At 69.5% G+C, this 56,485-nt stretch carries 55 protein-coding genes (2 of these 55 cut by a window edge); 20 read left to right on the forward strand and 35 right to left on the reverse strand.

Annotation, left to right across the window (positions count from 1 at the left end; translation table 11 throughout):
- Positions 1-928, reverse strand: partial view of a metal ABC transporter solute-binding protein, Zn/Mn family gene (locus DYE23_RS24825; protein ID WP_115328438.1) — the 5' portion only. The gene continues 68 nt to the left of window position 1, outside the view; 928 of the gene's 996 nt are visible here — the first part of the coding sequence; the start codon lies at positions 926-928; its stop codon lies beyond the left edge, outside the window.
- Positions 929-1,029: 101 nt separating this feature from the next.
- On the opposite strand from DYE23_RS24825, the gene DYE23_RS24830 reads away from it, so the two are divergent.
- Entirely contained in the window at positions 1,030-2,145 is a 1,116-nt protein-coding gene (locus tag DYE23_RS24830; protein ID WP_011892350.1) for a GGDEF domain-containing protein, read from the forward strand.
- 4 nt (positions 2,146-2,149) lie between these two features.
- Here the strand turns inward: DYE23_RS24830 and DYE23_RS24835 are convergent, their stop codons facing one another.
- Entirely contained in the window at positions 2,150-2,998 is an 849-nt protein-coding gene (locus DYE23_RS24835) for a sulfurtransferase (RefSeq protein WP_099962021.1), read from the reverse strand.
- 29 nt (positions 2,999-3,027) lie between these two features.
- On the opposite strand from DYE23_RS24835, the gene DYE23_RS24840 reads away from it, so the two are divergent.
- The 4 genes from DYE23_RS24840 to DYE23_RS24855 all read left to right on the forward strand — a co-directional run bounded on the left by DYE23_RS24840 (position 3,028) and on the right by DYE23_RS24855 (position 7,241).
- Positions 3,028-3,786 (forward strand): LamB/YcsF family protein, encoded by a 759-nt coding sequence (locus DYE23_RS24840; protein WP_011892348.1) that lies wholly within the window; start codon positions 3,028-3,030, stop codon positions 3,784-3,786.
- A gap of 99 nt (positions 3,787-3,885) precedes the next feature.
- On the forward strand, positions 3,886-5,088 hold the full coding sequence (locus tag DYE23_RS24845) for an MFS transporter (RefSeq protein ID WP_011892347.1): 1,203 nt from the start codon (positions 3,886-3,888) through the stop codon (positions 5,086-5,088).
- Positions 5,089-5,097: 9 nt separating this feature from the next.
- Complete coding sequence (locus tag DYE23_RS24850; RefSeq protein ID WP_013472877.1) at positions 5,098-6,015, forward strand: MBL fold metallo-hydrolase; 918 nt, start codon at positions 5,098-5,100, stop codon at positions 6,013-6,015.
- On the forward strand, positions 6,006-7,241 hold the full coding sequence (locus DYE23_RS24855; RefSeq protein ID WP_115329095.1) for an SLC13 family permease: 1,236 nt from the start codon (positions 6,006-6,008) through the stop codon (positions 7,239-7,241). Before DYE23_RS24850 ends, DYE23_RS24855 begins: the two co-directional genes overlap by 10 nt.
- Here the strand turns inward: DYE23_RS24855 and rlmB are convergent.
- The 4 genes from rlmB to carD all read right to left on the reverse strand — a co-directional run bounded on the left by rlmB (position 7,238) and on the right by carD (position 10,644).
- A complete protein-coding gene (gene rlmB, locus DYE23_RS24860; RefSeq protein ID WP_011892344.1) occupies positions 7,238-8,182 on the reverse strand; it encodes a 23S rRNA (guanosine(2251)-2'-O)-methyltransferase RlmB in 945 nt (314 codons plus the stop codon). The two genes, DYE23_RS24855 and rlmB, sit on opposite strands and share 4 nt — an antisense overlap.
- The gene (cysS, locus tag DYE23_RS24865; RefSeq protein WP_049794318.1) at positions 8,183-9,586 is read right to left on the reverse strand and encodes a cysteine--tRNA ligase; all 1,404 of its coding nucleotides are present in this window, start codon (positions 9,584-9,586) and stop codon (positions 8,183-8,185) included.
- Positions 9,587-9,658: 72 nt separating this feature from the next.
- Entirely contained in the window at positions 9,659-10,141 is a 483-nt protein-coding gene (gene ispF, locus DYE23_RS24870) for a 2-C-methyl-D-erythritol 2,4-cyclodiphosphate synthase (RefSeq protein WP_013472879.1), read from the reverse strand.
- A 14-nt stretch (positions 10,142-10,155) separates the two neighbouring features.
- The gene (carD, locus tag DYE23_RS24875; RefSeq protein ID WP_011892341.1) at positions 10,156-10,644 is read right to left on the reverse strand and encodes an RNA polymerase-binding transcription factor CarD; all 489 of its coding nucleotides are present in this window, start codon (positions 10,642-10,644) and stop codon (positions 10,156-10,158) included.
- A gap of 272 nt (positions 10,645-10,916) precedes the next feature.
- Here carD and DYE23_RS24880 point away from each other — a divergent pair, with 272 nt between their 5' ends.
- The 3 genes from DYE23_RS24880 (at position 10,917) to disA (ending at position 14,135) form a co-directional block, all read left to right on the forward strand.
- Positions 10,917-11,507, forward strand: coding sequence for a copper chaperone PCu(A)C domain-containing protein (locus tag DYE23_RS24880; protein WP_099962022.1), 591 nt, complete (start codon positions 10,917-10,919; stop codon positions 11,505-11,507).
- 66 nt (positions 11,508-11,573) lie between these two features.
- Positions 11,574-12,977: a DNA repair protein RadA gene (gene radA / locus DYE23_RS24885; protein ID WP_011892339.1), complete on the forward strand. Its 1,404-nt coding sequence runs from the start codon at positions 11,574-11,576 to the stop codon at positions 12,975-12,977.
- A 36-nt stretch (positions 12,978-13,013) separates the two neighbouring features.
- Positions 13,014-14,135 (forward strand): DNA integrity scanning diadenylate cyclase DisA, encoded by a 1,122-nt coding sequence (disA, locus tag DYE23_RS24890; protein ID WP_115328439.1) that lies wholly within the window; start codon positions 13,014-13,016, stop codon positions 14,133-14,135.
- 351 nt (positions 14,136-14,486) lie between these two features.
- Here disA and DYE23_RS24895 read toward each other — a convergent pair whose 3' ends face one another.
- From DYE23_RS24895 to DYE23_RS24905, 3 genes are all read right to left on the reverse strand, one after another.
- Positions 14,487-15,701: an IS110 family RNA-guided transposase gene (locus tag DYE23_RS24895; RefSeq protein ID WP_115328440.1), complete on the reverse strand. Its 1,215-nt coding sequence runs from the start codon at positions 15,699-15,701 to the stop codon at positions 14,487-14,489.
- A 124-nt stretch (positions 15,702-15,825) separates the two neighbouring features.
- Positions 15,826-16,602 (reverse strand): hypothetical protein, encoded by a 777-nt coding sequence (locus DYE23_RS24900; protein ID WP_193373604.1) that lies wholly within the window; start codon positions 16,600-16,602, stop codon positions 15,826-15,828.
- Positions 16,603-16,658: 56 nt separating this feature from the next.
- Positions 16,659-17,279 carry a carbonic anhydrase gene (locus DYE23_RS24905; protein ID WP_011892336.1) on the reverse strand — a complete coding sequence of 207 codons (621 nt, stop codon included), beginning with the start codon at positions 17,277-17,279 and terminating at the stop codon, positions 16,659-16,661.
- On the opposite strand from DYE23_RS24905, the gene DYE23_RS24910 reads away from it, so the two are divergent.
- The gene (locus DYE23_RS24910; RefSeq protein ID WP_172527838.1) at positions 17,278-18,183 is read left to right on the forward strand and encodes an iron-sulfur binding domain-containing protein; all 906 of its coding nucleotides are present in this window, start codon (positions 17,278-17,280) and stop codon (positions 18,181-18,183) included. The genes DYE23_RS24905 and DYE23_RS24910 overlap by 2 nt on opposite strands.
- A gap of 6 nt (positions 18,184-18,189) precedes the next feature.
- Here the strand turns inward: DYE23_RS24910 and DYE23_RS24915 are convergent, their stop codons facing one another.
- Complete coding sequence (locus tag DYE23_RS24915; RefSeq protein ID WP_115328441.1) at positions 18,190-19,170, reverse strand: GlxA family transcriptional regulator; 981 nt, start codon at positions 19,168-19,170, stop codon at positions 18,190-18,192.
- Positions 19,171-19,242: 72 nt separating this feature from the next.
- Here DYE23_RS24915 and DYE23_RS24920 point away from each other — a divergent pair, with 72 nt between their 5' ends.
- On the forward strand, positions 19,243-19,500 hold the full coding sequence (locus tag DYE23_RS24920; protein WP_011892333.1) for a hypothetical protein: 258 nt from the start codon (positions 19,243-19,245) through the stop codon (positions 19,498-19,500).
- Here DYE23_RS24920 and DYE23_RS24925 read toward each other — a convergent pair.
- Positions 19,483-20,244, reverse strand: a complete 762-nt coding sequence (locus tag DYE23_RS24925) for an alpha/beta fold hydrolase (RefSeq protein ID WP_115329096.1) — start codon at positions 20,242-20,244, stop codon at positions 19,483-19,485. The genes DYE23_RS24920 and DYE23_RS24925 overlap by 18 nt on opposite strands.
- Before the next feature lie 24 nt (positions 20,245-20,268).
- Between DYE23_RS24925 and mhuD the strand changes: the two genes are divergently transcribed.
- Positions 20,269-20,598 carry a mycobilin-forming heme oxygenase MhuD gene (gene mhuD / locus DYE23_RS24930; RefSeq protein ID WP_013472885.1) on the forward strand — a complete coding sequence of 110 codons (330 nt, stop codon included), beginning with the start codon at positions 20,269-20,271 and terminating at the stop codon, positions 20,596-20,598.
- On the forward strand, positions 20,573-21,931 hold the full coding sequence (locus tag DYE23_RS24935; RefSeq protein WP_011892331.1) for a serine hydrolase: 1,359 nt from the start codon (positions 20,573-20,575) through the stop codon (positions 21,929-21,931). Before mhuD ends, DYE23_RS24935 begins: the two co-directional genes overlap by 26 nt.
- Here the strand turns inward: DYE23_RS24935 and DYE23_RS24940 are convergent.
- From DYE23_RS24940 to lysS, 6 genes are all read right to left on the reverse strand, one after another.
- The gene (locus DYE23_RS24940; RefSeq protein WP_115328442.1) at positions 21,928-22,479 is read right to left on the reverse strand and encodes a histidine phosphatase family protein; all 552 of its coding nucleotides are present in this window, start codon (positions 22,477-22,479) and stop codon (positions 21,928-21,930) included. The two genes, DYE23_RS24935 and DYE23_RS24940, sit on opposite strands and share 4 nt — an antisense overlap.
- 16 nt (positions 22,480-22,495) lie before the next feature.
- Positions 22,496-23,302 (reverse strand): CbtA family protein, encoded by an 807-nt coding sequence (locus DYE23_RS24945; RefSeq protein WP_115328443.1) that lies wholly within the window; start codon positions 23,300-23,302, stop codon positions 22,496-22,498.
- Between the two features lie 26 nt (positions 23,303-23,328).
- On the reverse strand, positions 23,329-23,544 hold the full coding sequence (locus DYE23_RS24950; RefSeq protein ID WP_011892328.1) for a CbtB domain-containing protein: 216 nt from the start codon (positions 23,542-23,544) through the stop codon (positions 23,329-23,331).
- A gap of 201 nt (positions 23,545-23,745) precedes the next feature.
- The gene (clpC1, locus tag DYE23_RS24955; RefSeq protein WP_115328444.1) at positions 23,746-26,289 is read right to left on the reverse strand and encodes an ATP-dependent protease ATP-binding subunit ClpC; all 2,544 of its coding nucleotides are present in this window, start codon (positions 26,287-26,289) and stop codon (positions 23,746-23,748) included.
- Between the two features lie 270 nt (positions 26,290-26,559).
- Complete coding sequence (lsr2, locus tag DYE23_RS24960) at positions 26,560-26,904, reverse strand: histone-like nucleoid-structuring protein Lsr2 (protein ID WP_013472892.1); 345 nt, start codon at positions 26,902-26,904, stop codon at positions 26,560-26,562.
- A gap of 107 nt (positions 26,905-27,011) precedes the next feature.
- Positions 27,012-28,517, reverse strand: a complete 1,506-nt coding sequence (lysS, locus tag DYE23_RS24965; RefSeq protein WP_011892325.1) for a lysine--tRNA ligase — start codon at positions 28,515-28,517, stop codon at positions 27,012-27,014.
- A 23-nt stretch (positions 28,518-28,540) separates the two neighbouring features.
- On the opposite strand from lysS, the gene DYE23_RS24970 reads away from it, so the two are divergent.
- Positions 28,541-29,806 carry an alanine racemase gene (locus DYE23_RS24970; protein WP_115328445.1) on the forward strand — a complete coding sequence of 422 codons (1,266 nt, stop codon included), beginning with the start codon at positions 28,541-28,543 and terminating at the stop codon, positions 29,804-29,806.
- Between the two features lie 6 nt (positions 29,807-29,812).
- Here the strand turns inward: DYE23_RS24970 and DYE23_RS24975 are convergent, their stop codons facing one another.
- From DYE23_RS24975 to ftsH, 11 genes are all read right to left on the reverse strand, one after another.
- Positions 29,813-30,625 (reverse strand): type III pantothenate kinase, encoded by an 813-nt coding sequence (locus DYE23_RS24975; protein WP_115328446.1) that lies wholly within the window; start codon positions 30,623-30,625, stop codon positions 29,813-29,815.
- 4 nt (positions 30,626-30,629) lie between these two features.
- A complete protein-coding gene (panD, locus tag DYE23_RS24980; protein WP_011892322.1) occupies positions 30,630-31,034 on the reverse strand; it encodes an aspartate 1-decarboxylase in 405 nt (134 codons plus the stop codon).
- On the reverse strand, positions 31,034-31,972 hold the full coding sequence (gene panC, locus DYE23_RS24985) for a pantoate--beta-alanine ligase (RefSeq protein ID WP_115328447.1): 939 nt from the start codon (positions 31,970-31,972) through the stop codon (positions 31,034-31,036). Before panC ends, panD begins: the two co-directional genes overlap by 1 nt.
- A 5-nt stretch (positions 31,973-31,977) precedes the next feature.
- Positions 31,978-32,922 (reverse strand): Rossmann-like and DUF2520 domain-containing protein, encoded by a 945-nt coding sequence (locus DYE23_RS24990; protein WP_115328448.1) that lies wholly within the window; start codon positions 32,920-32,922, stop codon positions 31,978-31,980.
- A gap of 79 nt (positions 32,923-33,001) precedes the next feature.
- The gene (locus tag DYE23_RS24995) at positions 33,002-34,222 is read right to left on the reverse strand and encodes a DUF6779 domain-containing protein (protein ID WP_115328449.1); all 1,221 of its coding nucleotides are present in this window, start codon (positions 34,220-34,222) and stop codon (positions 33,002-33,004) included.
- Positions 34,223-34,291: 69 nt separating this feature from the next.
- Positions 34,292-34,768: a DUF3180 domain-containing protein gene (locus tag DYE23_RS25000; protein ID WP_115328450.1), complete on the reverse strand. Its 477-nt coding sequence runs from the start codon at positions 34,766-34,768 to the stop codon at positions 34,292-34,294.
- Entirely contained in the window at positions 34,768-35,283 is a 516-nt protein-coding gene (gene folK, locus DYE23_RS25005; RefSeq protein WP_115328451.1) for a 2-amino-4-hydroxy-6-hydroxymethyldihydropteridine diphosphokinase, read from the reverse strand. Before folK ends, DYE23_RS25000 begins: the two co-directional genes overlap by 1 nt.
- Entirely contained in the window at positions 35,280-35,657 is a 378-nt protein-coding gene (gene folB, locus DYE23_RS25010) for a dihydroneopterin aldolase (protein ID WP_115329097.1), read from the reverse strand. Before folB ends, folK begins: the two co-directional genes overlap by 4 nt.
- The gene (gene folP / locus DYE23_RS25015) at positions 35,654-36,457 is read right to left on the reverse strand and encodes a dihydropteroate synthase (RefSeq protein WP_115329098.1); all 804 of its coding nucleotides are present in this window, start codon (positions 36,455-36,457) and stop codon (positions 35,654-35,656) included. The genes folB and folP overlap by 4 nt, the downstream gene beginning before the upstream one ends.
- Before the next feature lie 17 nt (positions 36,458-36,474).
- Positions 36,475-37,083 carry a GTP cyclohydrolase I FolE gene (gene folE, locus DYE23_RS25020; RefSeq protein ID WP_115328452.1) on the reverse strand — a complete coding sequence of 203 codons (609 nt, stop codon included), beginning with the start codon at positions 37,081-37,083 and terminating at the stop codon, positions 36,475-36,477.
- A gap of 22 nt (positions 37,084-37,105) precedes the next feature.
- Positions 37,106-39,490 carry an ATP-dependent zinc metalloprotease FtsH gene (gene ftsH / locus DYE23_RS25025; protein WP_115328453.1) on the reverse strand — a complete coding sequence of 795 codons (2,385 nt, stop codon included), beginning with the start codon at positions 39,488-39,490 and terminating at the stop codon, positions 37,106-37,108.
- 228 nt (positions 39,491-39,718) lie between these two features.
- On the opposite strand from ftsH, the gene DYE23_RS25030 reads away from it, so the two are divergent.
- Entirely contained in the window at positions 39,719-40,666 is a 948-nt protein-coding gene (locus DYE23_RS25030; RefSeq protein ID WP_172527839.1) for an alpha/beta fold hydrolase, read from the forward strand.
- A gap of 21 nt (positions 40,667-40,687) precedes the next feature.
- Entirely contained in the window at positions 40,688-41,422 is a 735-nt protein-coding gene (locus DYE23_RS25035) for an SIMPL domain-containing protein (RefSeq protein ID WP_011892311.1), read from the forward strand.
- A gap of 13 nt (positions 41,423-41,435) precedes the next feature.
- On the opposite strand, the gene DYE23_RS25040 is transcribed toward DYE23_RS25035, so the two are convergent.
- From DYE23_RS25040 to dacB, 5 genes are read right to left on the reverse strand one after another with little or no spacing between them, the layout of a single operon-like run.
- Positions 41,436-43,655 carry a molybdopterin-dependent oxidoreductase gene (locus DYE23_RS25040; RefSeq protein ID WP_115328454.1) on the reverse strand — a complete coding sequence of 740 codons (2,220 nt, stop codon included), beginning with the start codon at positions 43,653-43,655 and terminating at the stop codon, positions 41,436-41,438.
- Between the two features lie 21 nt (positions 43,656-43,676).
- Complete coding sequence (gene hpt, locus DYE23_RS25045; protein ID WP_013472904.1) at positions 43,677-44,252, reverse strand: hypoxanthine phosphoribosyltransferase; 576 nt, start codon at positions 44,250-44,252, stop codon at positions 43,677-43,679.
- A 9-nt stretch (positions 44,253-44,261) separates the two neighbouring features.
- A complete protein-coding gene (gene tilS, locus DYE23_RS25050) occupies positions 44,262-45,230 on the reverse strand; it encodes a tRNA lysidine(34) synthetase TilS (RefSeq protein ID WP_115328455.1) in 969 nt (322 codons plus the stop codon).
- Positions 45,209-46,291 carry an Rv3626c family coenzyme F420 biosynthesis-associated protein gene (locus DYE23_RS25055; protein ID WP_115329099.1) on the reverse strand — a complete coding sequence of 361 codons (1,083 nt, stop codon included), beginning with the start codon at positions 46,289-46,291 and terminating at the stop codon, positions 45,209-45,211. Before DYE23_RS25055 ends, tilS begins: the two co-directional genes overlap by 22 nt.
- Positions 46,291-47,670, reverse strand: coding sequence for a D-alanyl-D-alanine carboxypeptidase/D-alanyl-D-alanine endopeptidase (gene dacB / locus DYE23_RS25060; protein ID WP_115328456.1), 1,380 nt, complete (start codon positions 47,668-47,670; stop codon positions 46,291-46,293). The genes DYE23_RS25055 and dacB overlap by 1 nt, the downstream gene beginning before the upstream one ends.
- Positions 47,671-47,788: 118 nt before the next feature.
- On the opposite strand from dacB, the gene DYE23_RS25065 reads away from it, so the two are divergent.
- Positions 47,789-48,274, forward strand: a complete 486-nt coding sequence (locus DYE23_RS25065; protein ID WP_011892305.1) for an inorganic diphosphatase — start codon at positions 47,789-47,791, stop codon at positions 48,272-48,274.
- 76 nt (positions 48,275-48,350) lie between these two features.
- A complete protein-coding gene (locus DYE23_RS25070; protein ID WP_011892304.1) occupies positions 48,351-48,872 on the forward strand; it encodes a 2-oxo-4-hydroxy-4-carboxy-5-ureidoimidazoline decarboxylase in 522 nt (173 codons plus the stop codon).
- A 98-nt stretch (positions 48,873-48,970) separates the two neighbouring features.
- Here the strand turns inward: DYE23_RS25070 and DYE23_RS25075 are convergent, their stop codons facing one another.
- Together DYE23_RS25075 and DYE23_RS25080 are read right to left on the reverse strand one after the other, a co-directional pair.
- Positions 48,971-49,354, reverse strand: coding sequence for a hypothetical protein (locus tag DYE23_RS25075; RefSeq protein ID WP_013472909.1), 384 nt, complete (start codon positions 49,352-49,354; stop codon positions 48,971-48,973).
- A gap of 110 nt (positions 49,355-49,464) precedes the next feature.
- On the reverse strand, positions 49,465-50,511 hold the full coding sequence (locus tag DYE23_RS25080) for a TerC family protein (RefSeq protein WP_011892302.1): 1,047 nt from the start codon (positions 50,509-50,511) through the stop codon (positions 49,465-49,467).
- 225 nt (positions 50,512-50,736) lie between these two features.
- Between DYE23_RS25080 and DYE23_RS25085 the strand changes: the two genes are divergently transcribed.
- The 3 genes in view from DYE23_RS25085 to DYE23_RS25095 are tightly spaced (each overlapping or abutting the next) and all read left to right on the forward strand, a layout consistent with a single transcriptional unit that may run on beyond the window.
- Positions 50,737-54,711 carry a Pls/PosA family non-ribosomal peptide synthetase gene (locus DYE23_RS25085; protein WP_115329100.1) on the forward strand — a complete coding sequence of 1,325 codons (3,975 nt, stop codon included), beginning with the start codon at positions 50,737-50,739 and terminating at the stop codon, positions 54,709-54,711.
- Positions 54,708-56,054, forward strand: coding sequence for a M1 family metallopeptidase (locus DYE23_RS25090; protein ID WP_115328457.1), 1,347 nt, complete (start codon positions 54,708-54,710; stop codon positions 56,052-56,054). The genes DYE23_RS25085 and DYE23_RS25090 overlap by 4 nt, the downstream gene beginning before the upstream one ends.
- Positions 56,051-56,485, forward strand: partial view of a hypothetical protein gene (locus DYE23_RS25095; RefSeq protein ID WP_115329101.1) — the 5' end (the start) only. Its footprint extends 837 nt past the window's final position; 435 of the gene's 1,272 nt are visible here — the first part of the coding sequence; it begins with the start codon at positions 56,051-56,053; the stop codon falls past the right edge of the window. Before DYE23_RS25090 ends, DYE23_RS25095 begins: the two co-directional genes overlap by 4 nt.

A 56,485-nucleotide genomic window follows, 5' to 3' on the forward strand; every position in this document is an offset into this window, starting at 1 on the left:
CGGCGTCGGACGGCAACGTTTCGGTGACCTCGACGACCGGGACTCCCGACTGCTCGGCCGCGCGCCGGATCTGCTCGGGCACCGAACCCTCGGTCTGCGTGTTGTAGACGAGGACGTCGACGCCCCGCTCGGAGAGCAGGTTCAGGAACGCGTCGAGGTCGGCGGGCGAGGGCTCGCTGTGGTTGGCGGCGGCGACCTGAAAGCCCGGCGGGGTCCGGTTGGTCAGGCCCAGCGCTGCGGCCATGTCGTCGAACGCGCCTTCGGCGGCGGCGTACGTCTTGCCGGTCGCCCCGGCGCGGATCGCGGCGACGGTGTCCTCGTAGGGCTTCATCGATTCGACGAAGGCGCGGTGCCGGTCGGCGAAATAGCCTGCGGCGTCGGCGGAGAGGGCCGTCAGCTCTGCGGTGACGGCGTCGACGACCTCGGTGACCGCCGACGGCCGGTACCAGACGTGCGGGTTGCCCTCGTCGGCGTGATCGTGGCCCTCGTGATCGTGGCCCTCGTGGCCGTGGTCCTCATGGCCGGAATGTCCGGTGCTGAGAGCGACGGCGTCGATGAGGTGCGCGTCCGGCGCCGAGGTCTGGGCCAGCTTGGTCGCCCATTCGTCATAGTGGCCGCCGTTGACGACGACGAGCTGCGCACCCTCGAACGCGACGGCGTCGGACGGCGCGGGTTCGAAGTCGTGCGGGTCGACCGAGGAGCCGGCCACCACGGTGGTCACCCGGGTGCAGGCGCCACCGAGTTGCGACACGATGTCGCCCCACTGGTCGACGCTGACCACCACGTCCACCGGCGTGGCCGGGCAGTCGCCCGCCGACGCTTCGTCGCCGGCCCCGGTGCTCTCGGAACCACCGCAGGCGGTCAGTACGAGGGCGGCCGAGGCCGCGATACCGGCCAGCGCCCGTCCCCGACGAGTGGATCGCAACATGGCGCATACGATAACCGTTTTCATTACCAATTGCACTTTGGGTATAGCGACGTACCGCACACTCCCGGTCGACTACGGTGAGCCCCGGGGGGAAGGACGGCGTGATCAGTTCCAGCACTTCGAAACGGCGCCGGCTACGTCCGGCGGCCAACCGATGGTGGAATCAGCCCGACCAATTCGATTGGCTCTCCGGCTATCTGCACGCCCGTGGACTCGCTCCTGCGACCCGCCGACTCATGGCCGTCATCTCCTCGGCGCTCGTGCTCATGGCTTTCGGCGTGCTGGGTTCCCGCGATGAGCACCCCGTTCTGACCTACACCGTCGCCGCCGCCGCGGCGATCGCCGGCATCGGGTACGGGACGTTGTGGTTGCGGCGCTGGCCCACCCGACGGCAGTCGCTGATGATGGGCATGGTCGGCGGGTCGATGATCGCCGTGGGATCCGGGATGCAGACCGAGCCCGTCGTCGCGTTGATGGGCTGCACCGGCCTCGTCGTGACCGGGGGGTACCTGGCGTTCTTCCACAACACCAAGGCCGTGCTGTTCAACTTCGCGGTCGCCGCCACCGTCGGCACCTATTGCGCGCTGCGGGTCTTCGAGACCTACGACGACCGGGCGAGCGCCCTGGCCGGGCTGTGGCTGATCATCGAGCTGAACCTCGCCGTCCCGCTGGCCATCCAGACGGTGGTGCGCACGATGGGCGCCGACGTGGTGCGTTCCGACCACGACGCGCTGACCGGTCTGCTCAACCGCCGAGGCTTCTACGAACGGGCATCGTCACTGCTGACGTCACCGGCCGCGGACTCGGACCTGATCGTCGTGATGATCGACCTCGACGCCTTCAAACGGCTCAACGACACCTACGGCCACCTCGCCGGCGACCAGGCGCTCGCCGCCGTGGGGTGGGCGCTGCGCAAGGCCAGCCCCGGATCCGCGGTGATAGGCCGGACCGGCGGCGAGGAGTTCCTGCTGATCGACATCCTGCCGGTCGCCCAGGCCGAGGCCCTGCCCGACGAACTCTGCGCGGCCATCGCGGCGCTGCCGCATCCCGTCACCGCCAGCGTCGGTGCGGCCGTCGTGCGGGGACTGCCACAGTCCGACGCCCCCGCGGTCATCGAGGCCCTCACCCGCACCGCCGACGCGACGATGTATGAGGCCAAGCGGTCCGGCGGGAACCAGGCTCTGATCCGTCGCGTCTCGCCGCTGTTCCAGAACTGACGTGTCAGTGTCCGGTCGCCACCGGCCGGGACGGATCTGCCGACCACTGCGACCACGATCCCGGGAACAGCCGTGCCGGCACCCCGGTGGCCATCAGCGCGGCGACCGTTACCGCCGCCGTCACCCCCGACCCGCAGTACACCCCGACCGCCGAATCGGCGTCGGCGCCCACCCGCTCGGCGAACGCGACCAGTTCCTCCGTCGGCAGCAGCACACCGTCGCCGTCCAGCACCCCCGTGCTGGGCGCGTTCGTCGCCCCCGGGATGTGCCCGGCCACCGGGTCGACCGGTTCGGTGTCGCCGCGGAACCGTTCGGGCGCCCGTGCATCGAGGAGCAGCCCGTCGAACTCCGCCACCTCGTCGACGGTCAGCGTGGGCAGAGCGCCCCGGTAGAGGTCCGCACACCTGACCACCACATCGCCGGGCGGCCTGCTCACCTCTCCCGCCTCCAGGTCCCCTCCGGCCGCGGCCCACGCCGCCAGACCGCCGTCGAGGATGCGGACGTCCTCGATACCGGCCGCCCTCAGCACCCACCAGGCGCGCGCCGATCCGGCCCGGTTCCAGTCGTCGTAGACCACCGTCGGTACGCCTTCGCGCAGTCCCCAGCGGCGTGCCGCCGCCTGCAGCGCGACACCCGACGGCAGTGGGTGCCGGCCCCGGTCCGGGACGCTGTGGTCGGACAACTCGTCATCGAGGGAGACGTACACCGCGCCGGGCACATGCCCCTGCGCGTAGGCCTGCCGGCCGTCCGGCGCGTCGAGTCGCCAGCGCACGTCGAGCACGCTGACCGGCCGGTCCTCGGCGATCATCCGGGACAGGTCGGTTGCGGTGACGAAGACGTCGGCTCGGGACACGTCGTCATGGTCGCACTAGTCTGAGTTTCGTGAGCTCCGTCGACCTCAACGCCGACCTCGGCGAGGGGTTCGGCGTGTGGGCGCTCGGCGACGACGACGCCATGCTCGACATCGTCACCTCGGCCAACGTCGCCTGCGGCTTCCATGCCGGGGACCCCGCCACCCTGCGCAGGGTCTGCGAAGCCGCGGCGGCGCGCGGCGTCCGGATCGGCGCGCAGGTCAGCTACCGCGACCTCGCCGGTTTCGGCCGCCGGTTCATCGATGTGAGCAGCGAGGACCTGATCGCCGACGTGATGTACCAGATCGGCGCACTCTCGGCGCTGGCGGCGGCCGCGGGCTCCTCGGTGTCCTACGTGAAACCGCACGGAGCGCTGTACAACGCCGTCGTCACCAACCGGCTGCAGGCCCACGCGCTCGCCGCTGCCGTGCACGCCGTCGACCCGGCGCTGCCGGTGCTGGGCCTGGCGGGTTCGGTGTTCTTCGGCGCCGCAGAGGAACTGGGCTTGCGCACCGTCCCCGAGGCGTTCGCCGATCGCGCGTACCGGCCCGACGGCCGGCTGGTCTCCCGGCGCGAGCGCAACTCCGTGCTGCACGACGTCGACGAGATCGCCGAACGGGTCATCTCGATGGTGAGCCGGGGCCGGGTTCACGCCGTGGACGGCTCCACGATCCCGATCACGGTCGAGTCCGTGTGCGTGCACGGAGATTCCCCCGGCGCGGTGCAGATCGCCACCGCGGTGCGGAAGCGGCTGGTCGCCGAAGGTGTGACGCTGGCCTCGTTCAGCTAGGGAATACCGTTGCGCGCGGGAATAAGCCGTGTCCGGCGCGGTTTGCACTGACTCGAGCCCGAGCCACCCGAGCCCGCATCCCTACGGAGGTACCACGCGATGGTCGCGATCGACCGGTCGATCGGCGAGACACAGCGGTGGGCCTATCCCCTGCTGCTGGTGCTCAGCGGCGTCGCCCTCGGAGTATCCGGGCTGCCCGCTCCGCTGTACGGCATCTACGAGACGAACTGGCATCTGTCGCCGCTGGCCACCACGATCGTCTTCGCCGTCTACGCCGTCGCCGCACTCGCCGCGGTCCTGGTCTCGGGCAGGATCTCCGACGTCGTGGGACGCAAACCGGTGCTCCTCGGTGCGCTGGTCGCGCTGCTGATCGGACTCGGCGTGTTCCTGATCGCCGACAGCATGGCGATGCTGCTGCTCGCCCGCGCCATCCACGGCGTGGCGGTCGGCTCCATCGTGGTCGCCGGCGCGGCCGCCCTGCTCGACCTGCGCCCCGATCACGGCGTGCGCGTCGGCCAGCTCAGCGGCGTCGCGTTCAACATCGGGATGACCATCGCGATCTTCGGCTCCGCGCTGCTGGCCCAGTACGCCCCGCACCCGCTGCGCACCCCGTATGCCGTCGTCGCGGTGATCTGCCTGATCGTCGGCGTCGGCGTCCTCGCGCTGCGCGAGCCGCACACCGCACGCACCCGCGGCCCGATCCGGATCGCGCGGCCGGCCGTGCCCGCCGAGATCCGCGCCGACTTCTGGTTCTCGGCGCTCGGCGCGATGGCGTCGTGGTCGGTTCTCGGCGTGCTGCTGTCGCTGTATCCGTCGCTGGCCGCGCACCACACCCACATCGACAACCTGGTCTTCGGCGGCGCCGTGGTCGCCACCACCGCGTTCGCCGCGGCGCTGGCGCAGCTGGCGGCCACCCGGGTGCCGGCCCGCTATGCCGCGATCATCGGCGACGCGGGCATGGCCGCCGCGCTGCTGCTGACGATTCCGGTCCTGCTGACCCACCAGTGGCAGCTCGTCTTCGTTGCCGCGGCGCTGCTGGGTGCGACGTTCGGGCTGGGCTTCGGAGGCTCCCTGCGGCACCTGTCCAACGTGGTGCCGCCGGCCCGGCGCGGCGAGACGATGTCGGCGTTCTACCTGCTGGCGTACTCCGCGATGGCGGTGCCCACGCTGGTCGCGGGCTGGGCGGCCACCCGGTGGGAGCTCGCCTCGGTGTTCCCGTGGTTCGCGGGCATCGTGTCGGCGGCGTGCCTCGGCGCCGCCGTCGCCGGTCTGCGCAGCATCAGGGTCGCCCGCGCCGCTTAGGGTGTCGCCATGCGCTGCAAGCCGGGGCGGCCCGATCTGGACGCGTACGCGACGTACTTCGACCTCCCGGCGGCCACCCCCGCCTCCCCGGTCACGGTGTCGTGGGCGGGCGTCACCACACTGCTGATCAACGACGGCACGTCGGCGCTGATGACCGACGGCTTCTTCTCGCGACCGGGCCTCCTGCGCGTGGCGACGCGCCGCCCCCTCGCCTCGTCGGACTCCCGCATCGATGCCGCGCTGCAGCGGCTCGGCGTGACCCGTCTGGACGGCGTGACCCCGGTGCACACCCACTTCGACCACGCGATGGACTCGGCCGCCGTGGCCGGGCGTACCGGCGCCCGGCTCATCGGCGGGTCCTCGGCCGCTCACATCGGCCGTGGGCACGGACTGGACCGGGTCGAGGTCGTGACCTCCGGTGACGCGACCGCCGTGGGCGCTTTCGACGTCACCCTGATCGAGAGTCACCACTGCCCGCCCGACCGGTTCCCCGGCGCCATCACCGCACCGGTTGCTCCCCGGGCGCCCGTGTCTGCCTACCGCTGCGGTGAGGCATGGTCGACGCTGGTGCGCCACCGCGGCACCGGGCGCGGTCTGCTGATCGTTGGCAGCGCCGGATTTGTGCCCGGCGCACTGGCCGGCCGGCACGCCGACGTCGTGTACCTCGGCGTCGGGCAGCTCGGACTACAGCCGCACGACTACCTGGCCGCCTACTGGACGGAGACGGTACGCACGGTCGGTGCGCGCCGGGTGGTCCTGATCCACTGGGACGACTTCTTCCGGCCGCTGGACAAACCACTGCGCGCGTTGCCGTTCGTCGCCGACAACCTCGACGTGTCGATGCGGATCCTCGCCAGACTGGCCCGCGAGGACGGCGTCGACCTGCACCTGCCCACGCTGTGGGAACGCGCGGACCCGTGGCGCTGACCCTGTCGGTCGCCGCGCTGGCCGCGGTCCTCGCGTGCGCGCTGCTGCGCCCGCGACTGCAGGCGATCGTCGCCGGCCTCGCGGCGGCACTGGTCATCGTCGCGAGTGCGACGACGTGGCGGGCCGCCGTCGGTGAGATCTCCGAACTCGCCCCGGTGGTCGCGTTCCTGGCCGCCGTCCTGGTGCTGGCCCGGCTGTGCGACGACGAGGGACTGTTCCGCGCCGCCGGGACGCTGATGGCGCGGGCCACCTCGGGCGGTCAGAGTCGGCTCCTCACCACGGTTTTCGCGATATCGGCGGCGGTGACCGCGATCCTGAGCCTGGACGCCACGGTCATCCTGCTGACTCCCGTCGTGCTCGCCACCGCACGCGCCCTGGCGGTGCCCGCCCGTCCCCACGCGTACGCGACCGCACATCTGGCCAACAGCGCGTCGCTGCTGCTGCCCGTGTCGAACCTGACGAACCTGCTGGCATTCAGCGCCGCGGGACTGTCGTTCCTGCACTTCGCGGCAGCGATGACACTGCCCTGGATCGCCGCTATCGTCGTCGAATTCCTGCTCCTGCGTTGGCTATTCGCCAAGGACCTGGCCACTGAGCCTCAGCGCGCCGTGTCGGTCGAACCGCTCGACGTCCCGAAGTTCACCCTTGCCGTCGTCGTGCTGACGCTGGCCGGATTCGCCGTGACCTCGCTGCTCGGCTTCTCTCCGGCCTGGGCCGCGCTGGCCGGCGCTCTCGTCCTGGGCGTCCGCGCGCTCGCCGACCGGCGCACGACGATGAGCAGAATCGTTGTCTCCCTCGATATCCCGTTCCTGATCTTCGTGCTCTGCCTGGGCGTCGTGGTCGACGCCGTCATGCGCAACGGCCTCGAATCGGCCATGCAGCAGGTGATCCCCGACGGACACGGCCTGCTCGCCCTGCTCGGGATCGCCGCGGTCGCCGCGCTGCTGTCCAACGTCGTCAACAACCTGCCCGCCGTGCTGGTGCTGCTTCCGCTGGTGGCGGGGTCCGGACCCGCCGCGGTCCTCGCGGTGCTCATCGGGGTCAACATCGGCCCCAACCTGACCTACGTCGGATCCCTGGCCAACCTGTTGTGGCGCAGTGTCGTCCGGCGGGACGTGAAGGCGGGCTTCGGGGAGTTCAGCCGTATCGGGGTGGTGACGACCCCGCTGGTTCTCGTCGCCGCCGTACTGGGATTGTGGACCTATGTCCGCCTGATCGGGCTCTAACTGAGCCGCCGCTGCCGGGCGATCTCTGCGAGCACGACACCGGCGGCGACCGACGCATTCAGGGATTCGGTGGGACCCGCCATCGGGATCGACACGATGCGGTCGCAGTTCTCCCGCACCAGTCGCGACAGTCCCTTGCCCTCCGACCCGACCACGACGATCGTCGGTGTCAGACCGTCGATCTCGTCGATCGTCGTGTCACCCCCGGCATCGAGGCCGACGACCTGCAGGCCCGCGTCGGCGTACTGCTTGAGGGTCCGGTTGAGATTCGTCGCCCTGGCGACCGGCGTCCTGGCCGCCGCGCCCGCACTGGTGCGCCACGCGACAGCGGTGACCGAGGCCGACCGGCGCTGGGGCAGCACGACGCCGTGCCCGCCGAACGCCGCGACGGAGCGGACGATCGCACCCAGGTTGCGCGGATCGGAGATGTTGTCCAGCGCCACCAGAAGAGCCGGGGCCGCATCGGATTTCGCATCGCGGAGCAAGTCGTCGGGGTGTGCGTACGCATACGGCGGGACCTGCAGCGCGATGCCCTGATGCAGACCGTTGGCCGCCATCCGGTCCAGATCGTGGCGCTGCACCTCCAGGATCGAGATGCCCCTGTCCGCGGCCATCTGCACCGACTCGGTGAGCCGCTCGTCGGCATCGGTTCCGAGGGCCACGTAGAGCGCCGTCGCCGGCACACCCGCGCGCAGGCACTCCACCACCGGGTTACGCCCGAGAACGATCTCGGTGTCGTCGGTCTTCTTGTGCCTGCCCTGTGCCTGCCGGGCGGCCTTGGCCGCACGCTTGCCGGCCGGATGATGCGGACGTTCGTGGGCGGGGGGCGTCGCACCGCGCCCCTCCAGGCCACGACGGCGCACGCCGCCGGATCCGACCTGCGGACCCTTCTTCGTACCGGCCTTGCGCACCGCGCCGCGGCGCTGCGAGTTTCCCGCCATCTACTTGTCCGTCCCGTCCAGGAGTGACCACTGGGGACCGTCGCCGGTGTCGGTCACCTCGATACCCGCCTCTTTCAGGCGGTCGCGAATGGCGTCGGCCTCGGCCCAGTCGCGCCGGGCCCTGGCGTCTTCGCGCCGACGGACCTCCGCATGAACCAGGACGTCGACCGCGGCGAGCGCCGCCGACGTCTCGTCTCGCGACTCCCACCGCTCGTCGAGCGGGTCGGCGCCCAGGATGCCCATCATCGCGCGGATCGACATGGCGTGGGTCAGCGCGGCGTCGTGGTCGCCGGCGTCGAGTGCCCGGTTGCCCTCCGCCCGCGCGGCGTGCACCTCGGCCAGCGCAGCCGGCACCGCGAGGTCGTCGTCGAGCGCCGCGCCGAACTTCGGCGTCCACTCCCCCGGAACCACCGCACCGACCCGCACCCGTACGCGGTGCAGGAAGTCCTCGACGCCGCTGTAGGCCCTCGCCGCGTCCTGCAGCGCGTTCTCGGAGAACTCCAGCATCGAGCGGTAATGCGCGCTGCCCAGGTAGTACCGCAGCTCGGCGGCCCGAACCCGTTGCAGCACAGCGGGAATCGCCAGCACGTTGCCCAGCGACTTGCTCATCTTCTCGCCGCCCATGGTGACCCAGCCGTTGTGCAGCCAGAACCGGGCGAAGCCGTCGCCGGCGGCTTCGGCCTGCGCGATCTCGTTCTCGTGGTGCGGGAACACCAGATCCATTCCGCCGGCGTGGATGTCGAACTCCGCCCCCAGATACGCCTCGCACATCGCGACGCACTCGGTGTGCCATCCGGGCCGGCCCCGACCCCACGGCGTCGGCCAGGACGGCTCACCGGGCTTGGCGCCCTTCCACAACGTGAAGTCGCGCTGATCGCGCTTGCCGGTCGCGACACCCTCACCCTGGTGGACGTCGTCGATCCGATGCCCCGAGAGCTTGCCGTAGTCGGGCAGCGTGGAGACGCTGAAGTAGACGTCCCCGTTGCCTTCCTGATCGGCACAGTAGGCGTGCCCGCGCTCGATGAGCCGGTCGATCAGCTCGACCATCTGGGTGATGTGGCCGGTGGCGCGGGGTTCGGCGGACGGCGGTAGCACGCCCAGAGCGTCGTAGGCGGCGGTGAACGCGCGCTCATAGGTCGCCGCCCACTCCCACCACGGCCTGCCGGCGTCAGCGGCCTTGATCAGGATCTTGTCGTCGATGTCGGTCACGTTGCGGATGAACGCGACGTCGAACCCCTTGGCGGTCAACCACCGGCGCAACACGTCGAACGCGACACCGCTGCGGACGTGCCCGATATGGGGCAGACCCTGCACGGTGGCCCCGCAGAGGTAGATGGAGACATGGCCGGGCCGCAGCGGCGCGAAATCGCGCACGCCACCAGACAACGTGTCATAGAGCCGCATGCCGGCTGCGGGGCGATCGGTCACGACGGGCCAGCTTACCGGCCGGAACGGTCCGGACCCTCATCGCCGATTTCAGACGTCTGCCGGGGCGAGCACCAGGGCAGTCGCAATGGCCGCCAGACCCTCACCACGACCCGTCAGGCCCAGCCCGTCGGTCGTGGTGGCCGACACCGACACCGGCGCGTCCAGTAGCTCTGAGAGAATTCGCTGCGCCTCGGCGCGGCGGGGCCCGATCTTGGGGCGGTTGCCGATCACCTGCACGGCGGCGTTACCGACTTGGAATCCCTGCTCGACCAGCAGCGTGTGCACGTGGCGCAGCATGTCTGCGCCGCTGACATCCCGCCACTGCGGCAGACCGGTGCCGAAGACCTCGCCGATGTCGCCCATGCCCGCTGCGGACAGCAGCGCGTCGCAGAGGGCATGGGCGGCGACGTCACCATCGGAATGTCCTGCACAGCCGTCGCCCTCATCGAACAACAGGCACAGCAGCCGACACGGACGTCCGGCTTCTATCGGATGTACGTCGGTACCGAGACCGACGCGGAACGTCGACAAATTTCGAGCCGCTCTCAGGAAGCGGCGGCCAGAACCTCGTCCAGGATCGTCGAGGCCTTGGCGTCATCGGTGTTCTCGGCGAGTGCGAGCTCACCCACGAGGATCTGCCGGGCCTTGGCGAGCATGCGCTTCTCGCCTGCCGACAGGCCACGCTCCTGATCGCGACGCCACAGGTCGCGAACGACCTCGGCGACCTTGTTCACGTCGCCGGAAGCCAGCTTCTCCAGATTTGCCTTGTACCGACGCGACCAGTTGGTCGGCTCCTCGGTATGCGGTGCCCGCAGCACCTGGAAGACCTTGTCGAGGCCCTCCTGCCCGACGACATCGCGCACGCCCACGTATTCGGCGTTGTCTGCGGGTACTCGAACCGTGAGATCGCCCTGTGCGACCTTGAGAACGAGATACTCCTTCTGCTCGCCCTTGATGGTCCGGGTTTCGATCGCTTCGATTAACGCAGCACCGTGGTGTGGATAGACAACGGTGTCTCCGACCTTAAAAATCATCAGTTTCGAGCCCCTTTCACCCCTCGATGTTAACACGGGCCGCTACCGGGTGCGGATCAACGATGCAGGTCAGGGGCACAGTCTGGGAACACTAGGGGTTGACACACCAGCGAATCCGTGCTTCGCAGGGGCCTTCGGGATGCGGTTTCCGGGTCCGTCCGCCCCTCCGCTACCGCGCGCTTTCGTCACCTACTACTCTGCATAGTCGAACCGCCGGCACCGATTCGGAACCGGCACGCCACGTCGCTTTGTCGGCCGAGCAGGAGGCCCCAGTGAACCCCTTCAAACGGCGCTCATCTGTCGTCGCCGCCATCTCGACCTGCGGACTGGCCGCGTCGGTCCTGCTCGGTGCGTGCAGCGCCGGCCAGGTGTCGCAGACGGCCACGCAGGAACCCGCCATCAACGGCACCAGCGGCCTCGCCGGCGCGATCGCGTTGCGCAACGTCCACCTGGCCGCGACGCAGACCACCGACTACATCCAGCCCGGCACCGAGGTCGACCTGATCTTCGTCGCGGCGAACACCTCTGCCGACGTGGCGGACAAGCTCACCGGCATCACGTCCGACGTCGGCGAGGTGACGCTGACCGGAGCCGGCGACGTGCCGGTCAACGGAGTCCTGGTGGTCGGCACTCCCGATGGGCAGGAGACCGCGCTGTCGTCCATCGAGGCGGCCGACTCGGCCGAGGCCAAGGTCGAGCTCAGCAAGCCGATCACCAACGGCCTCACCTACGACTTCACGTTCTCGTTCGAGAAGGCCGGCGAGGTGACCGTGGCCGTGCCGATCTCGGCAGGTGAGGCGCCTCGTCGTGACGACCCCGCCGCCGGCGGCCGGTCGGCCGGCCACTCCGGGGGCGGGCACTAGCACCCTCCCGGCGACACGGCCCCGGATCGCCGGGGTTCTGTCGGTGCGGGCGGCTACGGTCAGCCCGTGGCCCGGACAAATTCGAAAGTACGTTCGCAATACCGCTGTTCGGAGTGTCACCACACGACGGCCAAATGGGTGGGCCGCTGTTCTGACTGCGGCACCTGGGGAACCGTTGACGAAGTCGCGCTGACCGCGGTCGGCGGGGCGACGCGACGTGCGGTGGCCCCGGCGTCGCCGGCCGTACCGATCAGCTCGATCGATCCGGGGACGACCCGGCACTTCCACACCGGCATCAGCGAGCTGGACCGGGTGCTCGGCGGCGGCCTGGTCCCGGGTTCGGTCACGCTGCTGGCCGGCGATCCCGGCGTCGGCAAGTCCACGCTGCTCCTGGAGGTCGCTCACCGGTGGGCGTCGACGGGCAGACGGGCCCTGTACCTGTCCGGCGAGGAGTCCGCCGGCCAGATCCGGCTGCGCGCCGAACGCACGGGCTGCAGCCACGACGAGGTCTATCTGGCCGCCGAGTCCGACCTGCAGACCGCACTCGGCCACATCGACGCCGTCAGGCCCAGCCTCGTGGTCGTGGACTCGGTGCAGACCATGTCGACAACCGAGGCCGACGGGGTGACCGGAGGGGTCACGCAGGTCCGCGCGGTGACCACCGCGCTGACGATGACCGCGAAGACCACCGGGGTGGCGATGCTGCTCGTCGGCCATGTGACCAAGGACGGCGCGATCGCGGGCCCGCGCTCCCTGGAACATCTCGTCGATGTCGTGCTGCACTTCGAAGGCGACCGCGCGTCGGCGCTGCGCATGGTGCGGGGCGTCAAGAACCGGTTCGGCGCCGCCGATGAGGTCGGCTGTTTCCTGTTGCACGACAACGGAATCGAGTGTGTATCCGACCCGTCCGGGCTGTTCCTGGACCAGCGCCCCAAGGCGGTGTCTGGTACCGCGGTGACCGTCACCCTAGACGGCAAGAGGCCCATGATCGGCGAGGTGCAGGCACTCATCGGCGCATCCGCGAGCGGCAGCCCACGGCGGGCCGTCAGCGGCATCGATTCCTCCCGCGCGGCGATGATCACCGCCGTGCTGGAGAAGCGGGCCCGGCTGCCCGTCGGCACCAACGACATCTACCTGTCCACCGTCGGCGGCATGCGGCTGACGGACTCGTCCTCGGATCTCGCGGTCGCGCTCGCGATCGCGTCCGCCTACACCGATCTGGCGCTGCCCACGACCGCGATCGCGATCGGCGAGGTCGGACTGGCCGGCGATCTGCGCCGCGTGACCGGAATGGACAAACGGCTCGCCGAGGCCGCCCGGCTGGGGTTCACCGTCGCGGTGGTGCCGTCGGGGGCGGTCGGCGCGCACGCCGGACTCAAGGTCCTGCAGGCCGACAACATCGGCTCGGCATTGCAGGTGCTGCGGCGGATCAGCCAGAATGACGCGAGCCAGGGCAGAGCCGACGACTGATCACGGAGTGAGCGTCATGAGGATCGTGAGGTCGCAGTGGCCGTGAAGTCGTCGGCAGGCAGGTCCACGCGCACCGTCGTCCCGATGACCCGTCCCACGCTGCGGGAGACCATCGCCCGGCTCGCACCGGGAACACCGCTTCGCGACGGGCTGGAGCGGATCCTGCGCGGCCGCACGGGCGCACTGATCGTGATCGGCTACGACGACAGCGTCGAGACCATCTGCGACGGTGGCTTCTCGCTCGACGTGCGGTACGCGCCGACCCGGCTGCGGGAGCTGTCGAAGATGGACGGCGCGGTCGTGCTCTCCAGCGACGGCAGCCGCATCCTGCGGGCGAACGTCCAGCTCGTCCCCGACCCGTCGATCCCGACCGAGGAGTCCGGCACCCGGCACCGCTCGGCCGAACGCACGGCGATCCAGACGGGTTACCCGGTGATCTCGGTCAGCCACTCGATGAGCATCGTGACCGTGTACGTGGCAGGCGAACGGCACGTGGTGCCCGAGTCGGCGACGATCCTGTCGCGCGCCAACCAGACCATCGACACCCTGGAGCGGTACAAGACGCGTCTCGAAGAGGTCAGCAGGCAGCTGTCGACCGCCGAGATCGAAGACTTCGTGACGCTGCGCGACGTGATGACGGTGGTGCAGCGCCTGGAGATGGTGCGCCGCATCAGCCTGGAGCTCGACTCCGACGTGGTGGAGCTGGGCACCGACGGCAGGCAGCTCAAACTCCAGCTCGACGAACTCGTGGGCGACAACGACGTCGATCGCGAGCTGATCGTGCGTGACTATCACGCCAACCCCGACCCGCCGACGTCCGCGCAGGTGACCGCGACGCTCGAAGAGCTCGACAGCCTTTCGGACAGCGAACTGCTGGACTTCACCACGCTGGCACGGGTTTTCGGGTATCCGTCGACGGCCGAGGCCCAGGATTCGGCGATGAGCTCCCGTGGGTACCGCGCGATGGCCGGCATTCCGCGACTGCAGTTCGCCCACGTCGACCTGCTCGTCCGCAACTTCGGCTCACTACAGGGTCTGCTGGCCGCCAGTGCCAGCGACCTTCAGTCGGTCGACGGCATCGGATCCATGTGGGCCCGCCACATCAGGGAGGGCCTGTCCCAGCTCGCCGAGTCGACGATCGCCGACCGGCTCGCCTAACTGGCTGTAGGTCGTGTCAAGGCTTTGGATGGGCATGCTGGATCGACATCCCGTTCGGGATGCATTGAGGTGGCTGCTGCGGTGACCAGGGGGTCTGAACGCGGCGGGTGCCTGGCGCCCACGTTGACGTATGCGACCTCGTGTGGGGTCATCTGGCGTCGTTCGGGCTGCCATGGAGGCGAAGAGCCGGGTGCCAAGTTAGGAGCGGCGTAACCCGAGACGGGTCCGCCATAACCGCAGCGGCATCTGATCCGGCCCTTCGTCCCGTCTGTCCAGCGTGGCACTGCCGGCCGTGGTTGTGAAGAGTGTTCTCCCGAGCTCCTTTCGGCCAGGGCTGGCGCTTCTGGTGGTTCAGCTCCAGCGGGCGGGGTCGTAGACGGCGTGGTCGCGGACCAGAGCGTGAGCGATGCGGTTGGCGCGGTGAGCCAGTGCACAGGCGATGACGCCGCCACGCTTGCCGCGGTCCTTGAGTCCGTGTGCGTAGGTCTTGGCGGTCGGCTCGGTCAGCCACAGACCGATACCGAGGTCGATCAGTGCTCGGCGCAGCGCCACGCTGCCCTCGCGGCTGATCGATCCGTCCCGGCGTTTGTGCGCGGATTCGTACTGCATCGGCGAGAGCCCCGACGCGCGGTAGATCTGGCGTGATCCCGGCCATCTGTTCGGATCACCCAAGGCGGCAGCATAATTGGAGACACGGACCACGCCCCAGCCCGGCACCGTCGTCAGGGTGCGAAACGGGCTCGACGGTAACAGTCGGGCAAGTTCGGTTTCGGCCTCGGCGATCGTGGTGTCCAGGTTGGTCAACAAGGCCATGTCAGCGGCCAGCACACGTCGGGCCACTACGGCATCGCGGGTCGGCAAGGCGTCCTTTGCCGCGGCGATCAGACGCTCGGCGACCGGGCGGCGCAGCTGCACATCGCGGGCCGCCGCGAAGCGGATCAACCGATTCACCCCTAACCCCGACAATCGCGCCGGATCGGTGAACTCGGCGGCGACCAGACGCCCGATCTTGGTACCCAACACATCCGGCAACGCCAACGTCAGTCCGGGAAACGCCCGATCGAGTTGACTGAGTAACTGATTTTTCGTCGCCGTGCGGGTCGCGACCCGCCGCGACCGATGCTGGGCCCACGCCGCCATCTCTCCGATGAGCACGTCACGCTCACCGATCACCCGGCCCCGGCCAGCCAGCATCAACTCGGCGATCGCCTCCAGATCGATCCCGTCAGTCTTGAGCCGCCGCCGGCCCATCACCCGACGCTGCTCAGCCACATGAGCAGGGTTGAGTTCGCGCACCTCCCACCCTGGCGGCCAGTGGTAATCGGCCACCGGTCGGTGGTAGTGCCCAGCCGCTTCTATACCCACTCTGACCTGCGCACACGATGACGTCACGGCCAGCAGGCGCTGCGTCGCAGCGTCCAGACCCGAGCGGGTCATCGCGAACTCAACCGGGCCCATCAACTGTCGATGAGCGCTATCGGTCACTGACACCATCAACGAGGTCTTGCCGACATCGACGGCAACGACGATCGTGGACACCGTGACTGGAGCATTCAGCACAGACACAACAACACCTCCGGGGCGTGCCAGGAGAACTAGAGCGCGCCAAACGCTCAGGTCCTCGAAGGATCTTTGACAATCCCTTCCTGACACCCCCGGAGGCGTTTGTGAAGGCCTGGCTCAAGTCATATCAACCGACGGGCGCGGGACCCGGCACCGGCAGGTGCGGTGCGCCCTCGACCGGTGGCGGCATCGCCGCGGCCTCGGCGAGGATGAACGGCACCGGCGCGGATCTGAGGTTCCCGAGCTGCACCACCAGGTTGTAGGTGCCGGCACCGATCGGCTGACGGGGCAGCGGGCAGTTCGGCGCCGAACTCATCCCGGTCCAGGTGACCTCGGTGGTGACCTGCTCGCCGGGCTGGAACGTCTTGATCAGCGTCTCGTTCGACGGGGCGCAGTCGAGGTTCGACCACAGCCGCTGGTTGTCGAGCGTGTACACGTAGGCGGCCAGCACTGCGGCGCCGACATCACGCTGGCAGGCGACCAGACCGATGTTGGTGACCACCATCGTGAACTTCGGCTGATCGCCGACGATGAACTGCGGCTGGTTGGTGATGCCCTTGACCGCGAGGGTCGAGTCGGGGCAGTCGTCGCCTTCCTTGAGGATCGGCGGCGGCACGACCGCCGCGGTCGGGGTCGGCGTGGGCGGCGGCGCCTGCTGCGCGGGCGGCTGGATCGGTGACTTGACGTCGGGGTTCTCCCCGGGCAACGGCGGCGGCGCGGCCTGCCCGGTCTCGGCCGCGGATTCGCTCGCGGCGGGCTGCTCGGTGCTTCTGGTGTTCAGCACCACGACAGTGATCACCGCGACGACGACCGCGATGACCAGCGCCGCGATGCCTGCGGCCAGCGCGCGACGTCGCCAGTAAATCTGCCTGGGCAGCGGCCCATGCGGTTCCAAATCCAGCACATCCACACGGTAAGCCCAGGTCACGCCGCGTCGTTCGAGGTTGCCCGGCGTGTCGTCTAGCTCTCGCCGATGTCTCCGATGTGGTCGCGCAGATCCACCTTGCCGTCGGCGAGGTGGTAGGTGAGGCCGACGATCGCCAGCTTGCCGGCGTTGACCGCCTCGGCGATCGCCGTCGAACGGCTCAGCAGCTGCTTGCCCGTCTCGGTCACGTGCCTGGCCTCGAACTCGTCGACCCGCGACAGTCCGTCGCGGCGACCCACCAGGATCGACGGCATGACGCGCTCCACGACGTCACGCACGTAGCCGCCGGGCACCTCGCCGTCGTCGAGCGCACCCAGGGCCGCCTTCACCGCGCCGCAGCTGTCATGGCCCAGCACGACGACGAGCGGCACCTCGAGCACCGACACCGCGTATTCGATGGAGCCCAGCACCGCGGAGTCGATCACGTGTCCGGCGGTCCGCACCACGAACATGTCTCCGAGCCCCTGGTCGAACAGGATCTCGGCGGCGACGCGGCTGTCGCCGCACCCGAACACGACGGCGGTCGGCTTCTGCGCGGCGGCCAGGCTGGCCCGGTGGTCGGTGCTCTGGCTGGGATGTTGGGGTTTGCCGGCGACGAAGCGCTCGTTACCCTCTCTCAGTGCTTTCCAGGCGGTCAACGGATTCGTGTTCGGCATGGCCGTCATTGTGCCTGAGCCGGTCTCGATGATCGATCCGAACGAGCTGATCCGTTGGTATGCCACTGCGCAACGGGATCTGGCGTGGCGCCGGCCCGGGGTGTCGGCGTGGCAGATCCTGGTCAGCGAGTTCATGTTGCAGCAGACGCCGGTCGCGCGGGTGGAGCCGATCTGGCTGGACTGGGTGGCCCGCTGGCCGACGCCGTCGGCGACGGCCGCCGCGAGCGCGGCCGACATCCTGCGGGCATGGGGCAAGCTGGGCTATCCGCGGCGGGCCAAACGGCTGCACGAGTGCGCGACGGTCATCGCCACCGAGCACGGCGACGTCGTGCCCGACGATGTGGACACCTTGTTGACCCTGCCCGGTGTCGGGACCTACACCGCGCGCGCCGTCGCGTGTTTCGCCTACCGCCAACGGGTTCCGGTCGTCGACACCAACGTGCGGCGGGTGGTGGCCCGCGCCGTGCACGGTCTGCACGACGCGGGACCGCCGTCCACGCGCGACCTCGCCGACGTCGCCGCGCTGCTCCCCGACGACGACACCGCCCCGCACTTCTCGATCGCGGTCATGGAGCTGGGTGCGACCGTGTGCACGGCACGGGCTCCGCGCTGCGGTGTGTGCCCGCTGACGCACTGCGCGTGGCGGTCCCGGGGTTTTCCCGCGGGCACCGGCCCGGCCAGGCGTGTGCAGCGCTACGCCGGCACCGACCGTCAGGTCCGCGGTCGTCTGCTGGATGTGCTGCGCGACAACGCTTCTCCGGTCACCCGCGCAGAACTCGACGTGGCGTGGACGACCGACCCCGCCCAGCGGGACCGCGCGCTGGATTCGCTGCTGGTCGACGGGCTGGTCGAGCAGACGGCCGACGGACGCTTCGCGCTGGCCGGTGAAGGCGACCAGACGTGAGGATGATCAGGCGATCTCGGCGACCTCGGGGGCGTGGGCGTTGAAGCGCTTGCGGTAGTCCGACGGCGTCACGCCGATGAGCCTGCGGAAATGGTGTCGCAGCAGCGTCGCGGTCCCGAAGCCGGACTGTTCGGCGATGCGGTCGATGTCGAGCGTCGTCTCCTCCAGCATGCGGCGCGCGTAGAGCACCCGCTGGTCGGTGATCCACTGCATCGGGGTGCGTCCGGTCTCCTCGACGAAGCGGCGGGCGAACGTGCGGCCGGACATGTGGGCGCGGCGCGAGAGCGACGTGACCGTGTGCGGCTTGTCCAGGTTGGCCAGGATCCAGTCCAGGTGCGGCGCGAACCGCTCCGAACACTTCACCGGGATCGGCTGGTCGATGTACTGCCGCTGCCCGCCGTCGCGCTGCGGCGGCACCACCATCCGGCGGGCGATCTTGTTGGTGACCTCGCTGCCCATCTCCCGGCGCACGAGATGCAGGCACGCATCGATGCCCGCGGCGGTTCCCGCGCTGGTGATGAGGTTGCCGTCGTCGACGAACAGCACGTTGCGGTCGACCTTCGCCGTCGGGTACATCTCGGCCAACGCGTCGGCGTGCATCCAGTGCGTGGTGCAGGGCCGGCCGTCGAGCAGACCGGCGGCACCGGCGACGAACGCGCCGGAGCACACCGTCAGGATGATCGACCCTGACTCCGCGGCACGACGGATCGCGTCGAGAGCCTCCGGCAGATAGGTGCCCTGCCGGCTGGCGATCGCCGGGATCGCGACCAGGTCGGCGCCGACGAGATCGTCGAGACCGTGGTCGGGGGTGATCGTCGCCCCGACCGAAGTCCGCAGTGGTTCGCCGGGTTCGGGGCCGCACACCTTGAAGTCGAAGTTCGGCACCCCGTCGGCCGACCGGTCGATGCCGAACACCTCGCAGACGACCCCGAACTCGAAGACCGCGAGCCCGTCCAGCACGAGGGTCGAGACCGTCTTTATCGCCATGGCAGCATTTTATCGATAGATGTCACTGCTGCCACTGTTGGCGGAATATCACGCAGGCGCAGCATTTCTGCCATGAGCACCGCACTCGCCTTCCTGATCCTCGTCTCCCCGTTCGCCCTCGCCACGCTGCTGACCTGGGCCGCCCACCGCTCCGGATCGCTGCGGATGCACCTGGACCAGTTCCGGGTGTCGGGACCCATGACCGGACGGCTCTTCGATCATCGGGACTCCGACTCCTACCGAGTCCAGCACGACCTGGATGCGATCCGCACCCGTTTCGAAGAGCAGCCCGCCTGGCCCGGCCCGGCCGTGTCAAGCGAACGACGATAGAAACGCCTCGACCGCGTCCCGGTATTTCCCGGGCGCGTCGTCGTGGACCAGATGCCCGGCGCCGGGCACGTGGAGATACTCGGCCCCGCGCGACCTCTGCGCCATCGCCCGCATCTGTCCCGGCGGGGTGACGGAGTTGCCGGCCTCGATCAGCAGCGTCGCCGCCGTCACCGCCTCCCACTGCGACCAGTAGTCCCGCGTCCCCCACTCCGCGGCGATCTCGATCCAGCGGGCAGGGTGGCCGTGCAGGCGCCACCCGGTCGCGGTGCGGTCGAAAGCCTCCAGGAAATACTGACCGGCCACGGGCCCGAACTCGGCATAGACCTGATCGGCCGAGGTGAACTCGACGGGCAGCGCATGGACCCACGGCTCCCACGGACCCGTCGTGCGGCCCCGGAAGTCGGGCGCCATGTCCTCGACCACCAGGGCGGTCACCAGCTCGGGACGCTCCGCGGCCAGGCACCACGAATGCAGCCCACCCATCGAATGTCCGACCAGGATCGCGGGCTCCCCCAGCGACTCGACGGCCTCACCGAGGTCGGCGACGAACCGTTCGGTGCAGATCGGGTGGGGATCGTCGACCTCGCGGCCGCGGTGCCACGGCGCGTCGTAGGTGTAGACGCGCCCGTGCCGGATCAGCCACGGCAGCTGCCTCGGCCAGGTGGTTCCGCGGCCCATCAAACCGTGCACCAGGACCACGGGCCGCCCCGCACCCCCTCGGGCGGTGAGCAGGTCGGTGCGCATCGCTACGCACGGTAACCTGACGCCATGTCCGACAAAACCCCCGTGGTGAAGATCAACGCCATCGAAGTTCCGCCGGACGCCGGTCCGGAACTGGAGAAGCGGTTCGCGCACCGCGCCCACGCCGTCGACAACCAGCCGGGCTTCCTCGGTTTCCAGCTGTTGCGCCCGGTCAAGGGCGAGAACCGCTACTTCGTCGTCACCCAGTGGGAGAGCGACGAAGCGTTCCAGGCGTGGGCCAACGGACCCGCCGTCGAAGCCCATGCCGGAGAACGCAAGAACCCGGTCGCCACCGGAGCGTCTCTGCTCGAGTTCGAGGTTGTACTCAACGTTGCGGGGACTGACACCGACGCCTGAGGCGGCCCGGGCCCGGCGCGGGGCGACCGTCGTGGTCGCGCTCCTGTCCGTCGTGGCCCTGGCCTGCGGGTGTGCCGCCACACGTCCAGCACCCGCCGACGCCGCATACGGCGCGCCGATCCAGATCAACACACCGCAGGGGCTGCGCGCGAAGCAGACCATGGACATGCTCAACAGCGACTGGCCGATCGGCGAGGTCGGTGTTCGCACGCTGGCGGCTCCCGACCTCGTCGAACACGTCGGGGTGACGCTCGACCGGATCTGGTGGGACAGACCGTTCACCCTCACCGACGTCGACGTCGGCGCGGGTTGGGCCACCCTCGACGTGCAGACCTCCTACGGCGTCGCGCAGACCATCCGGTTGCGCACCGACGAGCAGGGGCTGGTCGACCGGTTCAGCGTCGACCTGGTCCCGCCCGAGATCGACGAGTGGTCCGACATCGACGAGCAGCTCACCGCGTCGGGTGCCCGGTACTCCTACCAGGTGGCCAAGGTCGACGACGGTCGGTGCGTGAAGGTCGCCGGCTCCAACACCGACCTGTCGTTACCGCTGGCGTCGATCTTCAAGTTGTATGTGCTGCTGGCCGTCGCCGACGCCGTGAAGGCCGGCACCCTGCAGTGGTCCGATCCGCTGACGATCACCGAGGAGGCCAAGGCCGTCGGCTCCTCCGGATTCGACGAGCTGGAGCCGGGCGCCACGGTGACGGTGCGCGAGGCGTCCCAGCAGATGATCTCGGCGAGCGACAACATGGCCACCGATCTGCTGATCGAACGGCTGGGGCCCGGCGCCATCGAGCGGGCGCTGGCCGAGGCGGGCCATCACGACCCCGCCAGCATGACGCCGTTCCCGACCATGCACGAGCTGTTCTCCGTCGGCTGGGGCACCCCCGACCTGCGTGAGCAGTGGAAGAAGGCCTCTCCGGAGGGCCGGGCGCAGCTGCTGCAGCAGACGAACTCCCGCCCCTACGAGCCCGATCCGAAGCGCACCCACATGCCGGCGTCGGAGTACGGCGCCGAGTGGTACGGCAGCGCGGCCGACATCTGCCGGTTGCACGCCGCGCTGCAGCGCAGCGCCGTCGGGGAGGCCGCACCGGTCAAGGACATCCTGTCGTTCCTGCCCGGCATCGACCTCGACCGCGCCGAGTGGCCCTACATCGGCGCCAAGGCCGGCAACCTCCCCGGGGACATGACGTTCAGCTGGTACGCCGTCGACAGGTCCGGACAGCCGTGGGTGGTGAGCCTGCAGTCGAACTGGCCGGAGTTCCGCAGCCAGACCGCGGCCGCGTGGCTGATGTCGATCGCCAGGCAGACCTTCGACCTGATCCCGAATTAGACCCTCAAGGTCCAGGCGTGGCCGCGGCAGTGCAGCACCGTGCGGCTGGCCGGCGCGACGTCGATGCGCCAGAACGACTTCGCGGGCGCGTTCAACGCGACCAGGACGGCGGCCCGCACCACCGCGGGGTGGGTGACCGCGACGACGCGGACCCGCTCGGCGGCCAGCGTGTCCATCCACGCGCCCACCCGGCTGACCAGGTCGACGACGGACTCGCCGCCGTGCGGGGCGCGGGCCGGGTCGGTCAGCCAGATCGTCATCTCCTCGGGCGACACCTCCCCCAGGGAACTGCCCCGCCACCGGCCACAGTCGAGGTCGGCGAGCGCGGACTCGACGACGGGCCGCAGCCCGAGCAGTTCGGCGGTCTGTTGTGTCCGGGACTCGGGACCGCAGAGAGCTCGGTCGACCGGGCCGAGAGCGGACGGCTCCAGCTCGCCGATCTGGCGGCGGCCCAGCGGGTTGACGGGCTCGTCGGTGGGGAACCGCCCGGCCGCCATCGCGTCGGTCATGCCGTGCGACACGAAGGTCAGCCGGACGACCTCACTCACGCCCCGGCACCGGGATTCACGCGGGGACGGACTGCTTCCGCTCCCCCAGCAGCCGGGAGATCATCGCGGCGAAGACCAGACCGATCGTCGCGTAGACGACGACCTGGGTTCCCAGTGCGTACAACCGGAACTCGTAGAGAAGGTCGGCGGGGAATCCTTCGTAGACGATCGCGCCGTTGTCGTCGCGCAGCGGGCCCGGCGTTTCGTTGATCGACGGCAGGACCAGCATCATCACGGCGACGGCCGCGATGTAGGCGCCCGCCGCGGCGACGGAGGCATTCCACGCGCCCAGCCTGGCCGCCCAACGCCTGCCCAGGTACACCGCAGCGACCAGGAGCGCCACCGACAGCACGACCGTGGCGAGGTAGAGCAGCGTGCGCTGCCGGATGGTCTCGTCCAGGCTCAGCGCCGGCGGGCTCGCGGGGTACTTCAGCGACGGCACGATGTAGAGGCTCAGCAGCATGCCGCCCGCGACGTAGAGCGAGGTCAGGCGGGCCGACACGGTACCGATGCGGCCGTAGGCCACCGCGTACACCACCGAGAACAGGGCCCCGATCGCAACGCTGAACGCCAGCAGGCCCAGTCCCAGCCCGACGTTCATCTGGATGGCGCGGGTGATGCCACCTTCGCCGTCATGGCTGTGACCGTGGCCGCCGTGGCCACCGTGGCCGTGTTCGAGGGCCTCGTGCGCCGCGCCGATGCCCTCCTCGTAGCCGATGGCCAACTCGATCTGCGGCTCGACGAAGATCCGCGCGAAGACGAACGCCAGCACGCCGGCGACGGCGCCGGCCAACAGGCCGCGCCAGATGATCTGCTTCTCCATGTTCACTTGTCCCTTTGCCGCTGAGGTCAGTGGCAGGGGAAGCCGAGGAGGTGGCGTGCGTCGTGCACGAATTCGTGAATGTAGGTGCTGTTGCCGAAGACCGACGTCGCGCCCTGGTCCATTCCGATGAAGTACAGAACCACCAGTGCGAAGAACGCCGTCAGCGACAGCCACACCGCGGCCTTGGTCGCCGAGAGATCGATGACTCCTGCGGGGGTTCTGCTCGCGTGCGGTGAGGTCATGGTGGTTCCTTCCCGGGATTTCGCGTCCCAACCAGATGTGCGACGGAAACCGGGTCTGACTGTCACAGTGGCGCGACCGTTCTGGATTTGCACCAGATTCCGACACCCGTCGATGTACACGAGCATCGTAAGCCAAACGGGGCGGCCACCCTCCCCCGGTTACGAAATTGGGAAGGCGACCGCCCCGTTCGGGTTGGTGTTCTACTCGGCTGCGGGCCCCGCGCCACCGGCTCCGGCCTGGGCCAGATCCGGTTCGGCCACCTCGACCGGCTTGCGCGCACCGCTGAACGTGAAGACCGCGTCCTCGCCCTGGCCCTCGCCGTCCCAGTTCTCGACGTCGACGGTGACGAGCTGACCGGGCCCGAGCTCCTCGAACAGGATCTTCTCGGACAGCTGGTCCTCGATCTCACGCTGGATGGTGCGGCGCAGCGGCCGGGCACCGAGCACCGGATCGAAGCCGCGCTTGGCCAGCAGCGCCTTCGCCTTCGGCGTCAGCTCCATGGCCATGTCCTTGGCCTTGAGCTGGTTGCCGACCCGGCCGATCATCAGGTCGACCATCTGGATGATCTCGTCCTGAGTCAGCTGGTGGAAGACGATGATGTCGTCGATGCGGTTGAGGAACTCCGGACGGAAGTGCTTCTTCAGTTCGTCGTGAACCTTCTGCTTCATCCGCTCGTAGTTGTTCTCGCCGCCGCCCTGGGTGAAGCCCAGTCCGACCGCCTTGCTGATGTCGCTGGTGCCGAGGTTCGAGGTGAAGATCAGCACGGTGTTCTTGAAGTCCACCGTCCGGCCCTGACCGTCGGTCAGGCGACCGTCTTCGAGCACCTGCAGGAGGCTGTTGTAGATCTCCTGGTGGGCCTTCTCGATCTCGTCGAACAGCACGACCGAGAACGGCTTGCGGCGCACCTTCTCGGTGAGCTGGCCGCCCTCTTCGTAGCCGACGTACCCCGGAGGGGCACCGAACAGCCGCGACGCGGTGAAGCGGTCGTGGAACTCACCCATGTCGATCTGGATGAGCGCGTCGTCGTCGCCGAACAGGAAGTTCGCCAGCGCCTTGGACAGCTCGGTCTTACCGACTCCGGACGGGCCGGCGAAGATGAACGAACCGGACGGGCGCTTAGGGTCCTTCAGACCGGCACGCGTGCGGCGGATCGCCTTCGAGACGGCCTTGACGGCGTCCTCCTGGCCGATGATCCGCTTGTGCAGCTCGTCTTCCATGCGCAGGAGACGGGTGGTCTCCTCCTCAGTCAGCTTGAACACGGGGATGCCGGTCCAGTTGCCGAGCACCTCGGCGATCTGCTCGTCGTCGACCTCGGCGACGACGTCGAGATCACCTGAGCGCCACTGCTTCTCGCGCTCGGCGCGCTGCGCGACGAGTTGCTTCTCCTTGTCGCGCAGGCTCGCGGCCTTCTCGAAGTCCTGCGCGTCGATCGCGGACTCCTTCTCCCGGCGCGCATCGGCGATCTTCTCGTCGAACTCGCGCAGGTCCGGCGGCGCGGTCATCCGGCGGATGCGCATGCGCGCGCCCGCCTCGTCGATCAGGTCGATCGCCTTGTCCGGCAGGAACCGGTCGTTGATGTAGCGGTCGGCCAGCGTCGCTGCCGCGGCGATCGCACCGTCGGTGATGGAGACGCGGTGGTGCGCCTCGTAGCGGTCGCGCAGACCCTTGAGGATCTCGATGGTGTGCGCGACGGTCGGCTCGCCCACCTGAACCGGCTGGAAACGACGCTCCAGCGCGGCGTCCTTCTCGATGTACTTGCGGTACTCGTCGAGGGTGGTCGCGCCGATGGTCTGCAGCTCGCCGCGGGCCAGCTTCGGCTTCAGGATGCTGGCCGCGTCGATCGCACCCTCGGCGGCACCCGCGCCGACGAGTGTGTGCAGCTCGTCGATGAACAGGATGATGTCGCCGCGGGTGTTGATCTCCTTGAGGACCTTCTTCAGCCGTTCCTCGAAGTCACCGCGGTAGCGGCTGCCCGCGACCAACGATCCGAGGTCGAGGGTGTAGAGCTGCTTGTCCTTGAGCGTCTCGGGCACGTCGCCGTGCACGATCGCCTGGGCGAGCCCTTCGACGACGGCGGTCTTGCCGACGCCGGGCTCGCCGATGAGGACCGGGTTGTTCTTGGTGCGACGGCTCAGCACCTGCATGACCCGCTCGATTTCCTTCTCGCGGCCGATGACGGGGTCGAGCTTGCCCTCCATCGCGGCGGCGGTCAGGTTGCGGCCGAACTGGTCGAGGACCAGCGACGTGGACGGATTGCCCGCCTCCCCGCCGCGGCCGCCGGTGCCGGCCTCGGCGGTCTCCTTGCCCTGGTAGCCGCTCAACAGCTGGATGACCTGCTGGCGCACCCGGGTCAGCTCGGCGCCGAGCTTGACGAGGACCTGCGCGGCCACGCCTTCACCCTCGCGGATGAGGCCGAGCAGGATGTGCTCGGTGCCGATGTAGTTGTGGCCGAGCTGCAGCGCCTCGCGCAGGCTCAGTTCGAGCACCTTCTTGGCCCGCGGAGTGAAGGGGATGTGTCCGGACGGTGCCTGCTGTCCCTGACCGATGATCTCCTCGACCTGGCTGCGCACCCCTTCCAGGGAGATGCCCAGCGACTCGAGTGACTTGGCGGCCACGCCTTCACCCTCGTGAATGAGTCCCAGCAGGATGTGCTCGGTGCCGATGTAGTTGTGATTGAGCATCCGGGCCTCTTCTTGAGCCAGGACGACAACCCGACGCGCACGGTCGGTGAATCTTTCGAACATCCGTGGTTACCTGCTCTCCATCGCATAGTGGAGGTGCTGCTCTGCTGCCGTTCAACACGGCCGTGAACCAGCGCTGTGCACCTACGCCGTCCACTCTAATGGGCGACAGCTTCGGGTGCCCCGCCTGGCAGCCCCTGTAGGGGTGACAAAAGAGCTACAGATGCCATGCCGGATGTCATCTGCCCGATGCTGCAAGAACAACGTGACAGGTCGGCAAAACGTTTCCGGGAGCGAGTGCTGTTCGGTTCGCCACCAGCGAACGTCGATATGTCAGGTGGCGGCGTGGAAAGCGTCGATCACATCGGCGGGAATTCGGCCGCGCGTCGACACATTGTGGCCGTTGCGCCGGGCCCATTCACGGATCGCCGCGCTCTGCTCGCGATCGATTGCGGCACGACCGCGGCCGGTACCAGCCACAGCGCGGCCGCGGCGACGGCCACCGACACGGCGTCCGGCCTCGACCCACTGCTTCAAGTCATTGCGAAGCTTTGCGGCGTTCTTGGCAGAGAGGTCTATCTCATAGCTCACACCATCGAGACCGAATTCCACGGTCTCGTCGGCGCCGCCTTCCCCGTCAAAATCGTCGACCAAGGTGACGGTAACTTTCTTCGCCATTACCCGACTGCCCTTCCTAAGCGTCAGATGAACGGAATGCCGCTCACCTGAGGCACCAATGTGCCATATAAAGCCGGGCTATTCAACAACGTTCGATTAAACGCAGTTCAGTTACTGTGTCGGCGAACTATCGGGAACAAAACCGTCTCCCTAATGGATAGTCCCGTCAACGCCATCAACAACCGGTCGATGCCCATTCCGGTGCCCGTGGTGGGCGGCATCCCGTACTCGAGTGCGGCGAGAAAGTCCTCGTCGAGGGCCATCGCCTCGTCATCACCTGCGGCGGCCGCGCGCGCCTGCGCCTCGAATCTCTCCCGCTGGATGATCGGGTCGATCAGTTCTGAGTATCCGGTCGCGAGTTCGAACTTGCGGACATAGAGATCCCATTTCTCGGTGACACCCTCGATGCTGCGGTGCGGCCGGGTCAGCGGGGTCGTCTCGACCGGGAAATCCCTGACGAATGTCGGCGCCCACAACGTGTCGCCGACCGTGAATTCCCAGAGTTCCTCGACCAATTTTCCGTGCCCATAACCGCGGTCGCGGGGGATCTCGACACCCAAACGGTCCGCGATCTGCCACAGTTTCTCGGCCGGCGTCGCGGGTGTTATCTCTTCACCCAGAGCCTCGGACAATGACGGGTACATCTGCAGCGACTGCCATTCCCCGTCGAGGTCGTACTCGGTGCCGTCGGCCAATGGAACCTGTCGGGTGCCGATGGCTTCGTCGGCGACCTCCTGAATAAGTTCTCGGGTGACGGTCGCGGAATCGTCGTAGGTGCCGTACGCCTGATAAGTCTCCAGCATCGCGAATTCCGGCGAATGGGTGGAATCCGCACCTTCGTTTCTGAAGTTCCGATTCAACTCGAAGACGCGGTCGAATCCGCCGACCACACAGCGCTTGAGAAAAAGTTCCGGCGCTATCCGCAGATAGAGGTCGGCGTCCAATGCATTGGAGTGCGTGACGAAAGGACGCGCCGCCGCCCCGCCGGCGAGAGTCTGCAACATCGGAGTTTCGACTTCGAGGAATCCGCGCCGTTCCAGCGCCGAGCGCACCGCGCGCACCACCGCAATGCGTTGCCGCGCAATTGTGCGGGCTTCGGGGCGCACGATGAGGTCGACATAACGCTGCCGAACCCGGGTTTCCTCGTTCAATTCCTTGTGCGCCACCGGCAACGGCCGAAGTGCCTTCGACACGATCTGCCAGGAGTCGGCGAGCACCGACAATTCCCCGCGGCGCGAACTGATGACCTCCCCGTGCACGAACACGATGTCCCCGAGGTCGACGTCGGCCTTCCAGGCATCCAGCGATTCCTGACCGACCTCGGCGAAGCTGATCATCACCTGCAGCTGTGCGCCGTCGCCCTCCTGCAGCGTCGCGAAGCACAGCTTCCCGGAATTGCGCGCGAAGATGACCCGCCCGGCGACCCCGACCTTCAGGCCGGTCTTGGTGTCGGGTTCCAGATCCGGATACGCCTGCCGCAGTTCGGCGAGGGTGTGGGTGCGGTCGACCTTCACCGGGTACGGTTCGCGCCCCTCGGCGAGCAACCTCTCGCGCTTGGCCTGACGGATGCGGAACTGCTCGGGGATATCGTCAGGAGAATCTGGGGACGTCACGACGTGCCAGCTTAAATGAACAGATGACCGCGCCCGGAATCGCGCCGATCGACGACATCGTCTTCGACGCCGCGGTGCGCGACCTGCGCGACCGCCCGCTGGACTGGCGCTTCAAGGGCGTCCCGGCGGACTGGTGGGGCCGCACGGAAGCGCAGATCATCGCCGCAGGCTCCGCGGTGCCCGTCGGCGGCGGCGCCGGGCCGCAGTGCGTGCTGCGCGACGACGCGCTGACACACAACGTGGACACGATGGCCCGGTGGTGCGCAGCGCGCGGCATGGAGCTCGCGCCGCACGGCAAGACCCACATGTCACCGCAGCTCGCGGAACGGCAGCTGGCCGGCGGTGCGTGCGCGATCACCGTGGCCACCGTCGCCCAGGCCGCGGTGTATCGCGCGTTCGGGGTGCGCTCGCTGCTGCTGGCCAACGAGCTCGTCGACGCCGCGGGCCTGCGGTGGGTGTCGGTGGAGCTGGACCGGGATCCCGACCTGCGGTTCGTGTGCTGGGCCGACTCGGTGCGCGGGGTCGAGCTGATGACGGCGGCCCTCGACGGCGCCCGACGTCCGATCGACGTCTGCGTCGAGGTCGGCATCCCCGGCGGGCGGTCCGGGTGCCGCACGGCCGAAGCCGCCGACGACGTCGCGCATGCTGCGGCCGCATCCCCGCGCCTGCGGCTGGTCGGGGTCGCGGGTTACGAGGCCGCCGTGGCCCAGTCACTCGACGACGACGCGCTGGCCGTCGTGACCGCTCACCTCGCCGCGGTGCGCGCCACCGTGATCCGGCTGGCCGCGCTGTTCGAAGACGACGACGTCGTCGTCACCGCCGGCGGCAGCACGTACTTCGACGCGGTCGCCGACGCCCTGTCCGACTGGCCCGGCGGCATCCGGGTGCGGCCGATCCTGCGCAGCGGCTGCTACCTCGCCCACGACCACGGCCTCTACGCGCGCACCTCGCCACTGACCCGTGGCGGCCCGGACGGATTCCGTCCCGCGCTCGAGATCAGGGCACAGGTGCTGTCGCGGCCCGAACCGGACCTGGCGATCGTGGGGATGGGGCGTCGCGACGTGTCGTTCGACCAGGGCATGCCGGTGCCGCTGGGCGATGTGGCCGGCGCCGTCGAGAAGCTCAACGACCAGCACGCTCACCTGCGGGTGACCTCCGGAGACGTCGAGGTCGGAGACTGGCTGCGGTTCGGCATCTCGCACCCCTGCACCACCTTCGACAAGTGGCGGCTCATCCCCGTGCTCGACCCGGACGACCGGGTAGTCGACCTCGTCCACACATTCTTCTGAACGTCGTCAGCGGGCCTGCTTGAGCTTGCGCTGGTTGTCCCGGTTGCGCTCGAACACCAGGCGCAGCCCGTCGAGGGTCAGGTGCCGGTCGTAGTGCTGCACGGTGCTCAGATCCTCCAGCACCAGCGGGGCGCTGTGGCCGGTCGCGACGACGGTGACGTCGTCTCCGCCGAACCCGTCGACGTCCTCCCGGATGCGGTTGACCAGACCGTCGACCAGCGCGGCGAAGCCGAACACCGCGCCGGCCTGCATGCATTCGACGGTGTTCTTGCCCACCACCGAACGGGGACGGGTGAGCTCGACGCGTCGCAGAGCCGCCGAACGCGCCGCTGCCGCGTCGGAGGACACCTGCACACCGGGGGCGATGGCACCGCCGAGGAACTCGCCCTTCGCCGACACCACGTCCACGCAGATCGAGGAGCCGAAGTCCACCACGATCGCGGCAGTCCCGTACTTCTGATATGCGGCAAGGCAATTGACGATCCGGTCGGCCCCGACCTCTTTCGGGTTGTCGACCAGCAGCGGGATTCCGGTGCGCACACCCGGCTCGATCAGCACGTGCGGCACCGACGGCCAGTACTGCTCCAGCATCACCCGGACCTCGTGCAACACCGACGGCACCGTCGACAGACCGGCGGCCCCGGTGAGCAGTTCGGCGTCGTCTCCGATCAGACCGTCGATCGTGAGCGCCAGTTCGTCTGCGGTGACCTCGGATTCGGTGCGGATCCGCCAGTGGTGCTCAACCTTGCCGTGAGATCCCGACCCGGAGATCAGGCCCACGACGGTGTGGGTGTTGCGGACGTCTATCGCGAGCAGCACGGCATCACCTCGGCGACAGCAGTTCGGCGGTGTCCGGCACGAAGGCCGGATCCGCTCCGAGGTCGAGCACCCGGTTGTCGGCGTCGACGAAGACCACCCGCGGCTCATACGTCCTGGCGGCGGCATCGTCGAGCATCCCGTAGGCGATCAGGATCACCAGGTCGCCCGGGTGAATGAGATGCGCTGCCGCACCGTTGATCCCGATGACGCCGCTCCCGCGCTCCCCGGTGATCACGTAGGTGACCAACCGGGCGCCGTTGTCGACGTCGACGATCGTGACCTGCTCGCCCTCGAGCAGATCTGCGGCGTCCATCAGGTCGGCATCCACCGTGACCGACCCGACGTAGTGCAGGTCCGCCTGCGTCACCGTGGCGCGGTGGATCTTGGACTTCAACATCGTCCGTAACATCAGTTCCTCCAAGGAATTTCGGGGCTCTTTCCGTGGGCGGTGCGCGGATGGCCGTCGATGCCTGCACTCGCACCGATGTCGATCGCGATGTTGTCGATCAACCGGGTGCGCCCCAACCTGGCGGCGACCAGGATGCGGCCCGGTCCCTCGGCGGGCGGCGGGCCCAGCATCGGGTCGCGGATCTCCAGGTAGTCCAGTTGCAGCGCCGGGACCTCGTCGAGCACCGCCCGGGCGGCGTCGAGTGCCCCCGCCACCCCGGCGGACGCCGCGTACATGCCGGCCAGCAGTGCCGCCGACAGTGCGCCCGCCTGCTCGCGCTCCTCCGCGGCGAGGAAACGGTTGCGCGACGACATCGCCAGGCCGTCGGCTTCGCGCACCGTCGGCACCCCCTGGATCTGGATGTCGAGGTCGAGATCGGAGATCATCTGCCGGATCAGCGCCAGCTGCTGATAGTCCTTCTCCCCGAAGTAGGCCCGGTCCGGCGCGACGATGTTGAACAGCTTGAGCACCACGGTCAGCATCCCGGCGAAATGCGTCGGCCGTACCGCCCCCTCGAGCTCGGCCCCGATTGGTCCCGGGTGCACCGTCGTGCGCATGCCGTTCGGGTACATGTCGTTGGCGGTCGGGGCGAACACGACCTCGACACCCTCCTCCCGCAGCAACGCCAGGTCCTCGTCGAGGGTCCGCGGGTAGGCGTCGAGGTCCTCGCCCGCGCCGAACTGCAACGGGTTGACGAAGATCGACACCACCACGACCGCACCCGGTGCCCGCTTGGCCGCGCGCACCAGGCTCAGATGCCCGTCGTGCAGCGCACCCATCGTCGGGACCAGGATGATCCGCCGGCCCGTGGCCCGCAGCGCGCGGGTGACAGCGGAGACGTCGGTCGGTCGGTGATAGAGATTCAGTTGTCCCGCAACGAATTTCGGCGCGCCACCCATGCCCGTCACTGTCCTGTCTCCGTCAACACGTCGAACACCGCCGCCGGGGGGTGCGCCCGCTGCGCGGTGCGCCACGAATCGGCCCGATACGCCTGCGCCAGATCGGGATTCACCTCGGCGAGCGCGTGCAGATGCGCTGCGACCGCAGCCGCGTCACCGCGTGCGACCGGTCCGGTGAGCGCCGCCTGACCGCGCTGCAGCGCGTTCTCCAGCGCCGCACGAGCCAGCGGCCCCACGATCCGCTCGGCGATGCCACCCGGTGAGTCGCCGACGGTCTCCTGACCGAGCAACTCCTGACCCCACAGCGCGGCGCGCAGCGCGTCGACCGCATCGAGGACAACCGTGACCAGATGGTTGCTCGAGTGCGCGAGCGCCGCGTGGTAGAGCGTGCGGGCGTCCTCGCGCACCCGGAACGGTTCGCCGCCGATCTCGAGGACCAGCGACTGCGCGATCGCATACCCGATCTCGTCGCCCGCCGTGATCCCGAAGCAGGTGCCCCGCAGCCGGTCGACGTCCTCGTCGGTGCCGGCGAACGTCATCGCCGGGTGGATCGCCAGCGTGATGCAGCCGAGCGCGGCCAGCGGTGCGAGCACGCCGATTCCGTTGGCCCCGGAGGTGTGCACCACGATCGTGTTGGGGCGCACCGCCCCTGCCGAAGCCAGCCCCGACACCAGTGCGGGCAGTTCGGCGTCCGGCACCGCGAGCAGCAGCAGTTCGGCGCGGCGGGCCACCTCGTCCACGGGCAGGACCGGGGTGTCGGGAAGCCATCGCGCCGCCCGAGCGCGGGACGCGGACGACACCGCCGCACATCCGACGACGACGTGCTCGGCGCGTTCGAGCGCGACGCCCAACGCGGTGCCGACCCGGCCCGCGGAGATCACGCCTATCGTGAGCCTGGCCGGGCGGAGTCCGTCGTGCGGAGAGTTCCCGCCGGCGGAGGGCTGCACCATCGCAGTCGACCTCGCTGTTATCTCGGGGCTTCGTTCCGGTCCCGCGGGGCGGGTACCGGACGGTCGCCAAGAGCCTAGCTCAGTCCTCGCGGCGCCTTCGTCCGCCACCGCCCGACGGGGTGGCCTGCAGCCGGGCCAGCAGTTCGGCCACCGACTGACCGCCGGTGTGCGCGCCGCCGTCGGCGTCGGACTCGTCGGGCTGCTCGGGCTCCTCGTCGGGCACAGCGGGCTCCTGCGGCTGCTCACCGACCGCCGAATGCCGGCCACGCGGGGGTTGCCGGTCTTCGGAGGGCTGCTCCGGCGCCCTGCGACGGCCGACGTACTCGTCATGACCGTCCTCGGCGGGCGGGGCCACCCAGTTGCTGCCGGGGGCACCGGCCGGGATGTACTGCCCTTCGGCGGGAACGGGCTGCCACTGCGACGACTGGGCGGGGGCCTTCTGGGACGGGGTCTGCTGGGGCGGGGTCTGCTGGGGTGGCAGCCACGGGAACTGCGGACCGGGCGGCGGCATCTGCGGCGGCGGGGGCATCGGGGGTGGCGGCATCTGCGGGGGCTGCGGCGGCTGCTGGGGATGCTGCTGCGGCGGGGGCGGGGGCGCCCACTGCGGCTGCGCGGCGGCATCGGCGCGATGCCTGCGCGCGGTCTCCTGCTCACCGGATCTGCGGTGCGCTCCGCCGTGCTCGTCGACCGCGGCCGCCCATTCGTGCTCCGGCGGGTGCGGTTCCGCCGGCACGTCGATGATCGGGCTTTCCTCGGTCTCGGGCGCGTCGGGCTCCGCCGCCGCGGCGACCTCGCCATCCTCGGTGTCGATGCGGCTGCTGGTGACACGTCCGGCTGTCCGCTCGGTCTCCAGCGCGGGGCGGTGCGACAGGTCGGCGTCGAACAGATACTCCAGGTTGGCCCGCAGCGCAGCGAGTTCCGCGCGCAGCGAGGCGACCTCGTCGGAGGACTGCGCCTGCAACTCCGAGGCCAGCTCCCGCCGCAGATGCGACTCGACCGACAGCTCGTACTCGCGGCGGGCCGAGATCTCCCGTTCCAGCTGCAGGTCGTAGACCAGCTTGAGGTCGCGCACCTTGGCCTGATCGCTGTCGCTCTGCCTGCGGTAGATGACCGACACGAACGCGGCCACCACAGCCGCCCACAGCGCGAGAATCACTGCCAGCCTGAGCAACTCGACGCGACTGGTGAAAACCAGCGCCGAGCTGGCCGCAATGGCCAGCACCAGCAACACCGTCATCAGAATCCACCCGGGCCTTCGGCCACCGCGTCTCAGGCGGCCGCCGCGGGTCGGATCGGTCATGGGGCGACTGTACCGCCACAGGTCATCGCGCGTGTCGACCTCACGGCGGCGATTCGGGCTCGTCTGCGCTCAGCCCGGCGCGGGGTCGGCCTCCGGCGCCGAATCGTCCGGCGAGGTGCAGCAGTACTGCAACCACAGCGCGGCGATGACCAGTGCCAGCGCGCACAACGCGGCGATCACCGCGCCGGCGGTGTCCTCGGCGGCGACCCGCAGCGACCCACGCCGGGGAAGGAGATAGATGACCACCGCGAGCCACCACCCCAGCACGACACTGCCCATCCAGGCCGACGACTTCGCGATCACGACCGACCGCGCCACCGCGAGCGGATGCAGCCGTCCCGCCCCGACTCCGATGCGACCGTCACGAATCCTGGCCCGCACCAGGAACGCCCAGCCCGCCAGCGCGACGGCGACGCCGAGCAGCGACATGCCCGTCCACACGGTGATCGGCGGGAAGACCCGGTACACCACATACATCAGCAGGTAGCCGGCGATCGCCGCGGCTGCGACGGCCGCCGCCAGGTCACGCTTGCGGGTCAGGCCCATCAGCCGGCGCTCCGGGGCCGCAGCACCAGATCGGTGAGGCGCACACCGGCGCGCTCGGCGGGATCGAGCGCGGCCAGGTGCGCCGACACGGCCGACTCCGCCGACTCGGCCGAGGCGTCGACCACCGACCACGGCACCAGCACGAAGGCCCGCACGTGGGCGTAGGGATGGGGCAGGGTCAGGTCGGGATCGTCCATCACGATCTCGGCGTCGTCGTCCCGGCAGGAGACCAGATCGACGTCCAGTGTGCGCGGCCCCCAGTGCTGTTCGCGGGTCCGCCCGCACGCATCCTCGAGTTCGTGGGCCCGGCGCAGCCACCCGTGGGCGTCGAGTGCCGGATCCTCGGCGAGGACGACCGCGTTGAGGAACGGGCCCTGCTCGACGCCGCCCCACGCATCGGTCTCGTAGACCGGCGACACCCCCGTCACCGCCGGCCCCAGCGCGTCGAGCACCGACTGCAGATGCGCGAGTCGGTCGCCCAGGTTCGAGCCGATCGACAACACGACCGTTGTCATACGCTCCGGCCGCCCCGTCGGGAGCGGCGGGCCGTCACCGCAACATCGTTGAACTGCAACGGGATAGGCGCGGACGGCTTGTGCACCACGACCTCGACCGCGTGCGCGCGCTCGTCGCGCATCACGTCGTCGGCGATCTCGCCGGCTACCGCCTCGATCAACTGCCGCGGCGGACCGGCCACGATGTCGGCGGCCCGCTGCGCCAGCACCCCGTAATCCAGCGTGTCGGCCAGATCATCGCTGGCCGCCGCGGCGGACAGGTCGATCCACACCGTGATGTCGACGACGAAGTCCTGACCGTCGCGACGTTCGTGATCGAAGACGCCGTGATTGCCCCGCACCGTCAGGCCGCGCAGTTCGATCCGGTCGGTCATGAGGCCCCGCCCCGCCACGCCGCCACCACCGCGAGCGCGTCCACCGACGCGCGGACGTCATGCACCCGCACACCCCAGACATCGTGCCAGCCGGCCAGCGCCGAGATGACCGCCGTCGCGGTCTCCCGCCCGGCCGGCGGGCGCGGTTCGCCGTCGGGCGCGGCGAGCAGGGTCCCCAGAAAGCGTTTGCGGGATGCGCCGACGAGCACCGGAATCCCCGTCGAGACGAAATCCGGCAACGCGTTGAGCAACGCCCAATTGTGTTGTCCTGTCTTGGCGAAACCGAGGCCCGGGTCGATGATCAGTTTGTCGGGGTGCACGCCCGCGGCCACCGCCGCGTCCACGCCGCTCAGCAGTTCGTCGCGCACCTCCGCGACGACGTCGCCGTACGCCGGCACCTCGTGCGGGTTGTCGCCGTCCACCGACCGCCAGTGCATGAGGATCCACGGCACGCCGGCGTCGGCGACCACCCGCACCATGTCGGGATCGGCCCGGCCCCCGGAGACGTCGTTGACGATCTTCGCCCCGCTGTCCAGCGCCGCGTGCGCCACCGCCGCGTGCATGGTGTCGATGCTGACGGTGATCCCTTGCTGGGCAAGCTCTTTCACGACCGGCTGGATCCTCGAGATCTCTACCTCGGGGTCGACGCGGGTGGCGCCGGGGCGGGTCGACTCGCCACCGACGTCGACGATCGCCGCGCCCTGGGCGACGAGCTCGACCCCGTGCGCGACGGCGCGGTCGCGATCCAGGAAGAGCCCACCGTCGGAGAACGAATCGTCGGTGACGTTGACGACGCCCATCACCTGCACGGCACAGGTCACTTCCGCAGGATCAGGTCCAGGGCTTCGGCGCGGGACGCCTTGTCGGTCTTGAACTGTCCGCGCACCGCGGAGGTCGTCGTCACCGCCCCGGGCTTGCGGATGCCGCGCATCGCCATGCACAGGTGCTCGGCCTCGATCACCACGATGGCGCCGCGCGGATCGAGCTTGCGCATCAACGCGTCCGCGATCTGTGCGGTGAGCCGCTCCTGCACCTGCGGTCGCTTGGCATACAGGTCGACCACGCGCGCCAGCTTGGACAGCCCGGTCACCCGGCCGTCGACCCCGGGGATATAGCCGACGTGCGCCACCCCGTGGAACGACACCAGGTGATGTTCGCAGGTCGAGTACATCGGGATGTCCTTGACCAGCACCATCTCGTCGTGCTGCTCGTCGAACATGGTCGTGAGGACCTCGTCCGGATCGGTGTAGAGGCCGCCGAAGATCTCCCGGTAGGACCGCGCCACCCGGGCGGGCGTGTCCCGCAGACCCTCCCGGTCGGGATCCTCACCCACCGCGATCAGCAACTCCCGCACCGCGGCTTCGGCGCGGGCCTGGTCGAAATCGGGGGTGGTGAGCGTGGCCGAGTGGTTGTGCGACCGCGTCATCGATGTCTCCGTTCGGGGGTTATCAGCCGTTCGCCGGGCCGTTGCGGTTAGTGTCCCCGCGATCGGTGTCCCTGCGCTCTGTGTCCCTGTGCCCGTTCTCCCTGCCCCTGTCCTGACCGGGATCGTCGGTCGGGGTCGGCGCAGGCGCACCGCCGTGCGGAGCGTGCTGCCCGGGCTGCGGGTACGGCTGGTAAGTGGGGTAACCGGGGTAGGCCGGCGTCGGCGCGTTGCCCTGCCAACCCTGGTGCTGGGGCGGGCCCGGATACCAGTAGCCCTGCTGCGGCGGGGGCTGCTGCTGTTGCGGGCCGCCGGGCGGCGGGGGCCAACCGGGAGCGTGCCAACCGGCCGGGGCGCCGTAGTCGGGGCCCGGGGCGTGCGCACCGTTGGCGCCGTTACCGCCGTTCTTGGGGGCCGCCTCGGCGGCAGCCTGCGACGCCTGGGCGATCGCGGTCTTGAATGCGGGCTCGGGCACCGGCTTGGGCCAGGGCTCACCGCGTTCGATCGCGAGCTCACCCGGCGTCTTGATCGGCGGCTTGTCCGACGGCACGCGGCCGCCGAAGTCGTCGAACATCGTCAGCCGGGGGCGCTTCTTCACGTCGCCGAAGATCGCCTCGAGCTCGACCCGGTGCAGCGTCTCCTTCTCCAGCAACTCACCGGCGAGGGTGTCGAGGACGTCGCGGTACTCGGTCAGGATCTCCCACGCCTCGGTGTGCGCGGCCTCGATCAGCTTGCGGATCTCGTCGTCGATGATCTGGGCGACCTCGTGGCTGTAGTCGGCCTGGTTGCCCATCGTGCGGCCCAGGAACGGGTCGCCGTGCTCGCTGCCGTAGCGCACGGCGCCGAGCTTGGAGCTCATTCCGTACTCGGTGACCATGGCCCGCGCGATCTTGGTGGCCTGGTCGATGTCGGACGACGCGCCGGTCGTCGGCTCGCGGAAGACGAGTTCCTCCGCCGCGCGTCCGCCCATCGCGAACACCAGACGGGCGATCATCTCCGAGCGGGTCATCAAGCCCTTGTCGTCCTCGGGCACCGCCATCGCATGACCGCCGGTGCGGCCGCGGGCGAGGATCGTGACCTTGTAGATCGGTTCGATGTCGGGCATAGCCCACGCCGCCAGCGTGTGGCCGCCCTCGTGGTAGGCCGTGATCTTCTTCTCGTGCTCGCTGATGATGCGGCTCTTACGGCGCGGACCGCCGACGACGCGGTCGACGGCCTCTTCCAGCGCGGGCCCGGTGATGATCGTGCCGTTCTCGCGGGCGGTCAGCAGCGCCGCCTCGTTGATCACGTTGGCCAGATCGGCGCCGGACATGCCGACGGTGCGCTTGGCCAGACCCTCCAGGTCGGCGTCCTCGGCGATCGGCTTGCCCTGCGAGTGCACCTTCAGCACCGCACGGCGTCCTGCCAGGTCCGGGCTCGACACCGGGATCTGCCGGTCGAAACGGCCCGGCCGCAGCAGCGCCGGGTCGAGGATGTCGGGCCGGTTGGTCGCCGCGATCAGGATGACGCCCTGGCGGTCGCCGAAGCCGTCCATCTCGACCAGCAGCTGGTTGAGCGTCTGCTCGCGTTCGTCGTGACCGCCGCCCAGGCCGGCGCCGCGCTGGCGCCCGACGGCGTCGATCTCGTCGACGAAGATGATGCAGGGGCTGTTCTGTTTGGCCTGCTCGAACAGGTCGCGCACCCGGGACGCGCCGACGCCGACGAACATCTCGACGAAGTCCGAGCCGGAGATCGTGAAGAACGGGACACCGGCCTCGCCGGCCACGGCGCGCGCGAGCAGCGTCTTGCCGGTGCCGGGCGGGCCGTAGAGCAGCACACCCTTGGGGATCTTCGCGCCGAGCGCCTGGTAGCGGCTCGGGTTCTGCAGGAAGTCCTTGATCTCGTAGAGCTCCTCGACCGCCTCGTCGACGCCCGCGACGTCGGCGAACGTGGTCTTGGGCATGTCCTTGGACAGCATCTTGGCCTTGGACTTGCCGAACCCGAAGCCCATCCGGCCGCCGGACTGCATCCGGGAGAACAGCACGAACAAGGCGACCAGCAGCAGCAGCGGAAGCATGTAGATGAGCAGCGTGCCGAAGATGCTGCTCTGGTTGACCACGGTGTTGGTCTTGATGTTCTTGTCCTGAAGCGACTCGAACAGCGTCGCGCCGTACCCGGTCGGGTACTTCGTGAGGATCTGCGTGCTGTTCTCGGTGTCGCCGTTGCCGTTCTTCAGCTCGAGACGGAGCTGCTGCTCACGGTCGTCGATCTGGGCGCTGTTGACGTTGTCGCCGTTGATCTGCGCTATCGCGATGGTGGTGTCCACAGGCTTGTAGCCGCGGGTGTCGTCGCTGAAGTAGAAGAACGACCAACCCAGCAGCAGCACCACGGCGATCACCGTGAGTGTGCGGATCACATTCTTGCGGTTCATGCGGAGGTGCAGTTCATGTCGGGAGTCCGGTTCATCAATGTGTGCGGCCGACGGTAGGTTCCGCCGGCCCAATCCTTCCAATACATGCAGTTGGAATAGTCAAGGCTACCGCTAGACCAACGTTTGGCAGTTCCCGGAGTTCACGGAGGGAACCGATCAGGGCCGCCAGTGTGAACTCTCGGTCGTGAAACCGGGAAATGCGCGACCCTGGTTTCACTCTCGACGAGAGTGGGGGCCATGCAATCGCGGATGGTCCACACCAACGGCATCACGCTGCGTGTCTTCGAAGCGGGTGAGCGCAGCGCGCCGGTCGTCGTGCTCTGCCACGGCTTCCCCGAGCTCGCATTCACCTGGCGTCATCAGATCAGCGCGCTGGCCGCCGCGGGCTTCCACGTGCTGGCACCCGATCAGCGCGGGTACGGCGGCTCCGACAAACCCGGCGACGCCGGCGTCTACAACGTCGCCGAGCTCACCGCCGACGTCGTCGGTCTGCTCGATGACGTCGGTGCCGAACGGGCCGCGCTCGTCGGCCACGACTTCGGCGCCGTCGTGGCCTGGGGCGCGCCCCTGCTGGAACCGGACCGCTTCTCGGCGGTCGCCGGGCTGAGCCTGCCGCCGGTGCCGAGGCCGCAGGTGCCGACCACCCAGGCGTTCCGCCGCGTCTTCGGCGACCGGTTCATGTACATCCTGTACTTCCAGGAGCCCGGTCCCGCCGACGCCGAACTCGCCCGCGACCCGGCGACGACGTTCCGGCGATTGTTCGCGTTGACGACCGGCGGCGCCGAGATGGTCGGGGACGCCGGCCCCCAGGGATTCTTGGATCGCATCCCCGAACCGGGCGGCCTTCCCGACTGGATCAGCCAGGCAGATTTCGACGTCTACGTCGACGAGTTCACCCGCGGTGGCTTCACCGGCCCACTGAACTGGTACCGCTGCTTCGACCGGAACTGGGAGCTGACCGCCGAGACACCTGCCCCGACGATCGAGGTGCCCGCGCTGTTCGTCGGCGGCACCGAGGACGCCACGCTGGCCTACACCCCGCGTGACCGGGTGCGGGAGGTCGTCACCGGCGACTACCGCGAGGTGATGATCGACGGTGCGGGCCACTGGCTCACCGAGGAGCGGCCCGACGAGGTCTCGCGGGTGCTCGTCGACTTCCTCACAACGGTGCGCTGAGTCGGCGCTAGGGTGCCTGGCATGCCGATCCCAGCACACGCGAAGACCGTCAGGAACTCTTTCATCGCCGCCGCCGTCGCAGCATTGACGGTGGCCGGATCCACCGCGTGCGACGCGCGCAGCACCGCACCGGCGCCCGGCACCGACAGCAGGCAGGTCACCGTCGTCGGTGCGGGAGAGGTGCAGGGCACCCCGGACACCCTCACGGTCAACGCGTCGATGGAGTTCCTCGGCCCCGACGCCACCGCCGCGATGAACCAGACCAACGAACGTCAGCAGGCGGTCATCGACGGCCTCGTGGGGCTGGGCATCGACCGCGCGGACATCGCCACCACCGCGGCCGACCTGCAACCGCAGTACGGCTCCAACGGCACGGCGATCGCCGCGTACCGGGCGACGAACACCGTCAACGTCACGATCCGGGACCTGGCGCAGGCGTCCGACGCGATCAGCCTCGTCGTGAACACCGGCGGCGACGCGGCGCGGATCAACTCGATCGCGTACTCCATCGAGGACGACTCCGAGCTGGTCCGCGATGCGCGGGCGCGCGCGTTCGAGGACGCCAAGGACCGCGCGGGCCAGTACGCCGAGCTCTCGGGGCTGAGTCTGGGCAAGGTCATCTCGATCGCGGAGTCCGGCGGGGCCCCGCCCCCGGTCCCGATGCAGGCGCCGCGCGCGATGGAGGCTGCGGTGCCGATGGAGCCCGGTCAGCAGACGGTCGGCTTCTCGGTGACGGTGGTCTGGGAGCTCACCTGACCCACCCGACGGGTCAGCTCGCCGGGCCGACCACCACCGGGATCCCGTTGAGCACCGCGGTCCCCGACAGCGGGTCCAGCAGCGACCCGTCGTTGAGCTGATTGGCGTTGACGCCGGGCGCACGGGCGGCCAGTTTCTGGCCGGTGCCGTCGCGGTCGTGGCCCCAGCCGTGGGGCAGCGACAGCACTCCGCGACGGATGTCGTCGGTCACCTCCACCGGCACCACCAGTTCCCCGCCGGGGCCCTTGACGATCGCGGTGTCGGTCAGCCCCAGATCGGCGGCGTCGTCGGGGTGGATCTGCAGCGTGCACCGGTTGGTGCCGCCGGTCAGGGCCGGCAGGTTGTGCATCCAGCTGTTGTTCGAGCGCAGGTGCCGCCGCCCGATCAGCACGAAGCCGCCGCCGCGGCGTCCCAGCGCGTCACGCAACCGCGCCACATCCGAGATCAGTTGCGGCGGTGCGAGTTCGATACGGCCCGACGGGGTGCGCAGCAGGTCCGGCAGACGGGGCTGCAGCGGACCCAGGTCGATGCCGTGCGGTGCGTCCTTGAGCTTCGCCAGGGTGAGCCCGTCGGGGCGGGCGCCGAACGCGTCGCCGTAGGCCCCGACGCGCAGCATCATGTCGAGGCGACGCTCGTATCCCGGCCCGTCGGGCAGCATCGCGATCAGATCGTCGACGGCACGCCCGGCCACCGGCGAGGTCGCGTCGGCGGTCTCCTTGCTCAGCGTGGTCGTGATGACCTGGTCGTCGACCAGGGCCGGGTCGGCGTCGTGGCCGAGTCCGTAGAGCACCAGCGCGATCCTCGACAGGATCTGTGCCTCGTCGGGACGTCCGTCGAGCGGCAGCGCCGGCGGTGAATAGCGGGCGTTGTTGCGCACGGCCAGCGCGTTGAGCGCGACGTCGAAGTGCGGGGCGCGCGACGGCGGCGGGGGCGGCAGGATCACGTCGGCGTGCCGGGTGGTCTCGTTCAGATAGGGGTCGACGCTCAGCATGAAGCCGACGCCGGCCAGTGCCCGGTCCAGCCGGTCACCGTCGGGTGCGGACAGCACGGGGTTGCCCGCGATGGTGATCATCGCCTTGATCTGTCCGTCACCGGGTGTCTCGATCTCCTCGGCGAGCGCCGGGGTGGGCAGCTCCGAGAGCACCTCCGGGTAGCCGGACACCCGGCTGTGCCAGCGGCCGATGCTGAACCCGCGACCCGGTCGGTGCCCGCGCGGGGCGGGTGCGGTCGGCGACATCGGGAACATCGCCCCGCCGGGCCGGTCGAGGTTGCCGGTCAGGGTGTTGACGACGTCGACCAGCCAGCTGCCCAGGGTGCCGAACTCGACGGTGGACGTCCCGATCCGCCCGTACACCGCGGCGGTCGGCGCGGCCGCCAGCTCGCGGGCCAGCGTCCTGATCTGGTCGGCGTCGATCCCGCAGTACGCGGCGACGGTGTCCGGGTCGAAGGCCGCGGCCAGGTCGCGCACCTCGTCGAGGCCGTTGACGAAGTCCTGCACCGAGCCGAGGTCGACGAGGTTCTCGTCGAACAGCACGTGCACGATCGCGAACAGCAGCGCCGCATCCGTTCCCGGCCTGGGCGCGAGGTGACGGTCCGCGAGCTCGGCGGTGCGGGTGCGGGCGGGATCGATGACGACCAGCCTGCCGCCGCGCTTGCGGAGCCTGCGCAGCTTGCCGGGGAAATCGGCGGCCGTGGCCAGGCTGCCGTTGGACACCAGTGGATTGGCGCCGATGATCACCAGATAGTTGGTGCGGTCGAGGTCGGGGACGGTGAACGCGACGGGACTGCCGAACATCAGGCCCAGCGACACATGCTTGGGCATCTGGTCGAGCGTGCTCGCCGAGAACACCTGGCGGGTACCGAGACCCCGGACGATCAGCGGCGGATACAGCGACCCGGCGACGGTGTGGGCGTTGGGGTTTCCGAGATAGACCCCCACCGACGCGCCGCCGTGCTCGCGGATCGCCCCGGACAGACCGTCGGCCATCGCCGCGAACGCCTCGTCCCACGTCGCCTCCCGCAGGACGCCGTCACGGCGGACCAGCGGCGCCGACAACCTGTCGGGATCGTTGTCGAGCTCGGCGAAACTCGCGCCCTTCGGGCAGAGGAAACCGGCGGAGAAGACGTCGTCGCGGTCCCCGCGCGCACCGACGACGCGGCCGTCGTCGATGGTCAGGGTCAGACCGCAGGTGGCCTCACAGAAGGGGCAGATGCGCAGAGCAGTGTCGGCCATCCCGTCATCATGCGCCGAGATCTAAGGTTCGTACACCTTCGGATCGAGCGTGCCGATGTAGGGCAGGTCGCGGTAGCGCTCGGCGTAGTCGAGGCCGTATCCGACGACGAACTCGTTCGGGATGTCGAAGCCGATGTATTCGACGTCGAGTTCGGCGCGCACCGCCTCCGGCTTGCGCAGCAGGGTGCACACCCGCAGCGACTTCGGCCCGCGGGTGGCCAGATTGCGCAGCAACCACGACAGGGTCAGCCCGGAGTCGATGATGTCCTCGACGATCAGCACGTCGCGGCCGTTGATGTCGCGGTCGAGGTCCTTGAGGATGCGCACCACACCGGACGACGAGGTCGACGAACCGTAGGAACTGACGGCCATGAATTCCAGCTGGGTGGGCAGCGGGATGGCCCGCGCCAGGTCGGTGACGAACATGACCGCGCCCTTGAGCACGGTGATGAGCAGCAGATCCTGCCCGGATTCACGGTCCTGGTAGTCGTCGGCGATCAGCGCCGCCAGTTCCGCGGTCTTGGCTCTGATCTGATCTTCGGACAGCAACACCGACTTGATGTCCCCGGAATACAAGTCGGCGGTATGCGCAGGCACACCGACAGCCTAGCCTTGCCGTTGCGCGACCGGTTCGCGGTACATCCCCAACCGGTTCCGGTTGCGCGCAACGAAAAGTCGTTCGCGGGTCAACCCGCCGGGTACCGCGACGCCGCCCTGTCCGTGCCAGTCGGTGATCAGGGCGTCCACGGCACGCAGGTGCGTGTCGGTGAGGTCGCGCGCGCCCGCGGCGAGCAACCATCCGCGGACCGCCCGGCGGCGCAGCGCCGCGGGCAGGTCCGCCAGCGCGGTCACGTCGAGGTCGGCGTCCCCGGGTGCGACCGCCTCGGCGGCCAGCGCGTCGAGGACGTCGGTGTCCTCGCGCAACGCGGCGGCGGTGCGCGCCAGCGCTTCGGCGACCCCGCCGCCGAGTACGTCCTCCAGCAGCGGCAGCACCTCGGTGCGCAACCGCACCCGCGTGTACCGGGGGTCGAGGTTGTGCGGATCCTGCCAGGGGTTCAGGCCCAGTTCGGCGCAGGCGCGGTGGGTGGTGTCCCGGCGCACCCCGAGCAGCGGACGGCCCCAGGGCGGGTCGTAGGGACGCATCCCCGCGATCGAGCGCGGGCCCGATCCGCGTCCCAACCCCAGCAGCACCGTCTCGGCCTGATCGTCGAGGGTGTGCCCCAGCAGCACCGGCTTACCCTCACGGGCGTCGTCGAGCGCCCGGTAACGCGCCGTACGCGCCGCCGCCTCGGGGCCACCTTCCGCACCGACGCTGACCGGAAGCACCTGCACGGCAACGCATCCCAGCGCCAGCGCCTGCTCCCGCGCGGCGGCGGCGACATCAGCAGAACCGGGTTGCAGTCGATGGTCGACGATCAGCGCCGTCGTCGGGTGCAGTGTCGCCGCGACGGCGGTCAGCGCCAGCGAATCAGGCCCGCCCGACAACGCCACGCACCACGGCGGCGCGACGCGATGGGTCCGGGCAAAGTCGACCAGCGCCGTACGCAGTTCGACTACAGGACCCGATCGATCCATCTCTGCGGCTCGTCGATCTCCCGGGGCTGCGGCAGGGTGTCGGCGTCGGTCCAGATGGCGTTGAACCGCTCCATCCCGACCTTGCCGACGACCTCGTCGACGAACGCCTTGCCCTTCGTGTACTGGCTCATCTTCGCGTCGACACCGAGCAGGATCCGCAGAAGGCGTTGCAGGGGTGGCTGTTTGCGCTGCCGCCGCTGGTCGAACCGCTGCCGGATCGTCGCGACCGACGGCACCACCGCCGGCCCCACCGCGTCCATCACGTGTTCGGCGTGCCCTTCGAGCAGGGTGCCCAGAACCAGGAGCCGGTCGAGCGCCTGGCGCTGAGGCTCCGACTGCACCGCCCGCAGCAGTCCGATGATCCCGGTCGAATTGAGTTCGGGCTCACCGTTTTTCACGACGACCTGATGGTCGCGGACGTAATCGGCGAGCCTGCCCACCATCTTGGTCAGGTCCTCCCCGCCGTCCTCGGTGAGCACCGCGAGCGCCCCCGACATGTGCTCGGCGAGCCACGGATTGGCCCGGAACTGCACCCGGTGGGTGACCTCGTGCAGGCACACCCACATCCGGAAGTCCTCGGGCACCACCCGGAGTTGACGTTCCACGGCGATCACGTTCGGATACACCAGCAGCAGCTCACCGTCGCCGGAGAACGGGTCGTACTGGCCGAGAATCCCCGACGACACGAACGCCAGCACCGCGCCGGTCTGCGCGCCCGCGATCCGTCCGGTGATCATGCGCGGCTTGACGTCGCGGTCGTGGGTTCCTCCGGTCATCGCGCGCATCGACTGGGTGGCGGCCCGGATCCAGTCCGGGCGGTTGACGATCCGGGCCTCCGGGATCTCGCCGCCCTCGATCAGACCGGTCACTTCCCGCACCGGGATCTCGGAATCGCGTGCCGATTGGGCCAACTGCTCGATCGCCTGCCGGCGCGTGTAGTCGGTCGCCTTCGGTTCCTGGCGGGCGAGCTTCCCGCCGACGGTGGCGGCGAGGTTCCAGTCCACGGCGTGCCCGACGGAGAACCGCGATGTGCCGGAATCGGAGTGCGTCTTCGGTGTCATCAACGGCATCCACAGGATCGGAGGGTGGCGGCGAACGCGTCCAGCGACGTCCGCCCGGTGGGTCCGGCGTCGTTGGACAGCAGCGCGAAGGTCAGCACCCGGCCGCTCTCATCGGTGACGATTCCGGCCAGCGTGTTGGTTCCGGTCAGCGATCCGGTCTTGGCGCGCAGGTATCCCAGTGCGGCCCTGCCGGATTCGGTGTCGTGGTAGCGGTTCGACATCGTGCCGCTGCCACCGGCGATGGCCAGCAGGTCGACCAGCGGGCGCAGCGCCGGGGTGGACTCCCCCGCCGCGGCCTGGATGATCTCGTCGAGCGTTTCGGCGGTCAACCGGTTGTCGACGGACAGCCCGCTGGAGTCGAGCAGCCGCGCGCCGCTGGTGTCGATGCCGGCGTCGTCGAGCGCGTCCTCGACCGCCTGGGCGGCGCCGGCGAAGCTCCTCGGACGGTTCCGCGCGTCGGCGACCTCGCGGCCGATGGATTCGGCCATCACGTTGTCGGAGGCGTGCATCATCTGCCGCAGCCGCTCCATCAGTGGCGCCGACTGCACCGACGCGATCTCGTCGCCGTCGGGGGCCGAGCGACCGGGCGGCAACACGGTGACCTTCGCGGGGTCCAGGCGCAGCGCGGTGGCCAGCGCCCGACCCGCGTCCAGCGCCGGGGTCCGCGAGCGCCGCGACTCCACGCTCACGGGCTGGGTACGCCCGCCGTCGAGCATGATCGCCTCCATCGGGGCGATGTCGCCGCCGTCGATGTCGAGCGGATCCCAGCCCGGCGCCATCGTCGGTCCCGTATAGAAGCTGACGTCGACCTGGACGGACCTGACGTCGACCCCGCTGCGCCGGACCTGATCGGCGAGATCGGAGATGCGCGCCGCATCGCGGTACCAGGTGTCCTCCTTCGCCGGCGCCGCCGACAAGGTCTGGTCACCGCCGGCGACGAGCACGATGACGCCGGGGGACGTCGACACCACCCGGGTGGTCAGGCGCGCGTCGCGGTCCAGTGTCACCAGGGCGGCCGCGGCCGTCAGCAGCTTGTTCGTCGACGCCGGCTGCATGGGCACGTCCGCACCCTGCGCCCACAGCTGCTTCCCGGTCAGCGCGTCGGTGATCCGTCCGGTGAACCTGCCCAGGTTCGGATCGGCGGCCACCCCGCGCAGCGCGTCGGCCAGGCCCCGTTCGGTGGGGACGTCCGCGGAGTCCGAGACGGTGATGACGCCGGGATCGGCGGTCGCCGGTGCGGGAACGGGGTCGACGGCCACGTTCTCGTCGGACTCTCGGCCGGCCACCAGCGCGGCCGCCGCGACCAGGACGACCACCAGCAGTGCGACGACCGCCCCGACCACCACATACGTGGACCGCCGCCACCCGGTGGGCCGCATGAATCTCCTGCTCTCGAACGACTGGCCAGAACCACCCCTGTAGAGCAGCGTATCCCTCGTTTAATGTTGACCCGCGTCGTCAGCAGACGCCCCTGTCCCAGCGCACTAGGAGTCACGCGTGCAGTTCGACGTCCTCATCGAGATCCAGAAGGGTTCCCGCAACAAGTACGAGGTGGACCACGAGAGCGGCAAGGTCAAGCTGGACCGCTATCTGTTCACGTCGTTCGGCTACCCGACGGACTACGGCTACATCGAGGACACCCTCGGCGAGGACGGCGATCCGCTCGACGCGCTGGTGTTGCTCCCCGAGCCCGTGTTCCCCGGCTGCATCGTCGAGGCGCGTCCGGTCGGCATGTTCCGGATGGAGGACGAGAAGGGCGGCGACGACAAGGTGCTGTGCGTGCTCGCCGATCCGCGCTGGGACCACATCCAGGACATCGGCGACGTGTCGGACTTCGAACTCGACGCGATCAAGCACTTCTTCGTCCACTACAAGGACCTGGAGCCGGGCAAGTTCGTCAAGGCCGCCGACTGGGTGGGCCGCGAAGAGGCCGAGGCCGAGATCAACCGGTCCATCGAGAGGTTCAAGACCGAGGGGCACTAGCTCACACGGGACAGAAGTTTGCGTGGCCGTAACACGGCGTAACGCCCGCGCTGCGTGACGCGCCGATCATGGCGATGTGCTGCTGCATCAGGGAATAGGCCTCGACGCGTTCAACGCGATGCCGATGCGCCGCGCCGTGCACGCGGTGTTCGAATGCTGTTACAGCGTGCCGCTGGCCGCCGACCTGTGCCGGGCACGCCCGTTCGCCGACCACGAGCAGCTGTTCGAATTCGCCGACGACCTGCTGTTCGGGCTGTCCGAGGAGTCGATCGACTCGATCCTGCAGGCGTACCCCGATGTCGGGCGACGTCCGGGAAGCGAGAAGTCGCAGGCCGAGCAGTGCGCCATCGTCGACGAACGCCCGGAGATGATGGCCGATCTCGCCGCCGCCTCGGCGGCCTACCTCGACCACTTCGGCTTCGGGTTCGTGATGTTCGTCAACGGCTATCGCGCCGACGAGGTCCTCTACACGATGCGTGACCGGATGCACCACGACCGCGACACCGAGCGCAAGATCGTCCGCAACGAGCTGGCCCGGATCAACCGGACACGGCTGGCACGGATGCTGGGCCCCGAGGGCGGCTACGACAACTGGTGACGGAGTGTGAGCACGCGAAGGTGGGCCTTGTGCACGCACTTTCGTCGATTTCCGTGCATATGCCCCACGCTCGGCGGGCCGGCGGGGACCCGCCGGATTCAGGACGCGCGCGGCTGGTCTCGCCCGGTGAGACGTCCGAGGATGTCGCGTCCGACCGTCTCGACGTCCTGGCGCGGTGACGCGGGTATCAGCGTGACGCCGTCGGCCACGCCGGCCGAGGCGATGTCGGAGATCAGATTGGCCAGGCCGTCGAGGGTGCCGACGTAGTGCACCGTGTCGGCATCGGTGTCCGTCGCCGGTCCGCGCACCCGCTGTGCGGCGCGGAAGTCGCCGGCCACCGACACCGTCACGTCGAGGATGACGGCGACGTCGCGGGCGTCTTCCCTGATCCTGGCGCACACCTTGCGGGCCTTCTGCAGGTCCGGGGCCGCGACGCGGACGATCTGCTGGTCACCGCGCTGATTGTCGGTGAGCTCGCTCACGCCGCCAGGTTCATCGGGATCAGGCAGAAAAAGCCGCACCCGGCCACGCTATCCAGCCGGCCGGGTGCGGTGAAAGTGCTGCGATCAGCGTGAGTGCAACAATCGCACGCTCACCGGGCGCGGTCGCCGTGCGGCGTCTCGGTGTCGTCGACCGCGTCAGGACCCTCAGAACCCTCTGACGTGCCGTTCTTGCGCACGTCGTGCACCCGCGTCTTGTACAGGCTCGCGACGGTGGTGATCAGCAGGGTGACGATGATCACGCCCAGGCTCAGCAGGGTCGGGATCTCGGGCACCGGCACGTTCTCGCCGCCGTTGATGAACGGCACCTCGTTCTCGTGCAGCGCGTGCAGCACCAGCTTCACGCCGATGAAGAACAGGATGAACGCCAGCCCCTGGGACAGGTACACCAGCCGCTTGAGCAGGTCGCCGAGCAGGAAGTACAGCTGGCGAAGGCCCATCAGAGCGAACACGTTCGCGGTGAAGACCAGGTAGGGCTCCTGCGTCAGGCCGTAGATGGCCGGGATGGAGTCCAGCGCGAAGAGCAGGTCGGTGGTTCCGAGCGCGACGATGACGAGGAACATCGGCGTCATCAGCCGCTGACCGTTCTCGTGCACCCACAGCCGCAGGCCGTCCCAGGTGTCGGTGAACTTCATCCGCTTCTGCGCGAACCGCACGACCGCGTTGTCGCCGTCGTCGTCGTGGTCGGTGTCCTTGACCAGCTTGATCGCCGTGTACAGCAGAAACGCGCCGAACAGGTAGAACACCCAGGAGAACTGCTCGATGGCCACGGCGCCCAGCGCGATGAAGATGCCGCGGAAGATCAGCGCCAGGATGATGCCGACGAGCAGCGCCTGCTGCTGGTAGATCCGCGGCACCTTGAAGCTGGCCATGATGATCAGGAAGATGAACAGGTTGTCCACCGAGAGGCTGTATTCGGTGAGCCAGCCCGCGAAGAACTCGACGCCGTACTCGCTGCCGTGGAAAGTCCAGGTCCAGACGCCGAACGCGATGGCGAGCGCGATGTAGATCGTCAGCGCGGTCCCGGTCTCCCGCTTCGAGGGTTCATGGGGTCTGCGCCCGATCACGAGCACATCGAAGAGCAGGATGCCGATCGTCACGGCAAGCGTGATGCCCCACTCGAGTCCACTTACGTTCATCAAACCTCCGGTCGCCGTTCCAACGCCGGAGGTCTCTTCCACCACTGCCGAGGCAGTAGGCCCGCAGCACCGGTCGTCCGACGACGGACGACGTGATGACGACACTGCGGCGAAGGAATACTCCCCTCCAAGCGGCTCATCCTGCCAGGCGATGGCCCGACACGCGAAACGGCCCGACGGGGCGAGGTGGTTCCTGACGCTGAGTAGTTTGTACCCGTGACGGCCGTGGATCGAACCCCAGAGATCCCTAGTCAGTTCCTGCTCTCGGCATACGCCCCGCAACCGCGCACCCTGATCGACATCCTGGCCGAGACGGCGCGCCGGTTCCCCGACGCGCCCGCCCTCGACGACGGCACGGTGCAGCTCACCTACGCAGAACTGCTCTCCGACGTCGAGGACAGCGTCGCGTGGCTCGGCGCCCGCGGCATCGGCCGCGGCGACCGTATCGGGATCCGGATGCCGTCGGGCAGCTACGCGCTCTACGTCGCGATCCTGGCCACCCTCGCCGCCGGCGCGGCCTACGTCCCGGTCGACGCCGACGATCCGCAGGAGCGCGCCGATTTGGTGTTCACCGAGGCCGGCGTCGTCGCGATCATCACCGAGCGGGGCCTGGTGCGCGGTCCGGGCGCATCCCGCGGGTGGCGGGCCGCCGCGCCGCTGAGCCGCGACGACGCCTGGATCATCTTCACCTCGGGCTCCACCGGCACCCCGAAGGGCGTCGCGGTCTCGCACCGCAACGCGGCCGCGTTCGTCGACGCCGAGGCGAAGATGTTCCTGCAGAACAACCCGCTCGGCCCGGGGGACCGCGTGCTGGCCGGACTGTCCGTCGCGTTCGACGCGTCGTGCGAGGAGATGTGGCTGGCGTGGCGGCACGGCGCCTGCCTGGTGCCGGCCCCGCGGTCGCTGGTGCGCAGCGGCATGGACCTCGGTCCGTGGCTGGTCTCACGGGACATCACCGTCGTGTCCACGGTCCCGACCCTGGCCGCCCTGTGGCCCGCCGAGGCGCTGGAATCGGTGCGGCTGTTGATCTTCGGCGGTGAGGCCTGCCCGCCCGAGCTGGCCGAGCGCCTCGCCGCCGGACCCGACTCCGCGGGCCGTGAGGTCTGGAACACCTACGGCCCGACCGAGGCGACGGTGGTCGCGTGTGCGGCGAGGCTGGACGGAGGTTCCGGAGGGCAGGAGCGCAGCGACCAGGGAAATAGGACAGCGGCGGTCAGCATCGGCTTGCCGCTGCCCGGCTGGGACCTCGCCGTGGTCGACAAGGCCGGGGAACCGGTCGCGGTCGGCGAGGTCGGCGAACTGATCATCGGCGGCGTCGGACTCGCCCGCTACCTCGACCCGGACAAGGACGCCGAGAAGTACGCGCCGTTCCCGACCCTGGCGTGGAGCCGCGCGTACCGCAGCGGCGACCTCGTGCGGCTGGAGACCGACGGGCTCTACTTCGTCGGCCGCGCCGACGACCAGGTCAAGGTCGGCGGCCGCCGCATCGAGCTCGGCGAGGTCGACAACGCGCTGATGAACCTGCCCGGGGTCACCGGCGCCGCCGCCGCGGTCCGCCGCACCGCCAGCAGCACCCCGCTGCTGGTCGGCTACCTCGCGGTGGCGCCGGGGCTGGAGACGCCGTTCGACATCTCCCGGGCGCGGGCACAGCTGTCCGAAGCGCTGCCCGCCGCGCTGATCCCGCGGCTGGTCGTCGTCGACGAACTCCCGACCCGCACGTCGGGCAAGGTGGACCGCGACGCACTGCCGTGGCCGGTCGACAGCGCCGAGAAGGACACCGCAGACGGTTCCGATCTGGGCGGCGGGACGCTCGGGTGGCTGGCCGGCGTGTGGCGCGACGTGCTGGCCGCCCCGATCGACGGTCCCGAGGCCGACTTCCACGCCCTCGGCGGCGGCTCGCTGTCGGCGGCGCAGCTCGTCGCCGCGCTGCGGCAGCGCTACCCGCAGGTCACCGTCGCCGACCTCTACGACCATCCCCGACTGGGTTCGCTGGCCGGCTACCTCGACGAACTCGATCCGCCCGCGGCGGTCGAGACCCGCACGGTTACGCCGGTCTCCAGGCTGACCCAGGCGGTGCAGGTGGCGCTGACCGTCCCGCTGGCGGTGCTGACCGGCCTGCAGTGGGTGGTCTGGCTGGCGGTCGCCAACAACATCGCCGCCGAGTTCTCTCTGGTCGACTGGGTGTCGCCGGTCAGCTGGTGGTGGGTGCTCGCCGGGTTCCTGGTGTTCGTCACCCCTCCCGGCCGGATGAGCATCGCGGTGTTCGGCGCCCGGATCCTCGTCGGGAGCCTGCAGCCGGGCACCTATGCCCGCGGCGGTTCGGTCCATCTGCGCGTATGGCTGGCCGAGCGGCTCGCGGACGCCAGCGGCGCCGAGAACATGGCCGGGGCACCGTGGCTCGTCTACTACGCCCGCGCGCTCGGCAACAGGGTGGGCAGCGGGGTGGACCTGCACTCCGCGCCGCCGGTGACCGGGATGCTGACGCTCGGGCATCGCTGCTCGATCGAACCCGAGGTCGACCTGACCGGGCACTGGATCGACGGCGACCTGTTCCACGTCGGCCCGATCACCGTCGGCAACGACGCGACCGTCGGCGCCCGCACGACGCTGCTGCCCGGCGCCGTCGTCGGCAAGAACGCCGACGTCGCACCGGGTTCCGGCGTGATCGGCAAGGTCAAGAACGGGCAGTACTGGAAGGGCTCGCCGGCGGTGAAGTCCGGCAAGGCCAAGCACCCGTGGCCCGATCACCGCCCGCCGCGGGCGCCGGTGTGGGTCGCGATGTACGGCGTCACCTCGCTGCTGCTGGCCGCGCTGCCGCTGACCGCGCTCGCGGCCGGGCTGGCCGTGATCGGTTGGGGCGTGCGCGGGACGTCGACGGTGACGTCGGCGATCGTTCCGGCGCTGCTGTGGGCCGTGCCCGCGACGGCAGCCGCGGTGCTGGTGTACGCGACGCTGACGGTCATCGGTGTGCGTCTGCTCGCGATCGGGCTGACCGAGGGCTACCACCCGGTGCGCAGCCGGCCGGGCTGGCAGCTGTGGGCCACCGAGCGTCTGATGGACTCCGCCCGCACCTACCTGTTCCCGGTCTACGCGGGCCTGCTCACCCCGTGGTGGCTGCGGCTGCTCGGCGCGACGGTCGGTAAGGGCACCGAGATCTCGACCGCGCTGCTGATCCCGAAGTTCACCGTCATCGAGGACGGCGCGTTCCTCGCCGACGACACGATGGTCGCGTCCTACGAACTCGGCGGCGGCTGGATCCACGTCGCGCGGGCCACCGTCGGCAAGCGCGCCTTCCTCGGCAACTCGGGCATCACCCAACCCGGGCGCAGGGTTCCCGACGACGGCCTCGTCGCCGTCCTGTCCGCGACACCGCGCAAGGCCAAGGCCGGCTCGTCGTGGCTGGGCAGCCCGCCGGTGCGGTTGCGGCGCCGTCCGACGGCCGCCGACGCGCTGCGCACCTTCCATCCGTCCGTCCGGCTCAAGATGTTGCGCGCCACCGTCGAGATGTTCCGGTTCGTCCCGGTGGTGGTGACGTTCACGCTCGGGATCGCGGTGCTGTTCGCGATCCAGGCGGCGGCGGTGCACGTCGGGTGGCCGTGGGCGGCGCTCGCCGCGGGTCCGGTGCTGCTGGCCGCCGGCGCGGTGGCCGGCGCGATCGCCGTGATCGCCAAATGGCTTGTGATCGGGCGGATCACCGCGATCGAACATCCGCTGTGGTCGTCGTTCGTGTGGCGCAACGAGGTGGCCGACACCTTCGTCGAGACGGTGGCCGCGCCGTGGTTCGCCCGCGCCGCATCGGGTACGCCGGTGATGAACCTCTGGCTGAGGGGCCTGGGCGCGACGATCGGACGCGGTGTGTGGTGTGAGACCTACTGGCTTCCCGAAGCCGACCTGGTGACGCTCGACGACGGGGCCACGGTCAACCGGGGCTGCGTCGTGCAGACCCACCTGTTCCACGACAGGATCATGCGGATGGACACCGTGGTGCTCGAGGCGGGCGCAACGCTCGGACCGCACTGCGTCGCGCTGCCCGCCGCGCGCATCGGCGCCGGGGCGACGGTCGGGCCCGCGTCCCTGGTGATGCGCGGCGACGAGGTGCCGCCGTCGACGAGGTGGCAGGGTAACCCGATCGCGGTGTGGAATCCGCCGCGCAAGAAGCGCGAGTCCGACCCCAAACCCAAGAAGTCTGCGGCCGCGTGACGGCACGGAAACGGGTGTCCAAGAAGAACTCCTCCCCCGTCATCGACCCGTATCTGCCCGAGGCGGGCAACTTCGGGTACCGGGTGTCGCGCTACGAACTCGACCTGGAGTACAAGACGACCATCAACAGGCTCAGCGGGTCGGCGGCGATCACCGCCGTCACGCTCGCCGAGATCAAGACGTTCACCCTCGATCTCGCCGACGCACTGTCGGTGTCGAAGGTGTCCGTCAACGGCAAGCGGCCGGCCCACTACCGCACTGCGGCAGGCAAACTCCACATCACGCTGGCCGAGCGCCTGCCCGCCGGCGCGGCGATGACCGTCGGGATCCGCTACAGCGGGAACCCGCGCCCCAATCGAACCCCATGGGGCGACGTCGGTTTCGAGGAGCTCACCGAGGGCGTGCTGGTGGCCGGGCAACCCAACGGCGCGTCGTCGTGGTTCCCGTGCGACGACCATCCCGCCGCCAAGGCCAGCTTTCGGGTGCAGATCGCCACCGAGAGCCCGTATTTCGCGCTGGCCAACGGAAAGCTGCTGTCGCGGCGCCCCCGGGCCGGGATGACGACATGGGTCTACGAGCAGTCCGAGCCGACGTCGACGTATCTGATCACGCTGCAGATCGGCGTGTACAACCGGCACCGCCTGTCCAAGAACGGCGTCGAGATCTTCGCGGTCCTGCCCGACCGGTTGCGTCGCGAGTTCGCCCACGACTTCTGCCGCCAGCCCCAGATGATGAAGCTGTTCACCAAACTGTTCGGGCCCTACCCGCTGGCCACCGGCTACACCGTGGTCGTGACCGACGATGATCTCGAAATACCCCTTGAGGCACAAGGGATCTCGATATTCGGTGCCAACCACTGCGACGGCAGTCGCAAGGCCGAGCGGCTGATCGCCCACGAGCTCGCCCACCAGTGGTTCGGCAACTCGGTCACCGTGCAGAGGTGGCGCCACATCTGGCTGCACGAAGGCTTCGCCTGCTACGCCGAGTGGCTGTGGTCGGAGCACTGCGGCGAGCGCACCGCGCAGCAGTGGGCGCAGCACTACCACCACCGGCTCAAGCACTCCCCGCACGATCTGGTGCTCGCCGACCCGGGGCCCCGCGACATGTTCGACGACCGCGTCTACAAGCGCGGCGCGCTGACCCTGCACGTGCTACGGCAGCGCATCGGCGACGCGAATTTCTTTGCGCTGCTGAAGGACTGGACGACCCGGTACCGGCACTCGAGCGTCGTGACCGATGACTTCCTCGGTCTCGCCTCCCAGTATTCCGACGAGTCGCTGCGGTCGTTGTGGGCGGCGTGGCTGTACTCGACGGAGGTTCCGGCGCTGGACGCCGGGTCGTGACCGACGCGACCGCGGGGCCGTCCGGTGCGGTGAGCCGGGCCAGCGTGGTCCGGGTCGGCGTGGCGACGGCACTGTCGGCGCTGTGCGGATACGCGGTGCTCTACCTCGCCGCCCGCGACCTCGAGCCGGCCGGCTTCTCCGTCTTCGGAGTGTTCTGGGGGGCCTTCGGCCTCGTCAGCGGCGCCGCGTTCGGCCTGCTCCAGGAGACGACACGCGAGGTGCGCCACCCGTCCGCCGGCACCGCGCACCGGCACACCCGCCCGCTGGCCGTCGCGGCCGCGGTCGGGGTCGCCGCGGCGGCGGCCATCGGGGTCTCCGCCCCACTGTGGTCGGCGCACGTGTTCGTCGACGCCCGCATGCTCAGCGTGGCCCTGCTCTGCGCAGGCCTGGCCGGGTTCTGCGTGCACACCACGCTGCTCGGCGCGCTCGCC

The sequence above is a fragment of the Mycolicibacterium gilvum genome (assembly GCF_900454025.1).
GTDB lineage: Bacteria > Actinomycetota > Actinomycetes > Mycobacteriales > Mycobacteriaceae > Mycobacterium > Mycobacterium gilvum.

Excerpts from the sequence above, each read along its gene's own strand:
- DYE23_RS24845 (WP_011892347.1), top strand. The coding sequence starts at position 3,886 with ATGGTCGCGATCGACCGGTCGATCGGCGAGACACAGCGGTGGGCCTAT.
- DYE23_RS24850 (WP_013472877.1), top strand. The coding sequence starts at position 5,098 with ATGCGCTGCAAGCCGGGGCGGCCCGATCTGGACGCGTACGCGACGTAC.
- rlmB (WP_011892344.1), bottom strand. The coding sequence starts at position 8,182 with ATGGCGGGAAACTCGCAGCGCCGCGGCGCGGTGCGCAAGGCCGGTACG.
- cysS (WP_049794318.1), bottom strand. The coding sequence starts at position 9,586 with ATGCGGCTCTATGACACGTTGTCTGGTGGCGTGCGCGATTTCGCGCCG.
- carD (WP_011892341.1), bottom strand. The coding sequence starts at position 10,644 with ATGATTTTTAAGGTCGGAGACACCGTTGTCTATCCACACCACGGTGCT.
- DYE23_RS24910 (WP_172527838.1), top strand. The coding sequence starts at position 17,278 with ATGGCCGTCATTGTGCCTGAGCCGGTCTCGATGATCGATCCGAACGAG.
- DYE23_RS24905 (WP_011892336.1), bottom strand. The coding sequence starts at position 17,279 with ATGCCGAACACGAATCCGTTGACCGCCTGGAAAGCACTGAGAGAGGGT.
- DYE23_RS24915 (WP_115328441.1), bottom strand. The coding sequence starts at position 19,170 with ATGGCGATAAAGACGGTCTCGACCCTCGTGCTGGACGGGCTCGCGGTC.
- DYE23_RS24920 (WP_011892333.1), top strand. The coding sequence starts at position 19,243 with ATGAGCACCGCACTCGCCTTCCTGATCCTCGTCTCCCCGTTCGCCCTC.
- DYE23_RS24925 (WP_115329096.1), bottom strand. The coding sequence starts at position 20,244 with ATGCGCACCGACCTGCTCACCGCCCGAGGGGGTGCGGGGCGGCCCGTG.
- mhuD (WP_013472885.1), top strand. The coding sequence starts at position 20,269 with ATGTCCGACAAAACCCCCGTGGTGAAGATCAACGCCATCGAAGTTCCG.
- DYE23_RS24945 (WP_115328443.1), bottom strand. The coding sequence starts at position 23,302 with ATGGAGAAGCAGATCATCTGGCGCGGCCTGTTGGCCGGCGCCGTCGCC.
- DYE23_RS24950 (WP_011892328.1), bottom strand. The coding sequence starts at position 23,544 with ATGACCTCACCGCACGCGAGCAGAACCCCCGCAGGAGTCATCGATCTC.
- clpC1 (WP_115328444.1), bottom strand. The coding sequence starts at position 26,289 with ATGTTCGAAAGATTCACCGACCGTGCGCGTCGGGTTGTCGTCCTGGCT.
- lsr2 (WP_013472892.1), bottom strand. The coding sequence starts at position 26,904 with ATGGCGAAGAAAGTTACCGTCACCTTGGTCGACGATTTTGACGGGGAA.
- DYE23_RS24970 (WP_115328445.1), top strand. The coding sequence starts at position 28,541 with ATGACCGCGCCCGGAATCGCGCCGATCGACGACATCGTCTTCGACGCC.
- panD (WP_011892322.1), bottom strand. The coding sequence starts at position 31,034 with ATGTTACGGACGATGTTGAAGTCCAAGATCCACCGCGCCACGGTGACG.
- panC (WP_115328447.1), bottom strand. The coding sequence starts at position 31,972 with ATGGGTGGCGCGCCGAAATTCGTTGCGGGACAACTGAATCTCTATCAC.
- DYE23_RS24990 (WP_115328448.1), bottom strand. The coding sequence starts at position 32,922 with ATGGTGCAGCCCTCCGCCGGCGGGAACTCTCCGCACGACGGACTCCGC.
- DYE23_RS24995 (WP_115328449.1), bottom strand. The coding sequence starts at position 34,222 with ATGACCGATCCGACCCGCGGCGGCCGCCTGAGACGCGGTGGCCGAAGG.
- DYE23_RS25000 (WP_115328450.1), bottom strand. The coding sequence starts at position 34,768 with ATGGGCCTGACCCGCAAGCGTGACCTGGCGGCGGCCGTCGCAGCCGCG.
- folK (WP_115328451.1), bottom strand. The coding sequence starts at position 35,283 with ATGACAACGGTCGTGTTGTCGATCGGCTCGAACCTGGGCGACCGACTC.
- folB (WP_115329097.1), bottom strand. The coding sequence starts at position 35,657 with ATGACCGACCGGATCGAACTGCGCGGCCTGACGGTGCGGGGCAATCAC.
- folP (WP_115329098.1), bottom strand. The coding sequence starts at position 36,457 with ATGGGCGTCGTCAACGTCACCGACGATTCGTTCTCCGACGGTGGGCTC.
- folE (WP_115328452.1), bottom strand. The coding sequence starts at position 37,083 with ATGACGCGGTCGCACAACCACTCGGCCACGCTCACCACCCCCGATTTC.
- ftsH (WP_115328453.1), bottom strand. The coding sequence starts at position 39,490 with ATGAACCGCAAGAATGTGATCCGCACACTCACGGTGATCGCCGTGGTG.
- DYE23_RS25035 (WP_011892311.1), top strand. The coding sequence starts at position 40,688 with ATGCCGATCCCAGCACACGCGAAGACCGTCAGGAACTCTTTCATCGCC.
- DYE23_RS25040 (WP_115328454.1), bottom strand. The coding sequence starts at position 43,655 with ATGGCCGACACTGCTCTGCGCATCTGCCCCTTCTGTGAGGCCACCTGC.
- tilS (WP_115328455.1), bottom strand. The coding sequence starts at position 45,230 with ATGGATCGATCGGGTCCTGTAGTCGAACTGCGTACGGCGCTGGTCGAC.
- DYE23_RS25055 (WP_115329099.1), bottom strand. The coding sequence starts at position 46,291 with ATGACACCGAAGACGCACTCCGATTCCGGCACATCGCGGTTCTCCGTC.
- dacB (WP_115328456.1), bottom strand. The coding sequence starts at position 47,670 with ATGCGGCCCACCGGGTGGCGGCGGTCCACGTATGTGGTGGTCGGGGCG.
- DYE23_RS25080 (WP_011892302.1), bottom strand. The coding sequence starts at position 50,511 with ATGAACGTAAGTGGACTCGAGTGGGGCATCACGCTTGCCGTGACGATC.